The following is a 43,064-nucleotide window of genomic DNA, read 5'->3' as shown; positions in this document are numbered from 1 at the left end:
TCGCCGCCGCGGAAATCGGCGCTGTCGTTGCCGGCGCCGAATTCGAAGTTGCCGATCACCGTGCCCGACGACGCGAAGCTGTCGTTGCCGGCGGTGCCGCTGTAGAGGCCGGTGGCCTTCAGGGTCGCGCCGGCGGCGACCGTAGTGTTCTGCGCGGACACGCTGCCGCTGGCGGTGACTTCGAGCAGGCCACCGATCACCTCGACGTCGATGAACTGCGAAGGCCCGTTGATCTGCAACGCACCGGCACCGGACTTAGCCAGCGATTCGAAGCCCAGCATGCTGCCCAGCGGCACGTTGAAGCCGCCTCCGATATTTGCCTCGAGCGTGTCGTTGCCGAGGCCGCCTTCGACCGTGCCGATCGCTGCGGTGGTTTCGTGGACGATGAAGCGGTCGTCGCCGGCACCGAGCGCGAACGTGCCGCTGCCGGTGTCGAGCGTGCCGGCCAGGTCGAATGCATCGTCGCCGTCGCCGAGGTCGCCGGAAGCGAGCAAGCTCGCGCCAGCGGCCACTTCGACCGTGTTGACGCCGGCGCTGCCGGTCAACACGGTCTGGCCCGCGGCCATGCCTTGCACGCGGCCGTCGATCGCGAGCGTGGTGCCGTCGGCCATCGCCAAGGTCGGCGTTTGCAGGGTTCCGGCCACGCTCAGAATGCCGCCGTTGAGCGTGGTGCCGCCGCTGAAGCTCTGGATGCCGGTCAGCGTGACTTCGCCGGCGTTGTCCTTCTGCAGGAACTCGAAGTTGATCGTGTTGCCGGCATCGAAGCTGAAGGCGTTGGCGTTGTCGAGCACCACCGTGTCGCCGCTGCCGTGTCCGCCGCCGCTGATGACCGCGTTGAGCGCGGCGCCGTCGCCGAGGGTCAGCACGTCTTCGCCGCCGCACAGGTCGATGCTGCCGCTGCCGGACACGGTGCCCGACACGCTCATCGTGTCGTTGGCGGCGCCGCAACCGAAGCTGCCGTCGACGTTCAAGGTCGCGCCGGCTCCGACCACCGTGGCCAGTGTGCTGCCTGCGGTCGCCACCACGCTGCCGGCCGGGCCGATATTCAAGGTACCGCCGAGCACGCTGACCTCCTGCAAGTCGGTTGCGCTCGGGCCGATGATGTTGAGCGTGCCGGTGCCGGTCTTGGTCACGCCTTCGAAGTTGACCAACGCACCCAGGTCTGCGGTCAGATCGATGTCGTAGACGCGCGTATCCAGGCCGGCGCCGCCGTCGATGGTGCCGAGCACCGTGGTGCCGTCGTGGACGACGAAGCTGTCGTCGCCGTCGCCCAGTGCGAAGGTGCCGCCCAAGGTGTCCAGCGTGCCGACCACGTCGAGCACGTCCTCGCCGGCGCCGAGATTGCCGTTGGCCAAAGCCGAACCGTTGATAGTCACCGTGTTGACGCCGACGCTGCCGGTGATCGCGGCGGCGATGCCCGCCCCTGCGTCCAGACTGCCGTCGACGGTCAACGTGGTGTCGTCGTTCATCGCCACGGTCGGCGTGCTCAGCGCGCCGGCGACCGCGAGCTCGCCGCCGTTGAGGGTGGTGCCGCCGCTGAAGCTTTGGGTGCCGGTCAGGGTCGCGATGCCTGCGTTGTCCTTCTGCAGAAATTCGAAGTTGACCGTATTGCCGGCGCCGAAGCTCAACGCCCCGGCGTTATTGAGCACGACCGTATCGCCGCCGCCGGCGCCGCCGTCGAGCACGCCGCCGAAGCCGCTCAGGTCGGCACCGTCATTGAGGGTCAGGGTGTCGTCGCCGTCGTCGAAGGCGATCGCGCCGCTGCCGGCGATCGCACCGGACACCGTCATCGTGTCGCCGCCGGCCGTGCCGGCGAAGTTGCCGTCCACGTTCAAGGTGGCGCCGTTAGCGACCGTGCTGGTGGCTACGCCACTGACGCTGCCGGCGACGCCGATGTCGAGCGTGCCGCCGTCGACGTTGACGGTGGTGAAGTCCGACGCGGCCGGGCCGTCGATGTTCAAGGTACCGGTGTTGGTCTTGGTCAAGGTCTCGAAGTCGGTGGCGCCGCCGAGGGTTGCGTTGCCGGCGAAGTCGGCGGTCAGAGTGTCGATGCCGGCACCGCCGTCGATCGGCGTGGCCAGGCCGCTCATGTCGGCGCCATCCTGCAGGATCAGATGATCGTCGCCGTCGAGCATGTCGATGACGCTCGATCCGCTGACGTTGCCGGCCACGGTGAAGCTGTCCGCGCCCGTAGTGAAGCCGAAGGCGCCGTCGACGATCAGGTTCGCGCCGTTGGCTACGGTGGCGGTGTTGACGCCGCCGATATCGCCGCCGGCGCCGATGTCGAGGGTGCCGCCGTCGACGTTGACGGTGGTGAACGCCGAGACGGCCGGACCGTCGACGTGCAGGGTGCCGGTGTTGGTCTTGGTCAGGGTCTCGAAGCCGATCGCCCCGCCGAGGGTCGCCGTGCCGGCCAGATCGGCGACGAAGGTATCGCTGCCGGTGCCGCCATCGACGGCATTGCTCAGTCCTGAGAGATCGGCACCGTCCTGGATCGTGAACGTGTCGTCGCCGTCGAGCAGGTTCACCGCGCCGTTGCCGGCGACCGTGCCGGCGACGGTGAAGCTGTCGTTGCCGGTGGTGCCCAAGTAGCTGCCATCCAGGTTCAAGGCCGCACCGCTGGCGATGGTAGTGTTCTGTGCGACCACGCTGCCGGCGGCGCCGACGTTCAAGCTGCCGGCGAGCACATCGACGGTGACGAAGTCCGAACCCGCCGGGCCGTTGATGTTCAGCGCGCCGACGCCGGTCTTGCTGAGCGTCTCGAAGCCCTGTACCGCACCAAGATCGGCGCTGGTGGCGATGTCGGCGTTCAACAGATCGGTGCCGGCACCGGCCGCGACCGTGCCGACGATGTTGGTGCCGTCGTGGATGCTCAGGGTGTCGTCGCCCGCGCCCAGGTCGAATACGCCGCCGTCAGTGTCGAGGCTGCCGGCGACATCGAGGACGTCGCTGCCATCGCCCAGGTCGCCGTTCGCCGACAGGCTCGCGCCGGCAGCGACGTTGACGGTGTTGCTGCCGGCGCTGCCGCTGATCGCCGTCGCGGCGCCGCCTGCCGCCTGCAGGCTGCCGTCGACATTCAGTGTGGTGCCGTCGCCCATCGTCAGGGTCGGCGTATCCAGGCTGTCGGCGACGGTCAGGGTGCCTCCATTCAAGGCGGTGCCGCTGCTGAACCCGTGTGCGCCCGTGAGGAGCGCCTCGCCGCCGTTGTCCTTCTGCAGCGCTTCGAAATTGGCGATGTCGCCGCCGTCCAGCGTCAGCAGGCCGGCGTTGTCGAGCACAACCCGGTCGTCGCCGGCATCGCCGTCGATCGGATTCAGCAGCCCGGCGATGTCGGCGCCGTCGCCCAGCATCAGGGTGTCGTCTCCCCCGCACAGATTGACGCTGCCGCTACCGCTGACCGTGCCGGACACGCTCAGAGTGTCCGCCTGGCTGCCGCAGCCGAAGGCGCCATCCACGTTCAATGTGGCGCCGGCGGCCACCACGGCATTCAGCGAACTGCCCGCGGAGGCGACGATGCTGGCGCCCGCATGCACGTCCAGGCGGCCTTCGAGCACTTGCACATCCTGCAGGTCGGTGGCGCCCGGGCCGGTGATATTGAGCACGCCGGTGCCGCTCTTGGTCACGCCCTCGAAGTTCTGCAGCGCACCGAGGTCGGCGCTGGTGTTGATGTCGTAGGTGCGGGTATCGACGCCGGCGCCGCCGTCGATCGTGCCGATCACCACGGTGCCGTCGTGAACCACGAAATTGTCGTCGCCGTCGCCCAGCGCGAACACGCCGCCCCCCGTGTCGAAGGTGCCGAGCACGTCGAGCACGTCGTTGCCCGCGCCCAGGTCGCCGTTCGCCAGCAGCGTGCCACTCGCGCCGACACGGACAGTGTTGATGCCGGCATCGCCGGTCAGCGCGGCCGCACTGCCGGCACCGGCCTGCACGGTCCCGTCCACGTTGAGCGTGGTGCCGTCGACGAGGGCGACGGTCGGCGTCTCCAGCGTCCCGTCCACGTCCAGCGTGCCGCCGTCGATCGTCGCGCCGCCGGCGAAACTCTGGCTGCCGGTCAGCGTCGCTGTACCGGTGTTGGTTTTCTGCAACAGTTCGAAACCATCGGTGTTGCCGGCATCGAAGTCGAGCTGGCCGGCATTGTCGAGTACCAGACTGTCGTTGCCGCCCAGGCCGCCGTCGATGGCGTTGTTGAGCACCGCGCCATCCTGCAGGGTCAGGCGATCGTCGCCGCCGCACAGGTCGATGGTGCCGGTGCCGGCCACGGTGCCGGCCACGGTCATCGTGTCGTTGCCGCCACCGCAGCCGTAGCTGCCGTCGACGACCAGGGTCGCCCCGTTCGCCACCGTGGTATCCAGCGTGCTGCCAGGCGCGGGAACCACGCTGCCGGCCGCGGCGATGTTCAAGGTGCCCGCAGCGACCGTCACCGCCGTGAAATCCGAGCTCATCGGCCCGTTGATGTTCAGCACGCCCGAGCCGGTCTTGCTCAGCGTCTCGAAGCCCTGCACGGCGCCCAAGTCGGCGACCGTGTCGATATGGGTGTCGAAGGTATCGTTGCCGGCGCCGGCCGAGACGGTGCCGATGATGTTGGTGTTCTCGTGGATGGTCAGGGTGTCGTCGCCGTCGCCGAGCGCGAACACCCCGCCGGCGGTGTCGAGGCTGCCGGCGACATCCAAGACGTCGTTGCCGGCGCCGAGGTCGCCGTTCGCCAGCAGCGTTCCGCCCGCGCCCACGCTGACCGTATTCGCGCCGGTACTGCCGCCGATCGCGGCGGCGGGGCCGACGCTGCCGCCGACCGTGCCGTCCACGCCCAATGCGGTGTCGTCGGCCAAGGTAATGGTCGGCGTCTGCAGCGTGCCGTCGATATCCAACGTCCCCGCGTCGATCGCGACGCCGCCGCTGAAGCTCTGGCTACCGGTCATGCTGGCGGTACCGGTGTTCTGCTTGGTCAAGGTCTCGAAGCCGGCCGTCTGGCTGCCGTCGAAGACCATCGCCGAGGCGTTGTCCAGGATCAGCCGGTCGCTACCGCCCGCGCCGGCGTCCACACCGCCGGAACCGCTCTCGATAACCGCTCCGTCCCGCAGCGTCAGCACGTCGTCGCCGGCGCCCAGGCCCAAGGTGCCGGCGCCGGTGCCGAGCAGTCCGGCCAGGGTCACCGCGTCGTTGCCGTCGCCGAGGTCGCCGGCCGCGCGTAGCGTGCCGGTGAGACCGACATCGATCGTGTTGACGCCGGCGCTGCCACTGACGGCCGTCGGCGTGTTGCCGGCGGCTTCGACGATGCCGTCCACGTCGAGCACGGTACCGTCGGCCATCGACAGGGCCGACGTCTCCAGCCGGCCGTCCACATCGAGCGTGCCGCCGTCGAGCTCAGTGGCGACGGCGAAAACGTGATCGCCGGTCAGGGTCAGCGCGCCGGTGTTCTGCTTGGTCAGAATTTCGAAGGTGTCGATGCTGCCGCCGTCCAGGGCGTAGCCGAGCGCGGTGTTGACCACCAGGGTATCGGTGCCTCCGCCGGAGGTGCTCACGCCGCCGCCGAGCATTTGCGCGCCGTCGTTCAACACCAGCGTGTCGTCGCCGTCGCCGAGCTGCAACGTGCCCGTGCCGGTATCGAGGATGCCGGTAAGGGCGATCGTGTCGTTACCGCCGCCCAGGTCGCCGGCGGCGCGCAGCGTACCGGCGGTGCCGACGGTGACGCTCTGAGCGCCGGCATCGCCGCTGAGCGCGACCTGAGTGCCGCCCGCGGCCTGCACCGTACCGTTCACCCTCAGCGCGGAGGTCCCGGTCATGCCCACCGTCGCCGTCGCCAGACCGCCGTCCACCTGCAAGGTGCCGGCGGCGATGGTGGTGGCGCCGATGCTGTTGCCGGGCGAGGTCAGCACGCTGGTGCCGCTGCCGATCTGGGCCAGCGTGCCCGGCCCGCTCAGGGTGCCGCTGAAGGTGAAGGTGTCGTTGCGGTTGAGCGACAGGGTCGACGTCGGCGAATCCACGATTACGTTGCCGACGCCGGCATTGCCGGTGGTGCCGCCGTTGCCGATCACCAGGTTGCCGTTGTTGATGACCGTATTGCCGGAATAGGTGTTGTTTCCGGTCAGGATCCAGGTGCCGCTGTCGTTCTTGGCCAGGGTGGTGGCGCCGGTGCCGTTATTGCCGATAGTGCCGCCCATCGTGTTGTTGCCGGCATTGGTGCCGCCCAGGGCGATGGTGCGCGCGGTGTTGGTGCCGCTCAGCGTCACCGGCCCGGTGTTGGTGAACTGCAGCGCGCCGGTGCCCGAAGACTCGATGAAGGTGACGCCGGGAGCCAGAGTGAACTGGCGGTTGGTGCTGTCGCCCGCGCCGGTGTAGCGCAAGGTGGAACCGTTGCCGATCACCAGGTTGGCGGCGGCGGCGGACGAGGCGCCGATGCTGCTGGCCAGACCGCCGTCGGCCATCTGGTCGACGCTGAGCACGCCGCCGCTGATGGTGGTGATGCCGGTGTAGGTGCTGTTGTTGTTGCTCAGGCGCCAGGTGCCGGTGCCGGTCTTGGTCAGCGAAGTGACGCCCGCGCCGTTGTTGTTCAACTGCGCGGCGAACAGGTTGTCGCCGGTGTTGGTGCCGGTCAGGGTGAACGTGCGGGCGACGTTGGCGCCCGCCAGGGTCACCGGCGCGGTGGAGGCGAAATGGACGATGCCGGTGCCGGACGCGTCGAGCGAACCGCCGCTGGTACCCAGAGTGAATTGCCGGTCGGTGCTGCTGCCCGTACCCACGTAACGCAGGGTGCCGCCACTGAGCGTCAGATTGGCGGGGTCGGCGGCGGAGGCGCCGATCGAGCTGTTGACCCCGCCGTTCTCCAGGCAGTTGACCGCCAGCACGCCGGCATTGATCGTCGTCGTGCCGGTGTAGCTGCTGTTGCAGCCTGACAGTGTCTGAAGACCGGGGCCGTTCTTGATCAGGTTGCCGGGGCCGGCGATCGCGCCGGCATAGATCTGACTCAAGCCGTCGCGGATAGTCAGCGTGCCGGTGCCCAAGGCGATGTTGCCGCCCAGGGGGCCGCCGCCGGTCAGAGCGCCCGCGTTGACGTTGAAGTTATTCAGATCCAGCAGTACGCCGGCGCCATTGGTCATCACGAAGGCGTTGGTGGTGCCGAAAGCCGTGGCCGAGCCGGCGCGCAGGGTGCCGCCTCTTACTTGTGTGTTGGCGCCGTAGGCGTTGTTGCCGGACAACACCAGCGTGCCGGGGCCGTCCTTGTATATCTCGCCGCCGCCCGTAACCTGGCCACCGAAGCCGAGCGTGCTAGCAGCGTTGGTCACGTCGATGACGGCATAGCCCGTCAACTGAAAACCGCGATCGATGCTGACGGTCGCGCCGGTGTAGTTCAAGTTGCCGTTGCTGAACACCAGATTGGTCGACGCGCTGCCGGAGGCACCGATGCCGCTGGCCTGACCGCCATTGGCCAGGCAGTCGGTAGTCAGGCTGGCGGCTTGCAATGTGGTGGCGCCGGTGTAGGTATGGTTGCAGCCGTTGAAGATCTGTACGCCGCCGCCCGAACGCCAGACGCCGCCGGTGCCGCTGATCGTGCCCGAGTAATTGCCGTTACCGCCATTGATGCGCAACGTGGCCGAGCCGAGGGTGACGTTGCCACCGTTGGCGCCGCCGCCGTTGAGCGGGCCGATCATATTGTCGAAATTATTCAGATCTAGGGTCACGCCGGCGGTATTGGACAGGTTCATGGCGCCACCGGCGCCGAACGCATTGGTCGCTGTTCCTGCACGCAGCACGCCGCCGGTCACGTTGTTGGCGCCGGTATAGGTATTGGCACCCGACAGCACTAGGGTGCCTGCGCCAGATTTTGTGAATGCGCCCGCCCCCACCGCCGTGCCGCTGACTGTCAGCGTCGTAGCCGAATCGCTCACATCGATGCCAGCGCCGCTCGCGCCCAGGGTGAAACCGCGATTGATGCTGGTGGTCGTGCCGGTGTACTGCAGGCCGCCTCCGTTGAGCACCAAACTGGCCGAGGCGTTGGTGCCCGCGCCGATGCCGCTGACCTGGCCTCCGTTTGCCAGGGTATCGACCGACAACAGGCCGCCCGTGACCGTGACGATGCCGGTGTTGTTGTTGGTGTCGTTGGCCAGGGTCAGCGTACCGGCGCCGCTCTTGGTGAAATCGGCGCCGTCGGCACTGGTCAACAGGCCTTGGAAGGTGAGATTGGTCGCGGCATTAGTCACCTCGATGCCGCTACCCAGGATCGCGCCGGACTTGCCGATGGTGAAACCGCGATCGCTGGTCGTGGTACCGCCGGTGTAGCGCAGCGTGCTTCCTTCCAGCACCAGATTGGTTGGACCGGCCGCGGATGCGCCGATGCTGCTGGCCGCGCCGCCGTTGCCGATGTTGTTGACCGCCAGCGTACCCTGCACCACGCGGGTCGGACCGGTGTAGCTGTTGCTGGCATTGGTAAGCGTGACCAGTCCGGTACCGGACTTGGTGAAACCCGTGGCCCCGCCGTTGTCGACGATCTGCGAGGCGATGGTGAAGTTGCCGGTGCTGTTCTGCTGCACCGCCAGGTCGCCGCCGCTGGCGCCCGTCAGCTGTCCGCCGGTGATCGTCTGATTGGTATTGAGCACCGTGGGCGCAACGATGATGGTGCCGTCCACGCCGAGAGTGTTGCCGGGCGACACGGTCACGGTGGTCGACACCGGACGGGTATAGCGCAGTCCACCGAGCTGCTTGGTGCCGGTCACCGTGCCGAAGAAGCCGGCGGTGTCGGTGATGAACTCGTTGTCGAGCCAATTGGCGGCATTGTCTTTCTGGGTGTAGTCGGCAAGGGTGAAGGCGGTGATGTTGCCGCCTACCACCTTGGCGTAGTCGGTGCCGTTGACCGTCGCCCAGCCGCCCAGGGCCGTGTTGGTGGTGGTGATGTTGCCGCTGGTCGGCAGGTTGAAATTGATCAGGCCGCCGGTGCGGTTGATGGCGCCCAGGTTGAGGGTCGCGCTGCCGCCGCTGCCGGAGGTGACGCCGATGGTGTTGTTGCTGGCGGTGACGTTCAGGCCGTTGAAGGTCTGGGTATTGGCTTCGCCGGCCGCGCCTGTCACGTTGAGCGTACCGCCCATCATGTTCAGCGTGGAGGCGCCGGCGATGATGCCGCTGGTCGGGCCTCCCGCGGTGCTGAAATCCAGGCGCAGCGTTCCGCCCCCGACAGTGGTGGCGCCGGTATAGGTACTGGCGCCGGTCAGGGTCTGGGTGCTGGCCCCCAGTTTGGTCAGACCGCCGCTCCCGGTGATGCTGCCGGCATAAGTCGAGGTAACACCCGTGGCACCGTTCAGAGTCAGGAGGGCGCTGTCCAGCTCGACCGTGCCGCCGGTGCCGGACAGCGTGTCGAAAGTCCTGTCGAACCCGTTCAAGTCCAGCGTGCCGCCGTTGACCTGGGCCGCAGCGGACGCGCCGAAGGCGGTAGCGGTGCCGGCGCGCAATACGCCGTTGTCGACGATGGTGGTCCCGGTGTAGGTATTGGCGCCGGTGAGCAGCCAGGTCGCGGCGCCGCCGCTGCGCAGGCTGCTGTTGCCGGAGATCACGCCGGTAATGACGTTGTCCGCGCCGGTGTAGCTGCCGGCAAGGGTGGCGTTGGTGGTGAGGGCCATCGAGCCGCTCAACGTCAGTGCGCCGGTGCCATCGTTGGCGAGCGTGCCGACGCCTATCTGCCAATCGCGATCGCTGCTGGCACCTGCACCGGTATAACTCAGGGTGCCGTTCGCACTGAGGTTGACGATGCTGCCGGCGCCCAACGAACTGACGACGCCGCGGTCGGCGAGAGTGTTGACCACCACCCGCCCTGCATCGCGGATCACCGCCCGGCCGGTGAAGGTGTTGGCGTCGCCGAGGCGAACGGTGCGGCCTGCCTGGGCGACGAACCAGGCATCGCGGGCGTTGTTGCTGCTGATTACGCCCAGCAGTTCCATGTCGGCGGTCAAGGCCTGGAACTGAGCGGAGTTGCCCGAGCCGCCGCCCAGGGCGATGTTGCCGGTCAGGGTCAGAGTGCCCGTCCCGCGGTTGCGCAGATACGCAGCCTCGCCGCTCGGACCCGCCGGCGGATTGATTTGCCAGCCGCGGTTGGAGGTGTCGCCATCGCCGAAATAGTCGAGAACGGCGTTGGTCTGGCCTGGAGCACCGATGGTAATGATGCCGTTCGCGACGGTGGTGGGCGCTCCGAGAGAACTGGCGATGCCCAGGTCGGCGATGGAGGTGAAGCTGGACGCGGCCCCACTGGAGAAAGTGGTCCTGCCCGTGTAGTTGCTGAAGTTGTTGGTCAGTGCCAAACCGAAGAAATTGGCGTTGCCGCTGCCGGTATAGAAGCCGCTGCCGGCGCCGCCACCGGAGATCGCGACGGTCCCGGTGAGCGAAACCGTCCGTCCTGCCAGACCGCCCCCGGTGGTGCCCACGCTCAGTTGGGTAGCGTTGGCCATGTTGACGACATTGGCGATGTTGCCGAGGGCGCCGTTGCCGCTCGCGGTCAAGCTGCCGGCGTTGACATTGACCGCGCCGGTGAACGTGTTCGCACCACTCAGGGACAGGCTGCCGGTGCCGGCCTTGGTCAGGCCGGCGCTGCCGGCGATGACCGAACCGATGGTGGTGGTGACGCCGGCATTGGTCGTAACGGTGGGCGTCGCGCCGGCCAGGGTCAGGGTGCTGCCGGTGAGGGTGTAGCCGTTGCTCAGGAAGGTCAGATTGTGAGCGGTTATCGGCACGCCCAGGGTTACCGTTCCGGCGGTTCCGCCGAAGAACGCATCGTCGAGCGCAGCGTTGCTCCAGGCGCTGAAAGGACCGCTGACGCCGTCGCTGTTCGGGCTCCAGAACGGACTGGTGAGGTTCCAGGTTCCGCTGCCGCCGTTACCGACCGCCGTGCCGTTGAAATCCCAGTACCGGTCTGCCGCCCATGCTGGCGCATACAGCGCCAGCAAGGCGAAGAACACGCCTAGCTGCAACGGCCAATGGCGCGCCGGCGGCGTGCCCTCGACCTCGTCGCGGTCGAGCGTCAGCGCCAGCGCGCCCGCGCGCTTGCGCTGGTCGACCCCGCCCGCGCTCTTGCCGCGGGACGTGGCGAGCTCGGAAACGACCACCCAGGTGTTCAGTGCCTGCGACCAGAGGATGCGGAAGATTCGGTTCATGTGTTTCTCCATGTGAGTCGCGTGCGCCGCGCATAACGGACGAGGCGCCGTCGGCTACGTCGGTGACCGTCTTGCAGATACGGATAAGTCGATGGCCGGTGAGGCCGGCACGCCAGGGTGAATCAAGTCGGCGAAGTGCGGCTACAGCGAGTCAGGTGCGGCGATCACGGCAGCGGCCTGAGCAAAATTAGCGACAAGCAAAAGCACGATGCACGGCACCGCAACGGCACTGGCCTCCCCTGCCAGGCGTAATCTCTTGTTGTTGTCGAGCTTGCGACACTTGCAAAATGGCAAGCGTCGAAAGCTCGCGTCATGCCGAATTTAAATCAATAACGATCCAAGACACGATGCCGACCGTCGAACGCCAACCACCGTCAATCCTCGCGGTGAGAAAGCGTTATTTTCGGTGAGCGTCGAATAGGAATGCGCCCGACGCTGCAACGAGATGGTGCAGAACAGCGATTCATACAGCCCCCTCCATCAGTCTCCATATCCGATGGAGCCGCGATGTTGTTTCAGTGCTCGAAATCTTCGGTGTGGCTCAATAGCGCGGCGATGACCGGCCGATGCCGGGCATAGGCGGCAACGAAGCGTTCGCCCGCGACTTGACGCAGTTCCGCGGCGACCTTGGCGCCATCGTGTTCGGACAACTGCAGACAGACGGTGTGGATGCGCTGCGACAGTTCGCTGACGACCTGCCATTCGTTGGCCGCGGCGGCGCCCTCCAGCCGCTGCAGATCCGCCGCGACGCCGCGGTAGAACACCCGTGCCACATGCCGGACCTTGTCCGGGTCGTGTTCGAGCAGTTCGCAGAACTCGCCCATCTGTGCGGACATCGCTACCCCCGACACGATCAGTTTCGTGCCATTGATCACATTCTAGGCAGGCGGTCGGCGACCCCGGAATAGGGAAAAGTCTTAGAGCCAAGGGCTTGGAAGTGTCGGCAAACCACTGGCGCGGTGTCGTCGAGGAAAGCCCGCTACGCTCGGCTTAGCCCCTTATCGCCGCGGACTGCACCGGCATGGGCGAAGCCGTTTGCACCGGGCTTTCACCGTTGACCTCGTCCGGGGCGTGCGCAGCCGGCCGAGATTCTACGGACGCGATCAGTGCCTGAAGCTGCCGACGCCAAGCGAATCGGGCGGCGACTTCCGCTCGGCGATGCCGCGTCCTACGAACTCCTCGGCGCGATCCAGGGTCCGCACGATTCGCGGCCGCCGCTGGCGATAAGCATCGGCGAAGCACTCGCCCGCAGTGTGGGTCAGGCCGGCCGCCGCTTCCGCGGCGTCGTGCTCGCCTACCTGCAGACAGCTGACTTGAATTCGCCATGCCAATGCACGAACGGTCGACCACTCATTGGCGGCCGCAGCCTGCTCCAGGCGGTGCAGATCCTTGATCGCCGAACGGTAGAACTCCCAGATCACCCGCCGCACTTTGTGCTGGTCGTTTTTCAGCAGTCGGGCGAGCTCGGGAAAATGGACGGTCATCGCCTGCTCCTGGGGACATGAGTGGGCCTGCGTCCGCTGCCGATGAGCCTGGGGCCCAGACGAGTCCGTCGTCCGGCCTGCCAGGCACCCGAAGCATGATGAATGCAGGGCCCGGCGGCGGGAATTAGGAAAAATCTTAGTGCTCGGCAATGCCGGCAGGTGATGCACGGACCTCAGGAAGTGCAGCTCGATCGCGCCGCCATCGGTGCGGCATGCGCGGCGTGCGCGAGTCCGGGCCGAGCGCGGCGATCTCTATAACAGGTAGTCGAGCCCATGCTGCTCGAGATAGTGGCCGAGCTCGTCCTTGGACCTCAAGCCGAGCTTGCGCAACGCGTTGTATTTGTGCGTCGTCACGGTTTTGTAGCTGCGATTGCTGTCGATGGCGATGGCTTGCAGGTTCTCGCCCCGCGCCAAGGCGATCATCACCGTCCGCTCGCCCGTGGTGAGCTGGTGCCATGGATGCTTGCGCGCGATATCGAGATCGACCAGTGGGTCGACATAACTGTTTCCAGCCACGACCGCGCCGATGGCGTCGATCGCCACTTGCGGGCCGCTGGCCTTGGAAACGAAAGCGCGGGCGCCGAGATCCAGCAGCGCCTGGGCCAGACAGGGGTGCTCCTCTCCGGTGTAGATCACCACTTGCAGCGAGGGCTGCGCGGTCAGGATCGCCTGCAGCAGCGGGGCGCTGTTCAATCGACCCGGCATGCGCAGGTCCAGGACCAGATATTCCCAGGACTCGGCCTGCAAACGGGACAGCAGGCTGTCGCTGTCGGTGACCGAATCGACCAGAACGCGGTCCTGGCCGAGCGCGGTTTTCAGCATTTCCGCAAGCGCGACGATGATGATCGGGTGATCGTCCGCGATCAGTATCCTTGCCGGCAACGCGTTCGCCTTCATGTTTCACCCGCCTCATCCGGATACGCCAGGTACGCGAGGACGCGCATCATCACCCTATCCAGTTCGTCTCGCGTGCTTGCGAATGTTTGTCCGAGACAGTCGCCCGGAGAGCCGGCGGACACCGCCCGTTCGATCGAGGCTAACCCCTGTGCTGCGGCCGTCTCGCCGATCTGCAGGCAGCCCGACTTCATCTTGTGCGTCAGCGCCCCGATCGTCGCCCAGTCGCGGCTTGCCCAGGCCCGGTCCAGTCGCTGCAGGTCCTCGCCGGTACAGCGGGCGAAAACATCCAGCACCCTGCGCACCCGGGCGGTATCGCCTCGCAAAAGACGGCTCAAGGGCTCGAAATTGGAGGCCTTCATCGCAATCCGAATCCGCCTCCCGCCCAGGTTGAGAACGGTGCATGATATAGGCAAGTCGTCCGTTCTTTGATCGCTGCGCGCATATGCTGGCGTTCTAAGACAACTCGTCGCGATTGTCCATGACGGAGACCACGTTTGCCCAACTCGCCGTACCCGGTCGGATTGAGGGCTCTGGTCGTCGACGACGATCCGGTGATGCTCGAGATCATCTCCGCGCTGCTCGGCGACGCCGGGCTGCTGCTTCCGGAAACCGCGGACAAAGGCGAGCTCGCCCTCGAACGGTTGGCGGCCCGCCCCTTCGACCTGCTGATATGCGACCTCAACATGCCAGGCATGGACGGGATCCGTTTGCTGAGCCATGTTGCCGCGCTGTCGCGCCACCCCGCGGTCATCCTGCTCAGCGGCGAGGATTCCCGCGTGCTGGACGTCAGCCGGCAGTTCGCCGAAGCCAAAGGCTTGACGATACTCGGGGTGCTGGGAAAACCGGTCGATCTGCAGTCCCTGACCACGGTGTTGGCGCGATATCGTCCGGCGGAAGGCCGCTCGTGGCAGGACGCGCCCGACGTGGCGATCGACGGCGACGCCATCCGTGGCGGCATCGACGGAGGCGCGTTGCATCTGGCCTATCAACCCAAGCTGGAACTGGGCAAGCGCTCGTTCGTCGGTGCCGAAGCGCTGTTGCGCTGGCAGGACCCGAAGCTCGGTGCGGTTCCACCGTCGGACGTAGTGCGGGCCGCGGAAAACGCGGGCCTGGTCGATCTGCTCACCTTGGCCGTCCTTACCCGGGCGGTGGCCGATCGCGCCGCACTGATGCGCAACGGCATCGACATCAATCTCGCCTTCAACGTATCGATGCATAACCTGCACAACCTGTCGATCATCGACCGGATGTCGGAGATCGTCGCCGCGGCCGACGATCGGCCGGATCGTTACACCCTGGAGGTAACCGAGACGCACCTCATGAAGGAGCCGGCGCATGTGATCGAGGCCTTGATCCGCTCTCGCCTGCGCGGCTTCAAGGTCGCCATCGACGATTACGGCACCGGCGCGGCGACGATGCAGTTTCTGATGCAGCTGCCGAGCACGGAGTTGAAGATCGACCGCAGCTTCGTCGCCGCCGGGCCGCGCAGCGAGCACGGGCGCGTCCTGTTGCAGTCCGCCATCGAACTGGGCCTTAGCCTCGGTCAAACCGTCACCGTCGAAGGCGTGGAGACCGATCAGGAGGATCGGCTGGCGCGCGAACTCGGTGGCCATCTGGGCCAAGGTTACCTGTATGGGCGTCCGATGGAACTGAGCGAACTGATCGCATGGGCGTGTACGCATCCGGTCGGCGTTCCTGCGAACCCAGGCTAGGTCCGTGCGCCACCTACCCTGGGATCAATGAGCGTATCTGCGCAGACTTGAGCGAGACGGAACGGGGCGCCTATGCGGACATCACCCGCCCGTCTGCTCACCGGCCGTCATCACGACGGGCGCTGACCGTGCACGACATCCTTGGAACGCGGCCAGTGCACTCGATGCCTGCAGAGGAGTCCGAATCAGGAACAGCCCTCGCCGGGGGCATGGCAAGAACTGCTCATCGAGTGCGGGGCCACTCTATGCGGCGATCGCAGTCGCAGATAGTCCCGCAACGACAACATCGGGTTGACCGTTCGCGAACGCTCGCGGGATGCGATCTTGATCGCACCGAACGATCCATCGGCATCGCTGCTTCGGCCTTGCGATCGACTGCGATGTTTCGCAAGCCCTGCATCATGCAAGCGCGATCGGCGCGCGAACGAGGCTGTCGTGGGCGAGCCGCTCGCTGAGGAACCCGATCAGCGCTTGTACCTTTAGCGACGATCGCCTGCTGGAGGGATACACCAACGACACCGGGCCGGCGGGCGGCGCGCAGTCGGGCATGACGACCTTCAATCGACCGGTGGCTATCGCATCGGCAATCACATAGTCGGGCAACAAAGCCAAACCCAGACCGGAGCGCGCGGCCTGTAACAGTTGGAAGCAACAAGGGCTGCGGATGCGTTCGCGAACGCGGGCCGTCCTCAGCTCGCCCTCGACCAGTAACTGCCATCCAGCCGACGTCCCGTTGCCCGAATTGACGAGGCAGTCGTGATAAGCCAGTTCGCCCGGGAGTTTCGGAGTACCTCTTGCGGCCAGGTACTCGGGGCTGGCGCAAATCCAAGAGCGCGTCGCACCCAAGCGTTTGGCGAGCAGGCTCGAGTTCGCGAGGTGACCGATGCGTATCGATAAATCATAGTTTGTGCCGTTGCCGCCCGCGTCGCATTCTTCGACGCCGAGGTCGATCCTGAGGCCGGAGTATATCGAAGCGAATTCGTTGAACAGCGGCGCCAACACCTGCGCGCCGTAGCAATGCGGCACCGAGACCCGCAAGGTGCCGTGGATCCCTCCGTTGAAGCCGGCGGCCAGATCGTTGGCGGCCTCCACCGATTCGATGATCGACACGCAACGCTCGTAGTAGGCATTGCCGACGTCGGTAACGCTGATCCTGCTGCCGCTGCGATCGATCAGTTGAGTTCCGAGCTGCAGCTCGATCTCGCTGATGCGGCGACTGATGACGGATTTCGAAGTGCCGAGCTGGCGCGCGGCGCCGGTAAAGCTGGTCGCGTTCACGACCGCGACGAACGCGAGCATCTCGGAGAAGCTGATCAGCGCAGGGTTTCTGCGCGGGGCGATCTCGTAGTTCACGTTCATTGCGGCATCCATCGAATGAGCGGAAGCCGGTGCAGCCCTGCCCGGCGTCTCGCTGCGGCGATGCTTCTTCATTCTTCATAGAAGCAGCAGACAAGGCGGAACGCTCGTGACCGAACGACGAATCGTCGCGATCGATTCCGATCGGATTAAGTGCCCCGCATCGCCTTCACCGGTGCAAGCGACGGTCGGCTTTGTTCCGACCCGCCTGTCAGCGAATTCTTAGTTCGAGCGGATACTAATGCGATGAGCATCACGATTTGAATTGGGAAAATTCTTAGGCGATCCCCGTCGCCAGTGCCCATGCGCCGGCCACGGCGCGGCTGCGAATCCGCCAACCGGGTGTTGCCGATGCTTGGCCAGGCAGCCCGGATACCCGTTGCCACGTGGAAGTGGCGTGCCGGGGAGCGCTGCCGGCGCGATGGCGGCAGCATCTGCCGTTGGCGTCACCTTCTGCCGATCCATTCGGCCAACAGGTCCAACAATTCGTCGGGGTCGATCGGTTTGGCGACGAAGTCGTCCATGCCCGCATCGGCGCAGCGTTTGCGGTCTTCCTGCATCACGTTGGCCGTCATCGCCAGGATCGGGACTCTGGGCTGCGGCATCAGCCGGCGGATTTCCCGGGTCGCGGTCAGCCCATCCATGACCGGCATCTGCATGTCCATCAGGATGATGTCGTAAGCCTGGGCTTGGGCCATGCCCACCGCGATGGCGCCGTCGTCGGCCACGTCGACCCGCAGTCCGGCATCGCTCAGGACCGCCCGCGCCACTTCCTGGTTGAAATCATTGTCTTCCACCAGCAGCACGCGCTTGCCGATGAGCGCGCAGTGCCGGCCCTCCTCTTGGGTAGGCCCCTCGGAAGCCTCTTCTTCGGAGGCTCCGATCATGCCGACCACCGAATCGATCATCTGCGAAGGTTCGATCGGCTTGATCAGCCGCACACCGCCCACGTCTCCCGTCTGCGCTACCGACTCCATGCGCTTGGCGCTGGCAACCGCGATGAGACGGATCGTCCGCGACGGTGCGTAGGCTCTGATGCGTTCCACGACCGACGGCCCCTCGAGGCGCGGGATATCCAGGTCCAGGACCACGACATCGAACGGTCTTTCGGATTCCACCGACGATTTGAAAGCGGCCAGCACGCTCCTGCCGTCGCAGACGGTCGCGACCGTGAACCCCAGGCCGGTCAACATTCTCGAGAGTTCGCCATGGCATTCGGCGACCAGGATGCGCCGGCCCCGTACCGTCGCAGGCAGTTCCTCGGCGTTGAGCTGCAACTCGCCGCGCCCCAATCGTGCGGTGAACCAGAAGGTGCTGCCTCGGCCGAGCTCGCTGTCCACCCCCACCTCGCCGCCCATCAGCTCGACCAGGTTCTTGCAGATCGCCAGGCCAAGTCCGGCGCCCTCGTACTTGCGCGTGGTGGAGCTGTCGCCCTGCTGAAACGCCTCGAATATCAAACCGACCTGATCGAGGTCCAAGCCGATGCCGGTATCGCGTACGGTGAAACGCAGCAGCATATCGCGCTCATCGCGTTGATCGACTCCGACCGATATCCGGATCCCGCCACGGTCGGTGAACTTGACCGCGTTGGTGGCGTAGTTGATCAGCACCTGGCCCAAACGCAAGCGGTCGCCCATGAGCGCCGCGGGCACGTCGGACGCCACATCGAATTGGATCTGCAGCCCCTTTTCTTCCACCTTGTCCCCGACCACGCTCGCGACGTCGCCCAATAGCTGCGATAGCGTGAAGTACGATTGCTCGATGGTCAGCTTGCCGGCCTCGACCTTGGAAATATCCAGGATGTCGCTGATGATGCTGAGCAGGTGCTGGCCTGCGCGCTGGATCTTGTCGAGGTAGGCGCGCTGTCCCGGGTCGGCGCTGTCCTTCAGCGCGAGATGCGACATGCCGAGAATGGCGTTCATCGGCGTGCGGATCTCATGGCTCATATTGGCGAGGAACTGGCTCTTGGCCGCATTGGCCGCATCGGCCATGGCCTTGGCCTGTCTCAGATCCTCTTGCGCCCGCACCAGTGCGGTGATGTCCTGGGTCGTGCCGCTGACCTGCAAGGGAGCACCGTCGAGGTCGGAGTACACGCGGCCGCGCGTAGTCAGCCAGCGCGTGTTGCCGCCCGGCAAGACCACGCGGTATTCGACCGAAAGGCGTCCGGCCCGCCGCGCATCGTCGACCGCGGCCTGCAAGTGCGCGCGGTCATGCGGGTGAACCAGCTTGAAGAACGCCTCGATCGAAATAGGCGTCCCCTGAGGAATGCCGAACATCGAGAAATTCCGGTCGGACCCGGTCAACAACCCGGTCCTCATGTCGTACTGCCAAGTCGCCAGATCGCCACCCTCGATGGCCAGGCTCAGGCGCTCCTCGCTCTCGCGCAATGCAGCTTCGGCGCGGCGGCTCTCGGTGATGTCGTCCAGGGTGAACTGCAGTATCTGTCTGCCGCGATGGCTGAAGGCCATCAAGTGAACCATGGCATCCCAGGTCTGGCCGTTCGGCCGCCGATGCCGCCACTCGAAGGTCTCCATGCCCTTGGTGAGCGCGGCTTGATCGTAATGCTCGATGGCCGTCGCCGAGTCGGTCCCATCGTACTGAGTCGGGTCCGATACATCGAGCGGCGTCTTGCCCAGGAGTTCTTCGCGGCGGGCATAGCCATACACCTTCACCGCGGCTTCGTTGCAGTCGATGAAGCCCGCGCCGTCGGGGTCGTAGACCACCATCGCCCGGTGCGAGCCCTGGAACAGCAGTTTGTTGAAGGCCTCGCTCTCTTTCAACGAATCTTCCGCGAGTTTGCGCCGGGTCACATCGCGCACGATCGCGAGCACGCCGTCCTGATTGCGCAGTTGTATTCCGTGCATCACGATTTCGGCGAAGAACGGCGTCTTGCCGCCGCGCAAATGCTGCCACTGCACGTGCACTACATCGCCTTCGATGTGTGCGGTCAGGCCCTCCGGCAGCGGCGGATCGCCCCCGCTCACCAGCCGCCCCAGCACGAAAGCGCGCGTCCTGTTGCCCAGCTCGATGCTGTCCTGACCGCCCGGCTGAGTCGCCGGGGTGATCAGCGGATCCGACAGGCGACGACCGATCAGATCCGTCTTCGACGACACGCCGTATAACTTCACCGCCGCTTCGTTCACATCGACGATGCCTTCGTGAGTGATGAACAGATAGCAGTCGGGCGATCGATCCCATAGCGCACGCAATTGCTCGGTGGCTTTATCGGCGCATTTTTCGGCTTCACGGCGATCGGTGATGTCGACGGCGATGCCGCAGATCGAATGAGGGACTCCGGCATCGTCGGTCAAGGGGAACTTGGTGCTCTGGAAGATGCGCGGCCCGTCGGCTCCGAGCACTTCTTCTTCGACTTCCTTGACCTGGCCGGCCGACAGCACTTCGGCATCGTTGGCGCGCACCCGCAGGGCGGCGTCGCGCGGAATGATGTCGAAGTCGGTCTTTCCAAGCGCTGCGCCGCGCGCAAGAGCGAAGAATCGCTCATAAGCGCGGTTGGTGAGGATCAGGCGGCCGAGCATATCCTTGACGAAGACGATGGCCGGATACTCGTCGATTACCTCCTGGATCAGTCGCTGCGAAAATCGCTGCTTGCGCAAGGCCCGCATCAGCAGCCACGACAGCATCATGCCGACCAACAGGCACGCGAGGATCGAGATCGTAATGACCGCGACGACCACTACGAAGTCCTGCCGAGCCGCCCGCTGCTGTTGCCTGGCGACTCGCGGTTGCAGTTCGATCAAACGATGCAGATCGGCGATGAGCGCATCCAGGGATGCGCCGAACCTGGCCGTCTCGGAATCCGGCTCGCCTCGACGCCGGCCGGCAAGGACGACTGCGTCGGCGTCGCGCACCAACACGCCGACTTGCCGATCGGCCTGAATGGCCAACCCCCGTTCCTCCGCGGTCATGCGGGTGGCCATATAGTCGCGCCAACGTTCGCTGCGCAAACCAATCAACGCGCCCGCTTTGGACGAGGAAGACTCGGCCGCCGGCAGCTCGCCGTGGAGATGAACCCTCAGGGCCTGGGCGCTTTCCAGAACCGCGGACAGGTGCCCAAGGGCCAGTGTCCGGTCTTCGTAGACGGTGTCCAGCCGCTGCATCACGCTGCGCAGCCCGACGATGCCCGCGGCCCCCGCGATCATGACGAACAGACACGAGACCGCGACCAGCAACCTGAGCCTTGTGTCGATCTTCAACTGATTCAAGCGACCCCCTTGGCCGGGATGTCGTCGCCCCCGCTGGCGATAGCGGGCAGCTTCGGCACCCTGCTTGGTTCAGATAGCGCTAGCGCAGCACCCACGGTCCTCTCTTATGGCAAACCATCGCAATTGTCCAGGCTCGATCATTCAGGCTGGATGGCCCAACCGTGGCTGCCACTGCCGGGGGGCGCGGCACCGCAGCGTCCGCGAATCGGCTGCGCTTTGCCAGGGTGGGTATCGACACGGCCGAATTGGCGAGCTTCTCGACCGACCATGGCCCAGGCCGGTGCTGCCCCACGATCCGCGCCGACGGCCTGTAGTAGCCTAACGCCATGCGCCTGCTCGTCCTCGAAGATCAAGCCGATTTGCGCCGGGCCCTTGCCGGACGCCTGCGTTCGCACGGGCATGCGGTCGACGAGGCGCCCGATCGCGGTACGGCGGAATCGTTCGTGCGCTCGTATGCCTACGATGCCTTCGTGCTCGACCGACTGCTGCCGGATGGCGATGGCCTGTCGCTGCTGCGGCAGTGGCGCGAACGCGGCGTGTCGACGCCGGCCTTGTTTCTCACTGCCTGCGACCGGGTCGAAGACCGTATCGAGGGTTTCGCGAACGGCGCCGACGACTATCTGGTGAAACCCTTTTCGATGGACGAGCTGATGGCGCGCATATCGGCCATCGCCCGCCGCAGCGGCGAAATCCGCCCCAGCATCGTGCGCGTGTCGGATCTGGAGGTCGACCTCGGCCGTCGTGAGGTCAGGCGCCGCGGGGTGCTGTTGCCGCTGCGCCCGAAAGAGTTCGCCTTGCTGCAGTTGCTGGCCGAGCGTGCCGGCCGCGTGGTCTCGCACAGCGACATCATCGCCGCGTGCTGGGGCGAAAGCCAGGAGCCTGCCTCGAACGCCGAGGAAGTGATCGTCGCGGCGCTGCGCCGCAAGCTCGGCGCTCCTGCGCTGCTGCGCACGATCCGCGGCGCCGGCTATCTGCTGGAAGAGCCGGATGCCGCAAGCAAGCCGTGAGCGGGCGCTGCGCAGCCTCCACTTGCGTTTGACCGCAGGCTGGACCCTGGCCTGGCTGCTGTGCGTCGCGACGCTGTGCATCGTGGCCATCGGCGTGCATGCGCGCCTCAGTCAACTCGACTTCGAGTCGCGGATGCAACTTCGCGCCACGGCGATATACGGACTCACCTGGTTCGACGAGCGCGGCGCCTTCCACGATGAAGTGTTGCGCAAAGAGCCCGGCGTGCTGGATGCCGGCAGCGACGTCTGGGTCATCGCTCCCGGACCGCCGGACCGGATACTGCTGCAGCCTGGGCAGCCCCGTTTCGATCCGGCTTCGCCCGCCGCCCTGGCCGCCTCGGTCCTGCGCCGCGGCGACTTCGCCGAGGACGGGCGGGATCGTCGCGGCAGGTCTTATCGATTGCAGGCCAAGCTCACCTACGACCATGCCGACCGGCCCATCGCCGCGATCCTGGTGCTGGCCGATCCGGGCGCACGCGATGCCGCACAGGCCGCCTTCGTGCGCTGGACCTTGCTGGCCGTCGCCGTGCTCGCCGCGGTCGGCGTGCTGGTCGGCAACGCCCTCGCCCGCCGTTCGCTGCGGCCGGTCGTGCAATCGTTCGAAATGCAGGAGCGCTTTATCGCCGCGGCGGCGCACGAGTTGCGCACGCCGGTGGCCGGCCTGCTGGCGCTTTGCGAATCGGCCGACGCCGGCGAGGCGCCTCCGGCGCAGACGCTCGGCCGCGTCAATCGGATCGCCGCGCAGACCGCGGGCCTGGTCGACAAACTGCTGTTGCTGGCGCGACTCGATTCGGCGAACGCCCAACTCGCGAACGAAGAGGTTCGTCTCGATCTGCTGGTCGAGGCGGTCCTGCCCGAGGACGGTTCGGTGTCGCTGGATGCCTGCGAGTCGGTGATCCGCGCCGACCCGCGGCTGGTGCAGATCGCGGTACGCAATCTGGTCGAGAACGCCTTGGCGCATGCAGCGGCCGACGGGACGCGCGAGCCGGTCGCGGTGACTGTTCGCGACCGGACCGTCGTCGTCGAAGACCGCGGCAGCGGTTTCCCCGCCGAGCTGATGCAGCGGCTCACCGAGCCGTTCGTGGCCCGTGCCGCCAGCCCGGGCTCCGGGCTGGGCCTGTCCATCGTGCAGCACATCGCACAACTGCATGGCGGCCGGCTGCGCCTGGAGAACCGCGCCGGCGGAGGCGCCCGGGCGATTCTCCAGCTTTGACCTGGTATCAGCTGGATGTCAGGTTCGCCCCGTAGATTGCCGCTCCAGACGCCCCGCCCGGGGCCTGGAGACCATCGCAATGCAAGCCGATCCGCGGTTTTCGAACCCATCCGCCCTGCCCGTCCCGGGCTGGCACAAGCTCATGGCCGGCGCCCTGCTGGCCGTCGCCCTGGCGACTGCCGGCGCCGCCCACGCCCGCACGGCGTCGGGCTACATGCCGGACGAGACGGCGCGTCATGAAGGCACCTGGCTGCAGTGGCCGCATGCCTATACCTATGGCCGGACCTATCGCGACCGGATCGAGCCGACCTGGATCGCCATGACCCAGGCACTGGTGCGCAGCGAGAACGTGTACATCATCGTCTACGACGCCGGCGAACAGACGCGCGTTCGCAACAAGTTGGCGGCCGCCGGGGTGTCCCTGGCGAAGGTGAGCTTCCTGATCCGCCAGACCGACGACGTGTGGGTGCGCGACAACGGCCCGATCTTCGTCTACGACGCGAACGACCGACTCAAGATCACCGACTGGGGCTTCAACGGTTGGGGCTTCGATGCGGCTTACCGTAAGGACGACGCCGTTCCGGTCACCGTGGCCGGGCAGTTGGGCATGGCGCGGGTCGATCTCAACGACGTGGTTCTGGAAGGCGGTTCGATCGAGACCGACGGGCGCGGCGTGCTGATGGCGACCCGCAGTTCGATCCTGGAACCGAACCGCAACCCGGACATCACCGAGGCCGAACTGGAGGCCGTGCTCGCCGACCAGCTCGGCGTCGACAAGTTCATCTGGCTGGACGGCGCGCCCGGCGGCAAGGACGACATCACCGACATGCACATCGACGGCTTCGCCCGTTTCGGCACGCCGCATGCCATCGTCACCATGAGCCGCAGCGACTTGAGTCATTGGGGCCTGCCGGCGGGCGACGTCGACCGCCTTTATAGGGCCACCGATATCGACGGCGCGCCCTATGATTTCGTGCAACTGCCGCTGACCGCGCGCGATGTCGTCACCAGCTATGGCTACAAGCTTGGCTACCGAGGCTCGTACGTGAACTACTACGTCGGCAACACCGTGGTGCTGGTGCCGGAGTACAAGGACCCGAACGACGCCGTGGCGAAGTCGATCCTGCAACGGCTCTATCCGGGCCGCAGCGTCGTCGGGATCGATGTGCGCAATCTGTACCGCAATGGCGGCATGGTGCATTGCGTGACGCAGCAGCAGCCTGCGGCGTTGTGATGCCTTGACCACGGCTCCGGCTGTCGCGTCGGCTTATGGCCGGCGCGATGGCGAGGGTTACTTCGCCTTAGGAGGCGGCGGCCATTCCAATGTAGGAGCGGTGTGAGCCGCGACCGCGCTGTAACGGTCTCGCGGCGTCTCGTTGCCGCAAGATAAAGATCTAGATCAAACGCCAAAAGCTTCCGCCACTAAAGCGGCGGGTTACTTTCTTTTGTCTAAAGCAACAAAAGTCCGTCTGGATTCCCTTCGGTCAAAGGTAACCAAAGAAAAATGCTTTGTTTTGAATCACAGGCCCGCGCGTCCGATGCCGTCGCAGGGCTCTACATACGGGACATCCCTGTCCCGATGAAAAACGGCCTGCATCCCTGCAGGCCGCCCTCCGGGTCTTCTGTTGCCTTCGCGAGTGTTTCACGACGCACAGCAACAGAAACAGAAACAGCAATCCTGCAGCCACGACGGCTCAAAGGGTAGGAGCGACGCGAGTCGCGACCGCGTTGCAGCGGTCTCGCGGCGCATGGCCGGTTTCTGCGTAGGAGCGGCGTGAGCCGCGACCCGTGCCGCGTCGCATCTATGAAAAATCCGCCCTCAGAAGAACCCCGCCGGCATCGGCGGTGTGGCGTCGTCCAGGAACGGCACGGTCGCGGCCACGACGGTCTCGGCTTCGGCCATGATGCCGATATGGGAGGTGCCTGGCAGGACCAGCAGGCGGGCCGGCGGCGGGGCCGACAAAAAGCCTTGCGCCGCTAGCGCAGGGGCGCCGCCGCCGCGCATGCGGAACATCTCCACGCCGTGTTCCGGGCCCATGATGTCGTAGTCGCCCATGACGATCATGGTCTTGTGCTTCAGCGCCTTCATGCCGCTGCCCCAGTCGAAGGGCGTGGCATCGAGCACTTTCAGTTTTTCGACCAGCACCGGGAAATCCTCTCGCCTGGGCGCGAGCCGGTCGTATTCCTTCCTGATCGGCGTGTTGTCGAACACCGCAGGGGTGATATGTCCGATGCCCGCCAACACTTCCTTGTAGGTCGCGTCCAGGCGGGTGCCCGCCGAGGCCGTGACCAGTTTCGCGACCTTGGCCGGATGACGGATGGCGAGCTGGATGGCGGCGCCGCCTCCCATCGAGTAACCGAAGACGTCGGCTTGCTTCACCCCCGCTGCGTCGAGCACGGCCGCGGCATCGTCGGCCAAGGCTTCATAGGTGATCGGGCCTGGGCCATCGCCGGTGCGGCCGTGGCCGCGTTGATCCAGAACGATCACCGGACGGGTGCGGGCGAAACGATCGACGATGGCGGCCATGGTATCGGCCGACATATAGGCACCGTGCAGGACCAGCAGGGGGGCCTTGGCTGATTTCAAGTCGCCGACGATGTCGTAGTGAATGGCCAGGTCGTCGCGTTTGACGATGGCGGCACGTTTGGCGGGCGCTGCTACTTGCGACGGTTCCGCCGCGAGTACGGTGACGGTGGGCGCGGCGAACAGCGCCAAGCCGGTCAACACGGCCGCGGCCAGCGATCGACAACCGGAATGAGACAGGGACATAGGGGCTCCTTTATTGGTTCGGTGAAAGTATTGGGTGGATGTGCCGGTTCATCGGGGACTGGATCGGCAGCGCCGTCGTCGGCCATCCAAAACGACCGATCTATGGATTAGACGAACGAGGAATCGTCGATTCGACATGCCCTCGATATTCCGGGTCATCGGCCAGCCGATGACCGGGCCGTTGCGGCGGCCCGGGCCGGACGCCAGACCGTCAAGGCTTGCGTTCGGGCGTCAGTACCAGCGTGTAGACCGCAGCACCCGGCAGGAACGGCGAGCGTCGCCCCTGCACCCAATCGTCGTGCCCGCGCCCCCAGAACGGCGAGAACACGTGCCCGCTTTGCCCTCCCGGCATGTGGGCGATGCCCGAGTCTTCGTGTCCGGGCGAGACCACCATGCGTTCGGTGGCACCGAAGGCCGGGCCCTGCACGCGCGGCATGCCGCTGTCGCCCGGCAGCGGATCGCGTGGCATGCACAGCAGGCGCTTGCCCAGCAGCGGTACGGCCGAGGCCATGGGGTGACATATCGCCGCGGTATTCCGCTCGCCCCAGGTGCGCTGCGCCAGCGCTCCCTGGCCGGACAACTCCTGCCGTACTTCCTGCGCCGCATCCTCGAATAGCGCCTCCCAGGACGGATAGCGCCTCGACAACAGATGCTTCGGCTGGGCCGTGGCCAGGGGCCAGGCCACGCCTTCGAACTGCGGCAACTGCGGCATGACGAAACGCTGCTTCATCCTCGCCTGGGCCGGTGCCGTCAGGCCATCGAGGATGCGCGCATGCACCGCCAGCCGCCATGCGCGTACCAAGCGGTAACTCACCGAGTCGGCGCTCGCGCGTCCCTCCCAGCGAGCGGCCGCCTGGGCCATTGCAGCCAATGCGGAATCGCTGCGGCCACGACGCGCCTGGGCCTGCATCAACTCCCACCATGGCGTCAGCATCAACGCCCGGTCGTCGAGCTGGACCGCCAGGAGATCGGGCTCGGCGAAAGTTCGCCGCTGCTGCAAGGCATCGCGTATCTGCCCGGCTCGTGCGCCGTGCGAATAGCCGCCATCGCCTATCCGGTTCAGCGACGCGGCATCCAGGGTGCGGTTGTTCGCGGTCCACAGGCGATGGTCCGGCGGGTCGATGATAAAGGGCGGGATGAAGGGCGGGATGGAAGGCGGTTCAGGGGATTCGGCCGAGGCGTCCGGGCAATTTCTCTGCATCGAACTGTCCGGGCCGGCCTTTGTCGCCGCTCGTTCGCTCGACGCTCGCTCGGTGCCGGGCCATCGGCAATCGCTGGAGTCATGCGCGGGTATCGTCGGGCCGATCAGGGTCCAGGCAATCCGACCGTGGCGATCGGCCAGCATCAGATTGGCCGTGGGCAGGCCCACCGTGCGGGCCTGGGACAATGCCTCGCGCACGTCGCGGGCGTGGTGAAGTGTCGCCAGATCGAGATTGAGGCCTTCGGGGCGATAGGCCGTCCAATGCAGTTGCATCGGTGGCTGGCCGACCGCATCGACGATCAAGGGGCCGCGTTCGTCATCGAGCACCCGCAGCACGACCGGGTCGCGCCCCTTGACCCGGATGATTTCCACCGCGGGTTTGCGTTGCAGCAACGCGGCGCAGCTGCTCGCCTCCTTGCCCCCGCAATGTGGATCCCAATCGAGCGTGTCCGCATAGCCGTTGGTGAACCCCCAGGCGACCTTGCCGTTGCTGCCTGCGATGACCACCGGCAAGCCCGGCAGGGTGAACCCGGAAACGTCCACCCGCCCGGTTTCGTGACCGTAACGCAGCCGCGCCCGGAACCACACGTTGGGAACGCTCAGCCTGGAGTGCATGTCGTCGGCCAGGATCGCGCGCCCATCGCCGGTCAGCGCTCCGGCGACGGCGAAGTTGTTGCTGCCGGGCGTGCCGCTGCTGTCGATTGGGGCCGGGCGCGGCCGAACCGGGCCCGGCAGTTTGCGCAGATCCACGGCGTCGGCATCCGGCAACACGGCGTCGCCGCGGGCCTGTCCCTGCATCGGTGCGTCCCAGCGGGTTCCGTCGCGCATCAGCAGATCGAACACGGCCGCAGGCAGGTGCGGCCGCGCGGAACGCAACGCGGCCTCGCGCCCGTTGGAGGCATCCTGCAGATTGACGTACATCGCATACCCCGCCAGTGCCGAGTCCTCCGCTCGCCATGGCTGGGGCGCCTGGCCCAGCAGCAGATAGGGCCACGGCCGCACCTTCAGATGTGCCAGGCCGACATTCACGCCCTCGGTGTAGGCACGCAAGGTCTCCGCGTGACCGCCGGCGAAGGCCTCGGAGTGGAGCCTGGCGCGATGGCGGAAACGATGGATCCGATGTTTGCGGTCGGCCTTGAGCATGGAGGGGCCGAGCAGCTCCGCCAATTCGCCGGCGGCGGTGCGCCGCATCAGATCCATTTCGAAATAGCGTTCCTGGGCATGGACGTAGCCCAAGGCACGCGCGGCGTCGGACTGGTTGGAGGCATCGATGGTGACCACGCCATCGCGATCGCGCTCTACTTCGACTGCGGCGGAAAGCCCGGCCAGGTCCAACCGCCCGTCCAGGGTCGGCAGGCTGCCGCGCACCAGCCACCACGCCGCGAACGCGAGCAAGGCGAACAGCGATGCCAGCCCCCACAAGATCGACCGCAACCGCTTCGCCATTTCGCTTCGCCCATCGGGATGTCGGTCCGCCGCTGCGGCGGAGAGGAATTATTTTGCGCCTGCGCCCCGGAGCAGACCATGCATGGGCCTGCGCCGCCCTGCCCCACAACGGACTAAGGCTGCGGCTCCGACTCCGAGCCGGCCTGTGGCCCCTGCCTGGATAGCAGGCTCGTTCGCAGCCACTGCGCCGTCGCCGGGTCGGCCGGCAAGAAGGTCTCGACGGCCAGTTCGCACAGGCTCAGGTCCAGCGGGTTCTTGAACATCGTGGTGATGCTGATGAAGGACAGCACGCCGCAGGACGCGCGCAATCGCAGGGGGACGACGAAGCCGTGCGCGGCCGATGCGAGCGCCTCTGCCGCCGGTCCGGGGTAATCGCTGAGCTCTCGATGCAAGGCTCGAAGCATTGGGTCGGCGGTGGCTTCGGCCTGCCGGCGCAGGCGATGCAGCAGATGCGCACGCCATGACCCCAGATTGAGAATCCGCGGTGCCAAGCCTTGTGGGTGCAGGCTCAGACGCAGCACGTTGAGCGGTGCCTGCAACAGGAACGGGGCGATGCCGCCGTCGTGCAAAACACTCAGCGCGTGATTACGCGCCAACAAGTTCCAGTAGCGGTCGACGGCGATCGCCGGGTACGGCTCGTGGCCGCGCAATACCAGCTCCACGGCCTCGCGCGCCGGTTCGAGTGCCGGGTCGTCCTGGATGCGGCCCTCGGAATAGATCGCCGACCACCCGCCAGCCCGCATCAGCAGATTGCGTTCGCGCGGCGGCACGTCGAGGCGGTCGGCCAGGCGCATCAACATGGTCCGGCTCGGCTGCGAGCGACCGGTCTCGATGAAGCTCATATGGCGCGCAGAGGTATTCGCAAGCTCGGCCAGGTTCGACTGGCTGAGACCACGGCGCTGGCGCCAGTCGCGGATGAGTTCGCCTACGGGTCGGATCGCGTTCATGCGGCCACGATAGTCAGAGCGCAGGGCTTGGCCATTACCTGTGGGGTAAACGACATGGCCGACCCATTGGCTGCGCTGCCGCTGTCGATGCGCCTCACCGAGGCGACCATCACATCGCTTCGTGGCCGCTGTGCGCTCGCCGATCCGTGCCGCTAGAGCCGACTGGTCCGGGCGGCCGCCTCGGTGCCGTGCCCGACCGCCCCTGCGGTAGCCGATAAAAAAGTCGCCCGGACGCACCGGGCGACTCCTGTTTCGCAGGCGCGGCCCCGCACTGCTCTCTAGGACGGTGCTCAGGCCATCCTAGCGACGGACGTGGAAGCCGCCGCCGGCGATCAAGTCGTTCACGTCCTGGGCGCTGACCAGGTTGAAGTCGCCGGGCGCGGAATGCTTCAGGCTCGCTGCGGCCAAGGCAAAGCTCAGGCCGTCTTCGTCGCTCATCCCGTCCAACAGGCCATGCAGGAAGCCGGCGGCGAAGGCATCGCCCGCACCGATCCGATCGACGATGCCATGCAGCTCCCGGGACGCGGTATGCACAGCGCTGCCGTCGCGATGGAACAGCGACGCCGACAACAGGTGATGATCGACGTCGCGTTGCTCGCGCCGGGTGCAGGCCAGCCGTTGCAGGTTCGGGAAGGCCTCGAACGCGAGCCGCGCGGCGGCGGCCGGGTCGTCGCCGCCGGAATCTCCGCTGGCCTTGGCTGCCAGCACGACCGCGATGTCGCGGTGATCGGCAAATGCCAGGTCGGCCAGGCTCATCAAGGTATGCAGGATCGGAGCGGGGTTGCACTTCGATTCCTGCCATAACGAGCTGCGGAAATTGCCGTCGAAGCAGACCCGGACGCCGGCATCGCGGGCGGCACGCGCGGCGACGATGGCGGCTTCCGCGCCGCGTTCGCCGAGTGCGGGCGTGACGCCGGACAAATGCAGCCAGGAGGCGCCGGCGAGCAAGGCCGGCCAGTCGTAGGGCGCGGTCCCCGCGATCGCGAACGCCGAGCCGGCGCGGTCGTAAAGCACCCGGCTGGGCCGTTGTATCGCCCCGGTTTCGAGGAAATACAGGCCCATCCGCCCGACTCCGGTCAGCACCGCCCGGGTGTCGACGCCCTGTCGCCGCAGTTCGCCGCGTGCGGCGTCGCCGAGCGGGTTGTCCGGCACCAGGCTGACCATCACCGCTTCGTGCCCGAACCGGGCCAGGGATACGGCGACATTGGCCTCGGCGCCGCCGACATGCACCTCGAGTTGCGGCGACTGCAACAGCCGCTGGCGTCCGGGCGCGCCGAGCCTGAGCAACAGCTCGCCGAAACATACGACTCGTCCGCTCATACCACCCCCTTCAGAATGATCCACCGGCCGATCGTGACCGGCCTCCCATAAGCGTTTGCGCACCGCAGCATGCTGTTCGGTCAAGCTTTTGTTAGGGTTTTGACCAGCGGTGTCATTTTTGTTCAGGGGACACCATATCAGGCGCAGCAAGCCCGTCAAGACCGGTTCCCGAGCGGTCTGGCACCTTCGGAAGGGGAGAGGAATGCAAGTGCAACTAGAGACCAGAAAGACACCGGTTACCGTGCTCGCCGCCGCCATCGCGCTGGGGCTGTCGATGTCGCCATCGACAGGGTATGCGCAACAATCGGCGCAATCGGCGCAATCGGCCCAGGCCGGTGCCGAAGCGGCTCCGGCAGAATCGGTTCCGGCAGAGGCGGCTCAGTCAAAATCAGCGCCGCTTGAAGACGCCAAGAATCTCGATGCGGTAGTCGTCACCGGCTTTCGCGCCAGCCTGCAGCAGGCACTGGACATCAAGCGCGAGGAAGTCGGAGTGGTCGACGCCATCGTCGCCGAGGACATCGCCGACTTTCCCGATCTCAACCTGGCCGAGTCGCTGCAGCGCATTCCCGGCGTCTCGATCGCACGCGATGCCGGCGAAGGCCGGCAGATCTCGGTGCGCGGCTTGGGCCCGGATTTCACTCGCGTGCGCATCAACGGCATGGAGGCGCTGACCACCGCCGGCGGCACCGACAGTTCCGGCGGCGCCAATCGCGGCCGCGGTTTCGACTTCAACGTCTTCGCCTCGGAGTTGTTCAACAGCCTGAAAGTGCGCAAGACCGCCTCGGCCGACGTCGAGGAAGGCTCGCTCGGCGCCACCGTGGACCTGCAGACCGCCCGGCCCTTCGACTACGACGGCCTGACCTTCGTCGCCGGCGGCCAACTGGGCTTCAACGATCTGTCCAAGGACATCGACCCCCGCGCCACCGCGCTGATCAGCAACACCTGGGCCGATGGCCGCTTCGGCGCCCTGCTCTCGGTGGCCTACACCGACCGGCGCCTGGTCGAGGAAGGCCACAGCACCGTGCGTTGGGACAACGGCCCGAGCAGCGGCGGTTTCGCCGCGAGTTCGCCGTTCGCCGCTGCCCGCCTTCCAGGCACGTTCCATCCGCGTATCCCGCGTTACGGGGTGATGGAGCACGACCAACAACGCCTGGGCATCACCAGCGCCCTGCAATTCAAGCTCAGCGACAAGACCGAGCTCGGCCTGGACCTGCTGTACGCCAAGTTCGACGCGACCCGTACCGAGAATTTCCTCAACGGCATTTCTTTCAGCCGCACCGGCACCGGCAAGCCGCAGACCGTGGTCCTCGACGGCGAAGTCGACGAACGCGGCAACCTGGTCTACGGCCGCTTCAACAACGTCGACGTGCGCTCGGAAGCGCGCTACGACGAGCTCAGCACGAAGTTCAGCCAGGCCAATTTCTACGGCGAACACAAGTTCAGCGACGACTTCGCAGTGAGCGGCCAGATCGGCCGGGCCAAGTCCGAATTCGACAACCCGATCCAGACCACGATCACCCTCGACCGCAGTAACGCGCAGGGCTATGTCTACGATTATCGCGACAGCAGTCGCCTGCCGATCATCGACAACGGCTTCGACGTCAACGACCCCAATGCCTGGAGCTTCGCCAACGGCGTGTCCGAGATCCGCCTGCGCCCCCAGGCCTCGGAAAACACCTTCGATAACCGGCAACTGGATTTCCGCTGGACCCTCGCCCCGGGCTTCAAGCTCAAGGGCGGCATCCAGTCGAAGAAATACCAGTTCGACAGCCGCGAGATGCGTCGTGTTTCCGAGCTGGCCGTGCCGTCGTTGCCGGCCGGCACCAATCTGGCCGACCTGACCCGCTCGGTCGCCCTGCAGGGCACCAGCGTCGGCGGCGCCAACGATTCGCGCTGGCTGATCCCGGACATCGGCGCCTTCGACCGGCTGTTCGACATCTACAGCAACTCCGGCACCTTCGCGCTTTCGCCCGACGTGGCCAGCGCCCGCGGTAACAACCGCAGCGTCGAGGAAAAGGACCTGGGCTATTACCTGCAGACCGATTTCTCGACGAACCTGGGCGAGATCCCGATCAGCGGCAACTTCGGCGTGCGCCACGTCAAGACCAAGCAGTCTTCGACCGGTTTTGCCCTGGCCGGCACCACGCCGGTATTGACCACGGTCGAGCGCGAATACAACGACACCCTGCCCTCGTTGAACCTGGTCGCCGACATCACCCCGGACTTCCTGATCCGCTTCGGCGCCGCCAAGGTGATGTCGCGGCCGGGCCTGGCCAATCTGACCCCGGGCGTGACGGTAAGCGTGAGCGGCGGCAACCGCGTCGTCGCCGGCGGCAACCCCCTGCTCGACCCGTTCCGCGCCAAGACCTACGACCTGGGCCTGGAATGGTATTTCGCCGAAGAGGCCTTGCTCGGCCTCGGGTTCTTCTACAAGAACATCGACAGCTTCGTGCAGACCTCGCGCGAGATCCGCCCCTACAACACCTCCGGCCTGCCCAATGAATTGTTGGCCGGGACCGGCGCGCTGCCGACCGACGAATTCCAGTTCAACATCCCGGTCAACACGCCGGGCGGCAAGCTGCGCGGCGTCGAGTTGAGCTATCAACAGCCCTTCAGCTTCCTGCCGGGCTTCTGGAACGATTTCGGCGTGCAGTTCAACTACACCTACGTCGATTCGAAGATCCAGTACGTCACCGCCGCCGGCGCCTCGGCGCTCAAGACCGACCTGGTCGGGCTGTCCAAGAACGCCTATAACGCGACCCTGTACTACGAAGGCGAACGTTTCAGCGCACGGGTCTCGGCGGCCTATCGCGACGACTACCTGACCACGGTGCCGGGCCGTAACAACGCCGACGTCGAAGGCACCAAGGGCACGACCACCATCGACATGTCGGCCTCGTGGAAGATCAACGACAAGCTGGAGCTGACCTTGGAAGGCCTCAATCTGACCGACGAATACAACGATCAATGGGTCGATTCCCTAGCCGATCGCGTCTCGGTCTATCACCACACCGGGCGCCAGTACTTCCTCGGCCTGCGCTTCAAGTTGTAAGGCGTCGCTTCGCGACGCGAACCGGTGCGGCTCGCTCGTACGAGTCGCACCGGCTGCGACGGCCGCGCAGAACTCTCCAGCTCGTCCCTGCCCTTAACCTTCTCATCGGTGCGTCGATGCGTGCATTGCTGCTGATTGCCTGCCTGGCCTTGTGGCCGCTGGCTGCCTGCGCCGATCCGGTGCCGACCGTGTTCCTGGCCGGCGATTCGACGATGGCGATCAAGCGCGCCGAGAAACGCCCCGAGACCGGTTGGGGCGAGGCGTTCGAGGTGCAGTTCCAGCCCGGCCGGATCAGGCTCGACAATCGCGCCATGAACGGTCGCAGCACGCGCAGCTTCATCGAGGAAGGACGCTGGCAGGATCTGCTCGACGAGGTCGGCGCGGGCGATTACGTGTTCATCCAGTTCGGCCACAACGACCAATCCAGGCACAAGGCCGACCGCTACACCCCGCCGCCCGACTACCGGCGCAACCTCGAAGGTTTCGTCGATCAGGTCCGCGAGCGCGGCGCCACTGCGATCCTGCTGACGCCGGTGGCGCGGCGCCGCTTCGACCGGGCCGGTGCAGTGCTTGACAGCCATGGCGACTATCCCGGCCTGGTCCGGCAAGTCGCCGCCGAACGCGCGGTGGCGCTGATCGACATGGAGCGGCGCAGTCAGGCCGTGCTCGGCGCATGGGGCGATGCGGGCTCCAAGGCCTTGTTCCTGTGGCTGCAAGCGGGCGAACACGGCAACTACCCCGAAGGCTTGCGCGACGACACGCATTTCTCGCCACAGGGCGCACGATGCATGGCCGCGGAAGTCGCCGATGGCCTGCGTCTGCTCGGCCTGCCCTTGAGCGCATCGCTCAAGCCGCCGGCACGATGCCTGCGGCCGGTTCCGACCGGGGCCGCAGCGGCTCGACCGGGCACGGCTTTGCGAGGCTAGAACGTCCCGCGCTGCACGAACGGCACACGCTCATACAGCTTGCGCTCGCCGGCGCGCGGATCCTCGACCAGGCGCGGCTGCGCATCGAACAACAGGGTTTCGCGCCGCTGCAACGAGTACGGCGCCCAGGCCGGCAAGCCGTCGTGGTTCGGGTCTCCGTGCCGCGCCAAGGCGATCAAGGCATCGCTCATGCGCGCCGCCAGCGCCCGAGCTTGCGCGTCGTCGCCGGTGCGCGAGCCGGCTTGGCCGGTGTTGTCGAACACCAGGGCGATGTCGAGCGTATGCATGGCGCCCCATCGCCCGCCATCGAGCGGCGAACCCCAATCCAGTTGATAGACCCAGGTCGGTGCGCCCTGGCGCGCCCGGGCTTCGGCCTCGATGATCGCCGCGCGCCAGGAGCGGCCGGCGGTGGTCGCGGCGAAGAAGATCTGCGACGGCGTGTAGCCGGGATACAGGCGCCGGTACTCGGCGATCACCGTGTCCGGGTCCAGGTCGACGTACTGGTGCTCGCGCAGTTTGCCCGGCAGTTCGTCCCAGCCCAGGGCGAGGTTGGCCGCATCGCCGGCGAGGAAGGCGCGGGTTTCGTCGCGGGTGTTGCCGATCACCATCGGGATCGCGGCCGATTGTGCGGGCGCGTCGGGATAGAACGGATGCCGGTGCAGAGATTTCGCATCCAGCACCGGCCCGAAATACAGAGCAGTGTCCTCGATACGCGAAAAATCGCGCAGCGACGTCGCCTCCACCAGGGCCTGCATCGGCAGTGAGCGCAGCCGCGAGAGGCCCTCCGGCGCGATCTTCAGCGCATCGAGCAGGCGTAGCGCACGCTGCGTCGCGGCACGCGGCCCGGCCGCGGTGACCTGTTGCCCGCTCATGGTCAGGGCGCGGTGAAACAGCCCCTGCGCCGCAGGCATCGCCATCAGGCTGGCGATCTTGGCGCCGCCGCCGGACTGGCCGAACAAGGTCACGTTGCCGGCATCGCCGCCGAACTCGGCCGCGTGATCGCGCACCCAGTGCAGGGCCTGGATCAGGTCGAGTTGGCCGACGTTGCCGGACCAGGCGTAGTCGTCGCCGCCGAGCTGCGCCAGGTACAGATAGCCGAAGGCGTTCAACCGATGATTGAGGGTGATCACCACGACATCGCCGCGCCGGCACAGACGCACGCCGTCGTAGAGCGGGCTGCTGCCGGAGCCGCTGTCGTAACCGCCGCCGTGCAGATACACCAACACCGGCCGCGCGACGCCATCGCGCAATGCCGGGGTGAACACGTTCGCGTACAGGCAGTCTTCGCTGATGCGGGCGTCGGGTTTGCGTTGCGGCGCCGACGCGCCGTGTGCGAGCGCATCGCGAACGCCCTGCCACGGCCGCTCGCGCAGCGCCGGCATGAAGCGGCGCGTGGAGGTGTCGGCGCCGTAGGGAATGCCCTTGAACACCAGCACGCCGCGGTCGCGATAACCGCGCACGCGACCGCTGCGGGTGGTGGCGACCGGGGTCTCGGTGCCCGGATGCGCAAAGCTAGCCGCCCCGGTCGCCGATGGCGCGCTTTTATCGGCTGCCAGCGCCGCGGACGGCAAGCAAGCGCCGGCCAAGGCACCTGCAAGCGCTTTCAAGCTGTCGCGACGCCCTGGATCCTGCATCGCCGCCTCAGCGCAGCGGCGCCCGACGCGGCAGCGGTTTCAACGGCTCCATCGTCGCCAGGTCCCAGTCCGCGGCGACGAAGGCTTGCCGGGTCGGCTCGACCTTCGGATAGCCGCCGACCTCGTTCTCGCTGTCGATGATCTTGCCGCGGCCTTCGACGGTGTCGGCCAGGATGCGGCGATCGATGTCGTCGCGGTCCCAGGGCCGCGCACCGGCATCGGCGATGACCGCGTCCTGCACCTTCGATGCCGGCAGCAGGCGCACGCCGAACGGCAGCGCCGGCGCCTGTTTCATCTCGCTCACTGCGAGCGGCGTCGTGGTGTAGCGCCCGACTTGCGGCAAGGGCCGGCCGAGCCGGTCGACCGCGATATTGTCCTCGGCGAAGTACGACAGCGCGCCCGAGCCGCCGACCATGAGCAAGGCGACGTCCTCGGTCGATGGACCGGCGCGCATCACGTTGCCGCGCAGCACCATTTCGCCGCTGGAATAGGCGTGGCCCAGCCACTCCTCGGCGATCAGGTTGTAGTGCACCGCTCGCTGCCCCGGGTCGTAGATCAGGTTGTTGAGGACCTGGCCGCGCGCCCCGCCCTTGAACAGCGGATTGCGCTCGTAGTTGTGCGCGTACAGGTTGCCGGCGATCAGGACCTCGTTGACGTGGTCGTGGATCAGCGTGCCTTTGGAATGCTCGCCCTTGCCGTGGGTGGCGTTGGCCAGGCCCTCGGCGATCAGGTTGTTGCTGAAGGTGATGCGCCTGGAGGCCGCCTGCATCCACTCGGCCTCGGTTTCGCCGGCGAAGCGCGTGCTCGAGGCCGACAGGTTTTCGTCGGTGGCCCAGGTCAGCGAGCAATGATCGACGATCACGTCGTGGGCGCCGCGCACGGTGTTGATGGCGTCGAAATCCACGCCTGCGCGTTTTTCCAGACCGGCCTCGCCGGGCCGTATCCGGATGTGGCGCACGACCACATCGTGGGTGGCGATGGTCAGGCCGCCACGGATGAAGGTGACGCCCGGTTGCGGCGCGGTCTGGCCGGCGATGGTCAGATAAGGCTCGCTGATGCGCAGTTCCTTGCGGGCCAGATCGATCACGCCGGCGACCTCGAAAACGACGATGCGCGGGCCCGGCGTCGCCACCGCTTCGGCGAACGAACCGGGGCCCTCGCCGGCCAGGGTAGTGACCCTCAGGATCTTGCCGCCGCGCCCTGCCGGCGTATGCGCCGCCCACCCCATGGCGCCGGGGAACGCCAGGGCCCGCGCCGCGCTGTCGGCGGCGAAATCGGCGGCGGAATTCGTCGATGTCTGCGCCGTCGCGATGCCGGCGATCGCGGCGAACATCGCGAGCAGAACACTGCGCACCGCCCTGCTCCGATCGTTTTGCCGATTGCTGCGCCGGCCTCCGTCGCGATGGCGGGTTCGATCAATCCCCGCGGCCTTGCCGTCGATGCCTTGCCCCACCTCGCCACTCCCCATCGCGCCCTCCCAGGTCTGATCCGAGCATACGCCGGATTGTCAATGACACCGGTTTCCTATACAACACCCGGACGCACAATCGAGCCCCCGGGGGACCGTTCAGGCATGCCAACACACCCGTTCGATGACCAGCGCGACGAGCTGGCGATCGCGATCCGCCTGGTGCGGGCCCGCTGGCAGGCGAAGGCGCTTGCGGCCTATCCAGGCCTGCAACCGCAGACTCTAGACGCCGGCTACCGGGTCCAGGACCAGGCCATCGCGCTATGGCGGCAAGCCGTCGCGGGCTGGAAGGTCGGGCGCATTCCGGACGCCTGGCAGGCCACGCTCGGCGAAGACCGCCTGGTCGGCCCGATCTTCGCTGGCGCGGTGCAGAATGTCCCGGCAGGACAAACGGGCCGTTTCCCGGTGATCGAACATGGCTTCGCCGCGATCGAGGCCGAATACGTATTCACCCTCGGCAGCGATGCTCCTGTCGGCAAGACCGAGTACAGCGAAGACGAAGCCGCGGAACTGGTCGCTTCCCTTTCGATCGGCATCGAACTGGCCGGCAGCCCCCTGGCGTCCATCAACCGACTTGGCCCGGCGGTGGTGGTGTCGGATTTCGGTAACAACGCCGGGCTGATTGTCGGCCCGGCGATCGCCGACTGGCGCCGCCTCGACGATCGCGAACTGACCTGCGAAAGCTTCATCGACGAGCGCTCGGTCGGAACCGGCGGCGCCGCTTCCATACCCGGTGGGCCGTTGGCGGCTTTGGCCTTCGCCCTGGGGCGTTGCGCGCGGCGCGGTTATCCGCTCAGCGCTGGCATGCACGTCACCACTGGCGCAGCCACCGGCATCCACGACATCCTCGCCGGTCAGTCCGCCTGCGTGGATTTCGGTCGTTGGGGCCGCCTGGCCTGCGAGACCGCCACCGCCACCGCGACGATGGAGAGCCTGCCATGACCACGCGACGCAAGTTCCTGCTCGGCCTCGGCGCCGCCGGCCTGTCGGCGAGCGCGGCTTCCACCTCGTGGGGCAGCGGCGACGACGGACGCGTGCTCACCGCGACCGACGTCCACGTCAAGGACTATCCCACCGTCGCCGCGGTCGACTGGATCGGCCGCCAACTCGAGGAGGCGACCGGCGGACGTCTGCGCCTGCGCATGTACCACTCCGGCCAGCTCGGCCGCGAGTCCGAGGCGATCGACATGGCACGCTTCGGCGCGATCGACATCACCCGCGTCTACAGCGGCGCGCTCAACAACGCCTTTCCGCTCACCCAGGTCTTGTCGCTGCCCTATGTGTTCGACTCAGTCGCGCACCTGCGCCGGGTGCTCGACGGCGCGGTCGGCGCGCAGGTGCTGCGCGGCTTCGCTGCGCGCGAATTGGTCGGCCTGGCGATGTACGACTGCGGAGCGCGCTGCTTCTACAACGTGCGCCAGCCGATCCGCACGCCGGCCGACATGCGCGGGCTCAAGTTCCGGGTGCCGTCGTCGGACATCTTCATGCGCATGATCCGCCTGCTCGGCGGCAACCCCACGCCCCTGGCCTACGGCGAAGTGTTCTCGGCCCTGCAGACGCATTTGATCGACGGCGCCGAGAACAACCTGCGCAGCTTTCATTCGAGCCGGCAGTTCGAGGCCGCCCGGCATTGGTCGCAGAGCGAGCATTCCTATGCGCCGGACGTGCTGCTGATGTCGAAACGCAGTCACGACGCATTGGCTCTGCGCGACCGCGGCTTGCTGCTGGAGATCGCCCGGGCCTCGGTGGCGGTGATGCGACGCCTGTGGGACGAATCCGAGGCGGTCGCGCGGCGCTCGCTGATCGAGGCCGGCGTGCGCATGAACGACTGCGACCTGCCCGCTTTCCGCAAGGCGGTGGCGCCGCTGTTGGACGACTACCACCGCGTGCCCGCGCTCGAAGCGCTGTACCGCGACGTACGCTCACTGGCTTGAGGCCCTACCCGTGAATGAAGCACGCGATGTCGATCCGCAGGTCCTGCCCTCCACGTCCAGCGGCATGCTGGACCGTATCGCCGCGCTTGCCGTGGCCGTCGCCGGCGCCGCCCTGGTCGGCATGGTGGCGGTGCAGGCGATACAGGTGTTCGCCCGTTACGTCCTCAACGATTCGCCCGGCTGGACCGAGCCGGTCGCACTGATCCTGCTCAACACGGCGATGAGTTTCGGCGCCGCGGCCGGCGTGCATCGCGGCTCGCACTTCGGCTTCTTCATCCTGCTGCATGTCGTGCCGCCACCGCTGCGGCGGTTCCTGACCGCCCTGTCGCAAACGGTGATCGCGATCATCGGCGCCGCATTGGCGTTCTGGGGCGGCGAACTGCTGCTCGACGGGCTGGACATACCGATGGCCGGCGCCCCCTTGCCGCAAAGCGCCGCGTTCGCGCCGATGGCGATCGGCGGCGCATTGATGACCGTGTTCGCGCTGCAACGCATCGTGCAGGTGTATGCGCCGTCGCCCCGTATCGAAGGGAGCCCCTGATGGAAGTCACGATCCTGTTCGGCGTGTTCGCCGTGCTGTTGCTGATCGGCGTGCCGGTCGCCTATTCGTTGTCGTCGGCGGCGCTGGCGACGCTGATGTACATCGGCCTGCCGCCGATCGTGGTGGTCCAGCAGACCGCCGCGGGGGCCGGATCCGCCTCGCTGATCGCGATCCCGCTCTTCATCTTCGCCGGCGAGATCATGCTGCGCGGCGGCATCTCCGAACGCCTGATCGGCCTGGCCTCGGCCCTGGTCGGGCATCTGCGCGGCGGCCTGGGCCAGGTCAGCGTGCTGTCGTCGCTGTTCTTCGGCGGCGTTTCGGGCTCGGCCATCGCCGACGTCTCGGCGATCGGCGGGGCGATGATCCCGCAGATGGTCAAGCGCGGCTTCGACCGCGATTTCGCCGTCAACGTCACCATGACCGCGGCGATGGTGGCCCTGCTGGTGCCGCCCTCGCACAACCTGATCCTGTACTCGGCCTCGGCCGGCGGCAGCATCTCGATCGCCGACCTGTTCGCCGCCGGCATCGTGCCGGCGCTGCTGATGACCGTGACCCTGATGGTGACCTGCTGGATCATCGCGCGCCGGCGCGGCTACGCCATCGAGCCGTTTCCGGGCTTCGGCATCGTGCTGCGGCGTTTCGTCTCGGCCTTGCCGGGGCTGCTGCTGGTGGCCTTGATCTTCGTCGGCATCCGCGCGGGCATCTTCACCGCGGTGGAAAGCGCGGCCATCGCGGTGGTTTATGCCTTGCTGGTCACCACCCTGGTGTACCGCAAGCTGCGCTGGAAGGATTTCCTGGAGACGGTCGCCGGCGCCGCCCGTACCACCGGCATGATCCTGTTCGTGATCGCCTCGGCGGCATCGTTCGGCTGGCTGCTGGCCTATCTGCAGGTGCCCAGCGCCGCGGTCGAGGCCTTGACCGGGCTGACCACCGACAAGAACCTGCTGCTGTTGCTGATGATCCTGATTCTGTTGGTGCTCGGTACCTTCATGGACCTGGCGCCGATGATCATCATCTGCACGCCGATCTTCCTGCCCCTGGCCAAGGCCATCGGCGTCGACCCGGTGCACTTCGGCATCATCCTGGTCCTCAAGGGCGGCATCAGCCTGATTTCGCCGCCGTTGGGTTCGGTGCTGTTCGTCGGCACCGCCATCGGCCAGATCAGCATCGGCGAGACCTTGCGCACGATCTGGCCGTTCTGGCTGTCCGCGCTCGGCGTCTTGCTGGTGGTGACCTTCGTGCCGGAACTGTCGCTATGGCTGCCGGCCTTGCTGAAGCATTGAGCACGGAGCGCGGATCGCCGCCGCAGGCGGGCGCGGGCGCGCTCGGCCTGCGATGCGGGCTAGAATCCCCCTATTCCTTCGGTGCCCCTCGCCTTGTCCATGCCGCCGCGCAAGAAAACTGAACGCATCGCACCGCCGGCCAAGAGCGCGAGCGCGGTGCCCGGCAAGGCGCAGACGATCAACGACATCGCGCGCCTGGCCGAAGTGTCGAAGAAGACCGTCTCGCGGGTGATCAACCAATCGCCGCTGGTGCACAAGGAAACCCGCGACCGGGTCGAAGCGGTGATGCGGGAGTTCAACTACACCCCGGATCCGTTCGCCCGCGGCCTGGCCTTCCGTCGTTCGTTCCTGATCGGCATGGTCTACGACAACCCGACCGCGCAATACATCGTCAACATGCAATACGGCGCGCTCGATGCGATCCGCGATTCGGGCTTCGAGCTGGTGGTCCACCCTTGCGACAGCCGTAGTCCGGGCTACATCGACGGCGTGCGCCGCTTCGTGCAACAGCAGAAGCTGCACGGGGTGATGCTGGTGCCGCGCGTATCCGAAGACCAGGCCCTGGCCGACATGCTGGCCGAGATCGACTGCCGTTATTCGCGCATCGCCTCGGTCTCGCTGGACCAGGCCTCGCGCATGGTCATCACCCACGACCGCGACGGTGCCGCCGAGGCCGCCGACTACCTGCAATCGCTCGGCCACCGCGACATCGCCCTGATTACCGGCCCGAGCAGTTATCGCTCGGCGCACGAGCGCACCGCCGGCTTCGTCGAGGCGCTGGCCAAGCGCGGCATCGAGTTGCCGCGCGAGCGCGTCGTCGAAGCCGGTTACACCTTCGAGTCCGGCGTCGCCTCGGCCGAGCGCCTGTTGGCCGGCAATCGGCGGCCGACCGCGATCTTCGCCGGCAACGACGAGATGGCCGCGGGCGTCTACAAAGTGGCCTTACGCGCCGGCATCAGCATTCCGCAAGAGCTGTCGGTGATCGGTTTCGACGACAGCCCGCTGGCCTCGCGCCTGTGGCCTGCGCTGAGCTCGGTACGCCTGCCGATCCGCGACATGGGCCGTATCGCCGCCTCGATGCTGCTGGCCGAGCCGGCCGCCGCTTCGGCCCTGGCGGCGGCCAGCGTCCGCCCCCACCTGATCGTCCGCGACTCCTGCCAACCGCCGGCGCGTTGATCCGCCGAGCAGTTCGAGCTCGTTGATTTCTTTGTAGTGCATGAATGGTTTCCGGCCGGCAGTTGCCGAGCGTGCCGTTGCCGTTGCCGTTGCCGTAAAGATTTTGCGGTTGTTGTGCGTCGCCGCGCACTCGCGAAGGCAATCGAAGACCCGGAGGGCGGCGCGCAAGGATGCGCGCCGTTTTTCATCGGGACAGGGATGTCCCGTATGAAAAATCCCCGCGGATACACCGCTCGTGCGGGCCTGTGATTCAAAGCAAAAGCAGCTTCTTTGGTGACTTTTGACCGAAGGGAATCCAGACGGACTTTTGTTGCTTTAGACAAAAGAAAGTTACCCGCCGCTTTA

General features: G+C 66.6%; 24 protein-coding genes. 11 read left to right on the top strand and 13 right to left on the bottom strand.

The features are described from left to right. The 5 genes from ACTJJK_RS19845 to ACTJJK_RS19825 form a co-directional block, all read right to left on the bottom strand. A partial coding sequence (locus ACTJJK_RS19845; protein WP_440731046.1) for an autotransporter-associated beta strand repeat-containing protein occupies positions 1-11,129 on the bottom strand: 11,129 nt, incomplete at its 3' end. A gap of 515 nt (positions 11,130-11,644) precedes the next feature. Further along, entirely contained in the window at positions 11,645-11,965 is a 321-nt protein-coding gene (locus tag ACTJJK_RS19840; RefSeq protein ID WP_440731045.1) for a hypothetical protein, read from the bottom strand. A 267-nt stretch (positions 11,966-12,232) separates the two neighbouring features. Then, the gene (locus ACTJJK_RS19835) at positions 12,233-12,613 is read right to left on the bottom strand and encodes a hypothetical protein (RefSeq protein ID WP_440731044.1); all 381 of its coding nucleotides are present in this window, start codon (positions 12,611-12,613) and stop codon (positions 12,233-12,235) included. A gap of 252 nt (positions 12,614-12,865) precedes the next feature. After that, positions 12,866-13,510 (bottom strand): response regulator, encoded by a 645-nt coding sequence (locus ACTJJK_RS19830; RefSeq protein WP_440731043.1) that lies wholly within the window; start codon positions 13,508-13,510, stop codon positions 12,866-12,868. After that, the gene (locus tag ACTJJK_RS19825) at positions 13,507-13,869 is read right to left on the bottom strand and encodes an Hpt domain-containing protein (protein WP_031370130.1); all 363 of its coding nucleotides are present in this window, start codon (positions 13,867-13,869) and stop codon (positions 13,507-13,509) included. Before ACTJJK_RS19825 ends, ACTJJK_RS19830 begins: the two co-directional genes overlap by 4 nt. Before the next feature lie 135 nt (positions 13,870-14,004). Here ACTJJK_RS19825 and ACTJJK_RS19820 point away from each other — a divergent pair, with 135 nt between their 5' ends. Next, on the top strand, positions 14,005-15,222 hold the full coding sequence (locus tag ACTJJK_RS19820; RefSeq protein ID WP_161786054.1) for an EAL domain-containing response regulator: 1,218 nt from the start codon (positions 14,005-14,007) through the stop codon (positions 15,220-15,222). A gap of 399 nt (positions 15,223-15,621) precedes the next feature. Here the strand turns inward: ACTJJK_RS19820 and ACTJJK_RS19815 are convergent, their stop codons facing one another. Both ACTJJK_RS19815 and ACTJJK_RS19810 read right to left on the bottom strand, forming a co-directional pair. Beyond that, positions 15,622-16,581, bottom strand: coding sequence for a LysR family transcriptional regulator (locus tag ACTJJK_RS19815; protein WP_440731042.1), 960 nt, complete (start codon positions 16,579-16,581; stop codon positions 15,622-15,624). Positions 16,582-17,024: 443 nt separating this feature from the next. Next, positions 17,025-20,801, bottom strand: a complete 3,777-nt coding sequence (locus tag ACTJJK_RS19810) for a response regulator (protein ID WP_440731041.1) — start codon at positions 20,799-20,801, stop codon at positions 17,025-17,027. A 326-nt stretch (positions 20,802-21,127) separates the two neighbouring features. On the opposite strand from ACTJJK_RS19810, the gene ACTJJK_RS19805 reads away from it, so the two are divergent. The 3 genes from ACTJJK_RS19805 (at position 21,128) to ACTJJK_RS19795 (ending at position 24,255) form a co-directional block, all read left to right on the top strand. Then, positions 21,128-21,808: a response regulator transcription factor gene (locus ACTJJK_RS19805; protein ID WP_440731040.1), complete on the top strand. Its 681-nt coding sequence runs from the start codon at positions 21,128-21,130 to the stop codon at positions 21,806-21,808. Between the two features lie 22 nt (positions 21,809-21,830). Continuing rightward, complete coding sequence (locus tag ACTJJK_RS19800; protein ID WP_440731039.1) at positions 21,831-23,021, top strand: sensor histidine kinase; 1,191 nt, start codon at positions 21,831-21,833, stop codon at positions 23,019-23,021. A gap of 142 nt (positions 23,022-23,163) precedes the next feature. Then, on the top strand, positions 23,164-24,255 hold the full coding sequence (locus ACTJJK_RS19795; RefSeq protein ID WP_440731038.1) for an agmatine deiminase family protein: 1,092 nt from the start codon (positions 23,164-23,166) through the stop codon (positions 24,253-24,255). A 585-nt stretch (positions 24,256-24,840) separates the two neighbouring features. Here ACTJJK_RS19795 and ACTJJK_RS19790 read toward each other — a convergent pair. The 4 genes from ACTJJK_RS19790 to ACTJJK_RS19775 all read right to left on the bottom strand — a co-directional run bounded on the left by ACTJJK_RS19790 (position 24,841) and on the right by ACTJJK_RS19775 (position 30,705). Continuing rightward, positions 24,841-25,737, bottom strand: coding sequence for an alpha/beta fold hydrolase (locus ACTJJK_RS19790; RefSeq protein ID WP_440731037.1), 897 nt, complete (start codon positions 25,735-25,737; stop codon positions 24,841-24,843). A gap of 265 nt (positions 25,738-26,002) precedes the next feature. Next, entirely contained in the window at positions 26,003-28,387 is a 2,385-nt protein-coding gene (locus ACTJJK_RS19785) for a penicillin acylase family protein (protein WP_440731036.1), read from the bottom strand. Between the two features lie 164 nt (positions 28,388-28,551). Then, positions 28,552-29,622, bottom strand: coding sequence for a helix-turn-helix domain-containing protein (locus tag ACTJJK_RS19780; protein ID WP_440731035.1), 1,071 nt, complete (start codon positions 29,620-29,622; stop codon positions 28,552-28,554). A 63-nt stretch (positions 29,623-29,685) separates the two neighbouring features. Next, a complete protein-coding gene (locus ACTJJK_RS19775; RefSeq protein ID WP_440731034.1) occupies positions 29,686-30,705 on the bottom strand; it encodes a sugar kinase in 1,020 nt (339 codons plus the stop codon). 202 nt (positions 30,706-30,907) lie between these two features. On the opposite strand from ACTJJK_RS19775, the gene ACTJJK_RS19770 reads away from it, so the two are divergent. Further along, positions 30,908-33,757 (top strand): TonB-dependent receptor, encoded by a 2,850-nt coding sequence (locus ACTJJK_RS19770; protein WP_223621804.1) that lies wholly within the window; start codon positions 30,908-30,910, stop codon positions 33,755-33,757. A 116-nt stretch (positions 33,758-33,873) separates the two neighbouring features. Continuing rightward, positions 33,874-34,683 (top strand): rhamnogalacturonan acetylesterase, encoded by an 810-nt coding sequence (locus ACTJJK_RS19765; protein WP_440731033.1) that lies wholly within the window; start codon positions 33,874-33,876, stop codon positions 34,681-34,683. Here the strand turns inward: ACTJJK_RS19765 and ACTJJK_RS19760 are convergent. Both ACTJJK_RS19760 and ACTJJK_RS19755 read right to left on the bottom strand, forming a co-directional pair. Continuing rightward, positions 34,680-36,317: a carboxylesterase/lipase family protein gene (locus ACTJJK_RS19760; RefSeq protein WP_440731032.1), complete on the bottom strand. Its 1,638-nt coding sequence runs from the start codon at positions 36,315-36,317 to the stop codon at positions 34,680-34,682. The genes ACTJJK_RS19765 and ACTJJK_RS19760 overlap by 4 nt on opposite strands. Positions 36,318-36,324: 7 nt before the next feature. Then, complete coding sequence (locus tag ACTJJK_RS19755) at positions 36,325-37,671, bottom strand: pectate lyase family protein (RefSeq protein WP_440731031.1); 1,347 nt, start codon at positions 37,669-37,671, stop codon at positions 36,325-36,327. 219 nt (positions 37,672-37,890) lie between these two features. Between ACTJJK_RS19755 and ACTJJK_RS19750 the strand changes: the two genes are divergently transcribed. The 5 genes from ACTJJK_RS19750 to ACTJJK_RS19730 all read left to right on the top strand — a co-directional run bounded on the left by ACTJJK_RS19750 (position 37,891) and on the right by ACTJJK_RS19730 (position 42,719). Continuing rightward, entirely contained in the window at positions 37,891-38,727 is an 837-nt protein-coding gene (locus ACTJJK_RS19750) for a 2-keto-4-pentenoate hydratase (protein ID WP_223621808.1), read from the top strand. Continuing rightward, positions 38,724-39,719 (top strand): TRAP transporter substrate-binding protein, encoded by a 996-nt coding sequence (locus ACTJJK_RS19745; protein WP_223621809.1) that lies wholly within the window; start codon positions 38,724-38,726, stop codon positions 39,717-39,719. The genes ACTJJK_RS19750 and ACTJJK_RS19745 overlap by 4 nt, the downstream gene beginning before the upstream one ends. 10 nt (positions 39,720-39,729) lie before the next feature. Then, positions 39,730-40,260: a TRAP transporter small permease gene (locus tag ACTJJK_RS19740; RefSeq protein WP_440731030.1), complete on the top strand. Its 531-nt coding sequence runs from the start codon at positions 39,730-39,732 to the stop codon at positions 40,258-40,260. Beyond that, positions 40,260-41,543: a TRAP transporter large permease gene (locus ACTJJK_RS19735; RefSeq protein ID WP_223621810.1), complete on the top strand. Its 1,284-nt coding sequence runs from the start codon at positions 40,260-40,262 to the stop codon at positions 41,541-41,543. The genes ACTJJK_RS19740 and ACTJJK_RS19735 overlap by 1 nt, the downstream gene beginning before the upstream one ends. Before the next feature lie 99 nt (positions 41,544-41,642). Next, the gene (locus tag ACTJJK_RS19730) at positions 41,643-42,719 is read left to right on the top strand and encodes a LacI family DNA-binding transcriptional regulator (RefSeq protein ID WP_440731047.1); all 1,077 of its coding nucleotides are present in this window, start codon (positions 41,643-41,645) and stop codon (positions 42,717-42,719) included. The last annotated feature ends 345 nt before the right edge of the window (positions 42,720-43,064 follow it).

Source organism: Lysobacter sp. 22409 (genome assembly GCF_052045105.1).
Classification (GTDB): domain Bacteria; phylum Pseudomonadota; class Gammaproteobacteria; order Xanthomonadales; family Xanthomonadaceae; genus Lysobacter; species Lysobacter antibioticus_B.
The sequence above is the reverse complement of the archived record's forward strand: the minus strand, read 5'-3'. Positions and strand labels throughout refer to the sequence as shown.

Bases quoted from the DNA above. Each gene is read 5' to 3' on its own strand.
- ACTJJK_RS19840 (WP_440731045.1), bottom strand. From the start codon at position 11,965: ATGTCCGCACAGATGGGCGAGTTCTGCGAACTGCTCGAACACGACCCG.
- ACTJJK_RS19835 (WP_440731044.1), bottom strand. From the start codon at position 12,613: ATGACCGTCCATTTTCCCGAGCTCGCCCGACTGCTGAAAAACGACCAG.
- ACTJJK_RS19830 (WP_440731043.1), bottom strand. From the start codon at position 13,510: ATGAAGGCGAACGCGTTGCCGGCAAGGATACTGATCGCGGACGATCAC.
- ACTJJK_RS19825 (WP_031370130.1), bottom strand. From the start codon at position 13,869: ATGAAGGCCTCCAATTTCGAGCCCTTGAGCCGTCTTTTGCGAGGCGAT.
- ACTJJK_RS19815 (WP_440731042.1), bottom strand. From the start codon at position 16,581: ATGAACGTGAACTACGAGATCGCCCCGCGCAGAAACCCTGCGCTGATC.
- ACTJJK_RS19805 (WP_440731040.1), top strand. From the start codon at position 21,128: ATGCGCCTGCTCGTCCTCGAAGATCAAGCCGATTTGCGCCGGGCCCTT.
- ACTJJK_RS19795 (WP_440731038.1), top strand. From the start codon at position 23,164: ATGGCCGGCGCCCTGCTGGCCGTCGCCCTGGCGACTGCCGGCGCCGCC.
- ACTJJK_RS19775 (WP_440731034.1), bottom strand. From the start codon at position 30,705: ATGAGCGGACGAGTCGTATGTTTCGGCGAGCTGTTGCTCAGGCTCGGC.
- ACTJJK_RS19770 (WP_223621804.1), top strand. From the start codon at position 30,908: ATGCAAGTGCAACTAGAGACCAGAAAGACACCGGTTACCGTGCTCGCC.
- ACTJJK_RS19765 (WP_440731033.1), top strand. From the start codon at position 33,874: ATGCGTGCATTGCTGCTGATTGCCTGCCTGGCCTTGTGGCCGCTGGCT.
- ACTJJK_RS19760 (WP_440731032.1), bottom strand. From the start codon at position 36,317: ATGCAGGATCCAGGGCGTCGCGACAGCTTGAAAGCGCTTGCAGGTGCC.
- ACTJJK_RS19750 (WP_223621808.1), top strand. From the start codon at position 37,891: ATGCCAACACACCCGTTCGATGACCAGCGCGACGAGCTGGCGATCGCG.
- ACTJJK_RS19745 (WP_223621809.1), top strand. From the start codon at position 38,724: ATGACCACGCGACGCAAGTTCCTGCTCGGCCTCGGCGCCGCCGGCCTG.
- ACTJJK_RS19735 (WP_223621810.1), top strand. From the start codon at position 40,260: ATGGAAGTCACGATCCTGTTCGGCGTGTTCGCCGTGCTGTTGCTGATC.
- ACTJJK_RS19730 (WP_440731047.1), top strand. From the start codon at position 41,643: ATGCCGCCGCGCAAGAAAACTGAACGCATCGCACCGCCGGCCAAGAGC.